The organism is Halococcus dombrowskii, assembly GCF_022870485.1.
Lineage (GTDB): Archaea > Halobacteriota > Halobacteria > Halobacteriales > Halococcaceae > Halococcus > Halococcus morrhuae.
Genome location: NZ_CP095005.1, coordinates 1950250 through 2005505 on the forward strand (window position 1 = coordinate 1950250; position 55256 = coordinate 2005505).

A 55256-nucleotide genomic window follows, 5' to 3' on the forward strand; every position below is an offset into this window, starting at 1 on the left:
TACGTTCGCCCGCGTCGTCCCCGATGGAGTGGTCGGTCATGTGCTCGACGCCGCCGGCGATCATCACGTCACGGTAGCCCGATTTCACGCTCGCAGCGGCGAGATTGAGTGTCGTCTGGCCCGAACCGCACATCCGGTTGAGCTGGAAGCCCGGGACCGCGTCGCCCCAGCCGGCCACCATCGTCGCGTGCCGGCCGATGTTGCTCCCCTGCTTGTCGATGGCGGTGACACAGCCGATCGCGGCGTCGTCGACGGTGGACGCGGGATCGAACCCGACCCGCTCTTCGAGCGCGCGCAGCGGTGCGGCCGCGAGGTCTTGGGGGTGCGTGTCGCGGAACACGCCCCCGTCAGCCCCGAACGGCGTTCTGACGCAGTCGACGATAACAGGATCGTTCATTGGGAATGCTGTTCCATCGAACGCTTCGGGAACGCTTGAATGTTTTGGCGATGTGAGCGAAACGATTCGATCGATGTCGGTGCCAACCGGCGAATCATCCTCGCGTCTCACACAGAAAATCCGACAGTATCGAAATTAGGCAGAAAGCGCGGTACGTGGGGGGTATTCTCGATGTTAGTGACTGGAAATATTTCGGCATCGTCGAATCAGTTGGTAATTATCGACCATTTCTAACCACACGCCACTCTTCCTCTCATTCGTTTCCCGATTCGAGCTGCCGGGTTCTACACAAGACATACCGAGCAGAAGTGATCAGCCTTTCCAAGAATAACAGTGTTACTTCTGTTATTCAGTTTGTGATAGCCCCCGGCCGATACCGTTCTCGCGATCGAGCGGATCACGAATAGTGCTCGACTGCGACGTGGTGTTCTGGATGCTCCACGAATATGCTGAAGAGTTGACTTCGACATTGTCGAATGTAAAACGTACGTACTGCTACTGGGCCGCAAACCGGGACAGGACCGTCCATGTCTTCGCAGTCGTCGACGAGTCGGTTGGGAATTTAGTGGCTCTTCGGATGGCATCGCTCACAAAACGGGATGATAGGCCACCATACCACGTTTTCGATAATAGCGGAATTTCAGGGAGTGGCCGTGTACATCAGTCCTGCACGATATTGGACGAGATCCTGAAACGAAAGAACGGGGGTTCGCAGCGTTCGATCGTGATCGAGTCGTTTGGAAGGTCGTAGTCGTTTCTCAGAACGCGAACAGATCCGCACCGCCGGTGACACCGACGAGCTGGCCGGTGACGTAGTTCGCCTGCTCGCTCGACAGGTAGGCGACAAGGTTCGCGACGTCTTCCTCGCGGCCGGCCCGCCGCATCGGGATCATCTCCACGATCCGGTGCATGTGCTCGTCCATCGCCTCGATCTCCTCCAGCTCCAGATCGGCGAGCTCGCTCGCCGCGAGGCTCGGCGCGACGATGTTCGCGGTGACACCCGACTGTGCACCTTCGAGCGCGAGCGTCTTGCCGAAGCCGATGAGCGCGGATTTCGTCGCCGAGTAAGAGGCCTGGCCGAACCCGCCGAGCCAGCCCGCGATCGACGTCATGTTCACGACCCGACCCCAGCCACGCTCGCACATCGCGGGGAACACCTCGCGGGTGACGTTGTACGTCCCGGTGAGGTTGACCGCCACGTCGCGGTCCCAGAGATCGTCGTCGTAGTTTTCGAGCTTCGAGCGCGCGTCGACCGCCGCCGCGTTGTTGACGAGGATGTCGACGCCGCCGCTCTCCTCGCGGATCGCCTCGATCGTCGAGGCGACGCCATCGCGGTCGGTCAGATCACACTCGACCGCCTCGACGCTGCCGTCGAGGTCGTCGAGGTCGGCCGCGACCGACTCGGCACCCTCCAGGTCGACGTCGAGACAGTAGACGTCCGCGCCTTCGTCGGCGAGTATCTCACAGTCGGCGCTGCCGATCCGGCCACCGCCGCCGGTGACGACGGCGGTCTTGTCGCTGATTCCGAGATCCATTGCGAACAGCGATTCCGAGGTCGGAGTATTAAACCTACTGCTCCCGGCACGTCCGGGGGATTTATTACTCGGACCATGGATGAGTTGGTATGCCGTGGAATTCAGACGCATGTATCGTCGGACTCGGCGAGACCGAATACGTGAAACAGGGCGAGATGACCGACCGCAGCGAGTTCGAACTCGCCTGTGAGGCGATCGAGAACGCCGCCGGGGACGCCGGCGTCGACATCGAGGACGTCGACGGCTTCTCGTCGTACGCGAACGACCGGAACAAGGGCTCGCTCGTCGCCGACGCGCTCGGCATCCCTGAAGTGAAGTTCTCGAACAAGGTCTGGGGCGGCGGTGGCTGTGGCGGCTCCGCCGCGGTGATGAACGCCGCGATGGCCGTCGAGTCGGGTGCGGCAGAGTACGTCGTCGCCTACCGCGCGCTCTGTCAGGGCCAGTTCGGCCGTCGTGGCCAGACTCAGGGGATCGATTACGCGGAGGGTACCGACGCGTTCGCCCACTCGCTGGGGCTCGAAACGCCGCCGCAGATGTACGCGCTGCCCGCGCAGCGCTACATGCACGAGTACGACGTCCCACAGGAGCATCTCGGCCACGTCGCGCTCACCTCGCGCGCCCACGCGAACCGCAACCCGCGGGCCGTGATGCACGACCGCGAGATGACGATGGAAGAGTACATGGACTCGCCACCCATCACCGACCCGTACAAGCTCTACGACTGCTGTCTGGAGAGCGACGGGGCCTGTGCCGTGCTCGTCACTTCGGCCGAGAACGCCGCCGACCTACCACAGCCCGCCGTCGAGATCACGTCGGCCGCGCAGGGCGGTGGGCCTGGTTGGGGCAGCGGCGTCCTCTCTTCGCACAACATGCCGTTGGAGGACTATCCCACTTCGAACGCCGCGCGGGTCGCCGATCGGCTGTTCGAGAGCGCCGGGCTCACGCCCGACGACATCGACGTCGCACAGCTCTACGAGAACTTCACCGGGATGGTGCTGATGACCGCCGAGGACTACGGCTTCGCGCCCCGCGGCGAGGCCGGCGAGCTGTTCGTCGACGGCAACGCCATCGGTCCCGATGCCGATCTCCCGATCAACACCTCGGGCGGCAACCTCTCGGAGGCGTATATCCACGGGTTCAATTTGGTCGTCGAGGCCGCCCGACAGGTCAGGGGCACTTCGCCGACACAGGTCGACGACGTCGAGTACAGCCTGGTCGCCAGCGGGCCGGGCGTGACCCCCCACAGCGGGCTGATCCTCTCGCCCGCGTAGTTACACAGCACAAACATGAGTTCAGACAACAGCAACGACGACGTCACGGCGATCGACGTAGCGACGGGATCGTTCGAGGAGGCACAGGAGTGGGTCGGCCGATCGGGAGACACGTTCTTCGCGGCCGAGCCGGTCAACCGCTCGATGATCCAGTTCTACGCTGGACTGATCGAGGACGCGAACCCCTCCTTTTGGGACGAGCGCTTCGCGGCGAACCACTGGGGAGCCATCCGGAGCCCACCTGGTCTGTTCTGGACCTGGAAGATGGATCCGGAGTGGACGCCCGGACCGGACGTCGAGGAGGCCGACGGCGAGGACGTTTCGGTGACGGACGTGCCGTTGCCGGGCGGGAAGGACACGATCATCAACACGCAGTCGAAGACCACGATCCATCGACCGCTGCTGGTCGGCACGCAGCTGAACTGGCAGACCTCGATCGAATCCGTGAGCGAGGAGAAGGAGACGCGCGTCGGTGTGGGCAACTTCGTCACCGAGAAGACGACCTATCGCGATGGCGGTGGCGAGCTCGTCGCCGAGGAGTCGAACGTGATGCTCCGCTACAGCGCCGACAACGAGGAGGAACGTACGGAATCGTTCGATACGCCCTTTGCCGAGGGTCGTCGTGCGATCGACGTGCCGGATGGACAGGGGCCCGACGATCCGTACGCGTCGATCGACATCGCGGAGATTTCGCCGGGTGACGGGGTCGAAGGGTTCGAATTCCCCGTCACGTACACGAAGGTCGTCCACAACGCGGCCGCGACGCGGGACTTCTCGGGTCATCACCACGATCCCGAGTACACCCGTTCGCGGGGCAACGAGACGATCTTCCTCAACACGATGGCGCTTCAAGGGTTGGCCGATCGGGTAGCGGTGCAGTGGGCCGGCCCGGAGTGGCGGATCGCCGAACGCGAGATCGCGATCCAGGGGACGGCCTATGCCGGCGACAAACTCTCCGTCGGAGCCGAGGTCACGGACGTCGACGAGAACGAGGGTCGGATCGAGCTCGGCGTGACGATGGACAACGACGGCCGGGACGTCTGCCCGTCGTCAGTCACGCTCGTCAGAGACGGGGTGAAATAGCCCGATGATGGGATACGATAGCCGGATATCGATGCCGTCGAACCACGGGCGGACGAACGGACGGAACGTTTATTCCACGGTGGCCGGAAGGAGAGGACGAGGACAATGAGAGGTACTACCAGAGAGGAGATCTTCCCGCTCCCGGAGAAGGGGATCGACACCGCCCCGTTCTGGGAGGCGTGTAACCGACACGAGCTCGTCGTCCAGCAGTGTGCGGACTGTGGCGCGCTCAGACACCCACCCACGCCGGTCTGTCCCGACTGCCGGTCGTACGAGGTCGACTGGGCCGACGTTCCCGGCACCGGCGAGATCTACACGTACACGACGACCCACTACGCCGCCAGCCCCGCCCACGAGGATCACACCCCCTACAACGTCTCCACCGTCCTGCTCGATGGGACCGAGGACATCCGTCTCATCACGCAGGTCGTCGACATCGATCCCGAATCGGTCGAGATCGGCATGCCGGTCGAAGTGGTCTGGGAGGACGTCAACGAAGATACGACGGTCCCGCTGTTTCGTCCGTCCTGAAACAGCTACTCAGCCGGCGAGCACGCATTTCCTGACGCCGTCGGTTTCGTGCCAGTCGAGTCGGCCCTCGTCGTCCAGCAGATCGAGGTGGCCGACGATCTCGGAGATGCCGACGAACCCTTCCGTTGCGGGCAGTTCCGGAAACAGCTCGTTCATCAGTCGATAGGCCGTCGTTCCCGGCTCCGAATCGGGAATCATCCCCGCGATGTGTTCCTTTCGCTCGTGATGGTGGCCGATCGTCTCGTCGATACGTTTCTGGAGAGATTCCATTCGATCGCCGTGGCCACCGTAACCGACCGTCTCATCGATCGTGCGGAGTTTGTCGAGCGACGCGAGATAGGTCGGGAGGCTTCGCGTTCGCTCGTTGCTTTTTCCTGGAAGTGTGGTGAGCGTCGGATTCGGCGTGATGTCCGGAAGCACGTGATCGCCGGTGAAGACGGCGTTCTCACTCCGGAGCCGATAGCAGACCGAACCGACGGCGTGGCCCGGCGTGTGAACGCAGTCGAGGACGACGCCGAGATCGAGTCGCTCGCCGTCGGCGACCGTCCGATCCGGCGTGACCGGGCTCTGGAAATCCGTGTACGATTCGGGAAGCGTGAGAAGCGTTTCGACGGTGTCTTCCGGCATCCCCATCGAGCGCAGAAACCCGTGGAAGAACGCCTGTTCGTCCTCGAACTGGCCGGTCGGGGCCGCGAGGCGCTCGATCGCGTCCCCGTGAGCGATGACGCGCGCATCCGCCTCGTCGGCGAGCCGCCGTGCGCCGCCGAAGTGATCCATGTGTGGGTGCGTGATGAGGACGTTCTCGACGTCTTCGACGGAGTAGCCACGTTCGTTCAGGCCCAAATGGAGCGCCTCCCGAGCGTCGGCCGTCTCCGGCCCGGGATCGATAACGGTGAGTTCGGCCGTCGGTAGCAGGTAACAGTTGACGTCCCCGACGCCGAAAGGGGTCGGCAGCCGTATTCGATCGATGCTGGTCACGGAGTGAGTTCGGAGTGCAATGGAATAACGTTACGGGGTCGATCGTGGCAGTGAAATAAACGGATTCCGATGCGCAGCCGTCGCCGTCGATCGGGGAGCCCCTCACCTATTTCACTGAGTCGTGCTGTACTGTGCGTACGTGAGATTGAACTCCAGGACGTTCTTGAGTCTGCGGAGTGCCTCGGGGAGTTCCTCGGTGAGGCGCTCGTCGGTGAACTCGCTCGCCGGGCCGTAGACGAGAATCGAGCCGATGTTGCGGGCGTCCTCGACGAGGATCGGGATCGCGATCTCGTGGATGCCGACGATATCCTCCTCGCGCGAGACGGCGTAGCCGACCTCCCGGATCGTTTCGAGCTCCTCGAACAGCGTCTCCCGATCGGTGATCGTGTTCTCGGTGACGGCGTCGAGCCCAACGTTTTCGACGATCGCCTCGACTCGCTCGTGCGGGAGGCTCGCCAGAATGGCCTTGCCGCCCGCGTTGATGTGGAGATAGTTGCGGTTGCCCGCTCGTGGCTGAATCCGCATCGAATCGTCGTTCTCGATGCTGTAGAGCGTGACGCCATAACCGCTCTCCTCCTTCAACAGGACGATGTTGTTGTCGGTCTCGGCGGCGAACTTGTCGATCTCCGGTTTCGCCGCCGCGTACAACGGGTCCTGGCTCCGTACCTCCGTGCCGACCGAGAGATGGAGCGAGCTGACGTAGTAGCCGTCGTCGCCACGGATGAGGTAGCCGATTCCAGTCAATGTATTGAGGTATTCGTGGGTCGTGCTCAGCGGCCTGTCGATCCATTCGGCGGTCTCGGTCACGCCTGCGCCGTCGTTTTCGACCAAGAAGTCGACGATGTCCTTGGCGGTCCTGAGCGACTGTATCGGCACGGTGTCGGATGCATCCATACAGCAATGGGCCGGCGATTCCACATCAATGTTTCGTGTATATCGAAAGCAGCGCAGTAGGGGAGCGATGTCCGAGGATCGGCAGTTGCTGGTACAGCCACCACAACGGGTGGCTCGGCGATGGCGTTTGCATCCGAAATGCTGATCGCGAGCGCGTGCCGGACTGCAAGAAGTCGCACACACCGGTATCGTTAATAGCGAGAGGAAACGAACGACTGTATGAAGGTTCTGGTGGCAGTGGCGGAGGTGGCCGATGTCGAGGACGAGTTCGCAATCGACGGGCTGGCCATCGACGAGCAGTACCTGAACTACGATCTCAACGAGTGGGACGACTACGCCGTCGAGGCGGGCGTCCAGCTCCAGGAAGCCGGCGAGGACGTCGAAGTGGTTTCGGTGACGATCGGGCCCGAGCGCGCCGACGAGACCATCCGCATGGCACTCGCCAAGGGCGTCGACCGTTCCATTCGTGTCTGGGACGAGAACCTGGAGGGGACGGAGTACCTCGACAGCGAGACCAAAGCCGACGTTCTGGCAGCTGTCGTCGAGGACGAACAGCCCGATCTCGTGCTCGCTGGCGTTCAGTCCGACGACACCGCCTTCGGCGCGACGGGTGTTGCCCTCGCCGAAGAGGTCGGCTTCGAGTGGGCCGCCGTCGTCAACGACCTCGAATACGAACCCGGCTCCGAGACCGCGTCGGTTCATCGCGAACTCGAAGGTGGCGTCGAGGAGTTCACCGACGTCGAACTCCCGGCCGTGTTCACGATCCAGACGGGGATCAACGAACCACGGTATGCGAGCCTGCGCGGGATTCGACAGGCCCAATCCAAGGAGATCGCCCCCAAAACCCTCGACGAGTTGGGTCTCGACGCCAGCGTCACCGACAGTGACGTCTCGTTGACGCAGCTCTACGAGCCCGAGACCGAAAGCGATGCCACCCTCTTCGAGGGTAGCCCCGACGAGGAGGCCGACCAGCTCGCTGAACTCCTCCGCGACGAGGGGGTCGAAGCATGAGCGATATTCTGGCCGTCGCCGAACACCGCCGCGGCGATCTTCGTGACGTCAGCTTCGAGTTGATCACTGCCGGGCGCGAACTCGCCGACGCCGCCGGTGGCGACCTCCACGTGGCCGTCATCGGCGGCGATGTCGACGGGTTTGCCGACGAACTCAATCGGGAGGGCGTCGATATGGTTCACACCGTCAGCGAGGGCGAGGAGTTCAACCACGATATCTACACTCAATCTGTCGAAGCGCTCTACGACGAACTGGCTCCGGAAGTACTCCTGCTGCCCAACACGGTCAATGGACTCGACTACGCGCCCGCCGTTTCGAACGGCCTGTCGCTCCCGCTGGTGACCGATGCCATCGACGTCGAGTATGGTGACACTCTCTCGGTCACTCGCGAGATGTACGGCTCGAAGGTCGAGACAGTGGTCGAGGTCGACGCCGATCGAGTGGCGCTGACGATTCGCCCCGGCGAGTGGCCTCCCGCCGAGGGCACTGGTGATGCCGAAATCAGTCAGTTCGACGTGGATATCGACGAATCGGCCGTCCGCTCGACGGTCACGGGCTTCCAAGAGGTCGGTGGTGGCGATGTCGACATCACCGACGCCGACGTGCTCGTCTCCGTCGGTCGCGGCATCGAGGAAGAGGAGAACATCGCGCTCGTCGAAGCGTTGGCCGACACGCTCGGCGCGACGCTCTCTTCATCGAGACCGATCGTCGACAACGGCTGGCTCCCCAAAAATCGGCAAGTGGGTCAAAGCGGGAAAGTGGTGACACCCGATGTGTATATTGCGATCGGGATTTCGGGGGCCGTCCAGCACGTCGCCGGCATGAAAGGTGCCGACACCATCGTCGCCATCAACACCGACGCGAGCGCCCCCATCTACGATCTCGCCGACTACGGTGTCGTCGACGATCTCTTCGATGTCATTCCCGCGCTTATCGAGGAATTCGGTGGCGAACCGCCCGCGCTCTGAGAGCAAGAGGGACAGCGCCGTTATCGATTCGGCGAAAATCGATCGCCGATTATACGAAGCTGTTTTCTAGGATCATCCGGATGACGATTTTGTCCTACTGTCCTCTGTATATACAGAAAATTACTATGATGGCAAAATGTCTTTTCCTGCTTTCAGTCGTCTATAGAATGTTTTTCGGGTGATGAATACGCTTTCAAGCAGCACGTGATGAGAGATTGTTTCGTTGGTTCGAATGTGGAAGATCTCCAGAGACCATCCTCGTAGAACATGTTGTTGGTACTGTATGCGATCCGATTGAGGACAACATTTTTTGACGCAATGCGTCCGAAACAACGGTTAGACCAATGGCTTGTGAACATGGTGAGAGGCGTTTGGATAGCCTTTGGAACGTTATTTGGCCGAGATATCGGATTGGAGAGACGTAGATCGCGGTATGCCCGATGGCACAGAGTCAGAGGTGGTCAACGACCATCAATCGAAGCATCCGTGGTGTCACTACTGGCGCGAAGAGAATGGTTGTCGAGCGCTCGTCGCACAACGATGATCTCAGTTGTGGCATTATTCTGACCTCATTCACAAACAGTCAGAATTTGTAAATATATGGAGACCTATACTTTGAGTGTGAAGATTCGTAAACGAGAGGAGGCTTACTGAACAGTACGAGGGAGTTGCTATTTCCGAGCGATCTCGTTGTGATCGGGTCGGTACTGGTAGCTATCGGGTCGTGAGCACCGGAACGTCGCTCGTTCTGACCGTGCGGGCGGTCACGCTCCCGACGAGATAGCGTTCGAGTCCGGTTCGGCCGTGTGTACCCATCGTGACGAGGTCGATTCCCTGGTCGTTGACGTATCGTTCGATCGCGCGGTAGGGGGTGCTCTGGCCGACTTCGGTGACGACGTCGATCCCGCGATCCTCGGCCGCGTCGGCGATCTCGGCGACCGCCTGCTCGCAATCGCTCTTCCAGGCTTTGACGATCGAGCCAGTATCGTAGGAGCCGGTGATCGAACTCAGATCCACGACCGAGAGCGCGTGGACGGTGCCGTCGTAGCGATCGGCGACGGCGAGCCCGTGTTCGACGGCGGCGCTCGCAGCATCGCTGCCGTCGGTCGGGATCAGCACGTCACCGTAGCCGGCGTCCTCGTCCGGTGCTGCACGCGTCGTGAAGACGGGGACGTCGCTCGTTCTGACGACCCGCTCGGTGACGCTACCCACGAACACGCGCTGGAGGCCAGTTCGGCCGTGTGTGCCCATCGCAACGAGATCGGCGTCGTGCTCGTCGGCATGATCGAGGATCGTCCGGTGGGGAATCCCGTGTTCGACGGTCGATTCGAACGGGATGGCGGCGTCGGTCGCGAGCGCTTCGAGCGATCGGAGGTTCTCGGCTGCGCCCTCGTCGAGCACGTCGCGTTGCTCGTCGGCGAGCGAATCAAGTCCGGTGAAACCGCTGCTCGACGAGCGATCGTCGACGACGCTCAGGAAGCGCAGGTCGCTGTCGAACGCGTTCGCGAGCGCCAATGCGTGTCGTGCAGCCGCTTCTGCTCCCTCACTGCCGTCGGTCGGGACCAAGATGGTGTCGTACATCGAGCGTTCTCGACGACCGTTTCGCCTGCGGTGGTTAAATCACACGCGTCTCGCTGCTGTGTGGAAAATCGTGTCGTGAACGGTACTGACGCCGGCAGACGGGTGCACACCGTATCAATCGGAAGGCGTTTGCTCGGCGAACAGCGTCGCGTCGAGTCGGTCGTCGATCGCTGCACGCGTGGTATCGAGGATCGTCTCGTCGCCGAGTACCACCAGCTGCAGGCGCGCGCCGTCGATCATCGTCAACAGCAGCGTCGCGATGTAATCGGGATCGACGGGTGCGAAGACGCCGTCGTCGATCCCACAGTCGATCACCCGTGCGGTCAGCCGGTGGACGTGCGCACGATTCCGGCGGAACTGCTCGCGGTAGGCCTCGTTGAACGGGGCCTGCGAGCGGAGTTCGAGCATCGCGATCTGGAAGGATTCGTTGTCGTCGGGCCCGTACAGCAGGCTATCGATCAATCCGTCGAGCTGCGTCACCGGATCCGTGATCTCGCTGGCCGCGACCCGGTTCTTGAAGTTCTCCAGGAGATAGGCGAGAAACGACGAGAGGAGATCCTCGCGCGAGTCGTAGTGATAGAAGATCAGCGATTTGCTCTTGTCGAACTCGTCGGCGATCGCCTGAACGGAGAGATCGGCCGCCCCATGCGTACAGAGCGCCCGATAGGTCGCCTCCATGATCGCCTCGTTCGCCGTCCCCGACTCCGCCTGCTCCGCAGCACCGTCCGCCGCATCGATGTCGTCCGCGTTCGTCTCGCTCACTAACTATCTAGTTAGCCAGTCGTTCGGTTATAGTTTGTGTCCCACGTATGGCACACGGCGAGAGGCAGGGAGAGCCGATCGTGATTCCGATGCTGGCGGGGAGAACGAAAAACGTCGCGTTGCGGCCGGTTCAGTCGAGTTCGACCGTGGCGTCCTGTGTCCGGTCGAGGCGCACGGCACGCCCGGCGTCGGCCGACCGGTAGATGGCGTCGATGACGCGCTGGACGGTCAGCCCCTCGGCGATCGTGTTCCGTTCGGGCGGCGTGCCGCTCTCGATGCCCTCGATGAACGCGGCCTGTTCGGCCAGCATGTCGTCGTTCGGACGCGTCGTCACCGTCGTATCGGTGAGATGGTCGACGCCGGCGTTGCTGCTCTCGTAGACCGTCAGCGTGTTCTCGTTGCGATCGAACAGCGCGCCCGCCTCGGTTCCCCGGAGGAGGAACTCGTGGTTGGTCGGGCGGTTGGTCGCCCACGCGGCTTCGAGGCTCACCGTCGCCCCGTCGGCACACCGGATGAACGCGCTCACCGAGTCGTCGACGTTGAACTCCGAAGGGCCGAGATCCTCGCCGAGCATTTCGAGATAGGCGTAGTCCTCGCGCGAGCCGAACGCCGAGCGCGTCGTCGCCGACACCTCGACGACCTCCGGGAAATCGAGGAAGAACAGGGCGAGATCGATCGCGTGGACGCCGATGTCGATGAGCGACCCACCACCAGAAGCCGACTGGCTGGTGAACCACGAGCCACGCCCCGGGATGCCGCGCCGACGGATGTAGTTCGCCTCGACGTGGCGAGGGGTGCCGAAACGACCCTCCTCCTGAAAGCTCTTGAGCACCTCGACAGGGTTCGAGAAGCGGTTTTTGAACCCCGTCATGACGAATCCATCACTACTCTCGGCGGCGGCGGCGATCGCCTCGGCGCTTTCGAGCGAGTGGGCGACCGGCTTTTCGAGCAGGACGTCCAGTCCCGCGTCGAGCGCCGCGATGGCGTACTCCTCGTGGAAGCGGTTCGGCGTCGCGACGATCACGCCGTCGGCGTCGTCGAACAGGTCGGTGACGTCGGCGTAGGCGTTGGTCGCGTACGAGTCGGCGAAGCGGCTGCGGGCGTCGGGGTCGATGTCGCTGCCGATGATATCGGCCCCGTTGTCGACGAGTCGGTCGGCGTGAAATCGCCCGATGTTCCCGAGTCCGATGATTCCGATGGTCGGAGAAGAGGAGGGCATATCCACTAGCTATGGGGGCGCTCGTTGTAAGAATACCGCTCTCGACCGGCTTCGAGGGATGCTCTCAGTACAACTGCTCCTCGCGCTCCTCGCGTTCGGCCTCACGTTCCGCCTCCTCTTTCTCCCGTCGTCGCCCGCGCAGATACTGCCGGGTCAACGGGATGAACATGTTCTTCACGTCGAGGACGAACGACACCAGCCCGTAGGCCCAGAAGACGAACAGCAGCGACATCCCACCGACGTAGAGCAGTCCGATATCGGTAACCATCTCAATCGTCCGTCTCGGCCTCCGTTCCGGTCGTTCCCCCGGCCTGCGTCGGCTGGACAAGCCCGTGTTCGAGCGCCTGTCCGGAGTCCGTATCGAACAGATGGAGCTTCTCGCGGTCGAACACGACGGAGACGCTGTCACCGGCCTCGATATCCGAAGCCGGATCGACGCTCATCTGGAGCTGATCGCCGGCCTCGGGATCTTCGAGATCGCTTTCGGCGTCCTCGGCGAGCAGGAGATAGACGAAGATCTCGTCGCCCATCGGTTCGAGCACGTCGACGGTCGTCTCGATCTCGGCGGTGGAATCGGAGACCGAGCCGGCCTCCCCGACGGGATAGATGTCTTCCGGCCTGATGCCGAGCGTGACCGCATCACCTTCGCCGAGCGCCATCGGACCGACGTCAAACTCGACATCGACGTACTCGGAGTCGAAGCCGTCAGAGCTCACCGTACCCTCGACGAAGTTCATGCTCGGCGAGCCGATGAACCCCGCAACGAAGAGGTTGTCCGGTTCGTTGTAACAGACCAGCGGCGGATCGATCTGCTGGAGTCGGCCGCCATCGATGACCGCGATCCGATCGGACATCGTCATCGCTTCGGCCTGGTCGTGGGTGACGTAGATGACGGTCGTATCGAGCTCCCGGTGGATGCGCTGGAGCTCCGTGCGCATGTGCACCCTGAGTTTCGCATCCAGATTCGCCAGCGGCTCGTCCATGAGGAAGACGTCGGGCTCGCGCACCAGCGCGCGGGCGATGGCGACGCGCTGGCGCTGCCCCCCGCTCATCTCGCTCGGCATCCGATCGAGCATCCCCTGCATCTGGACGATCTCGGCAGCGTTCTCGACGCGGCGATCGGTCTCGTCCTCGTCGAAGCTCCGGAGTCGCAGCCCGAACGAGATGTTGTCGTAGACGTCCATATGCGGGAACAGCGCGATGTTCTGGAACACCATCGCGATCCCGCGGTCCTTCGGCGGCAGATCCGTCACCTCCCGATCGCCGATGGAGATCGTCCCCTCGGTGGGCATCGTGAGACCGGCGACGGTCTCCATCGTCGTCGATTTCCCACAGCCCGAGGGGCCGACGAGCGTGACGAACTCGCCGTCGGGGATCTCGAGGTTCATGTCGTCGACCGCGACGACGTCGTCGTACCGTTTCGTGACTCCTTCGAGCGTGACGTTTGCCATGGTGATTACTCCTTGAGTGCGCCGCTGGTGAGGCCGCTGACGATTCGCTCCTGGGCGATCACCACGAGGATCGCCACCGGCAACACGCCGATGATGCTCGCGGCCGCCATCAGGTTGTACGATGCCGCGTACTGGGTCTGGTAGCCAAGAATCCCCCAGACGAGCGGGCCCCAGTTCTGTGCCTGTCCGTCGGTCATCAGATACGAGAAGAAGAACTCGCTGTAGACGTTGATGAAGGTGAGCACGCCCGCGGTCGCCACGCCGGGTGCCGACAGCGGGATGATGACGCGGAAGAGCGCCCCCAGTCGGGTCGTGCCCTCGACGCGCGCGGCATCTTCCAGCCCATCCGGAATCTGACCATAAAAGGTGGTGAGAATGAAGATCGATAACGGCATGAACAGCGCGCTGAGCGGCAGGCCGATGCCGATCGGCGAGTTGAACACGAACGGACTGCTCAGCCCCAGGATCTCGACGTTGCCGGTGAAGAGCCGGAACAGCGGCAGGAGGAACGCCGCCGGCGGGAAGTAGGAGATGGCGAGCACGAGGATCATCAGGATTCCTCGTCCGGGGAACTCCAGCCGGCCGAAGACGTAGCCGACGAGGCTCGCCAGCACGAGGACGACGGCCGTGGTTCCGAGCGCGATGACGAAGCTGTTGAACAGGTAGACGTGGAACGGCAGCTGCTCGAAGATGGTGATGAACGCCTCGGGGTTGAACCCCGCCGGGAGCAGTCCCGCCTGATCGACGAGATCCGTCGGGGTGAGCGCGAGCACCAGCAGCCAGTAGAACGGGAACAGCGTCGTGATCAGGAAGAAGATCGTCACGACGTAGAACATCGCCCGGTAGGTCCGATCGGGGTTGCGGATCGACTTCTGGACCCAACGGGTGAACGGGCCGGCGTCGTCGTCGCTCGTCTCGCTCGCCTGTGCGCCCGCCATCTCAGGCAGCCCCCTGTGAGCCCTGCCAGTATCTGACGATGTAGATCGAGACGACGATGCCGATGATCGCTGCCGTCACGAACGCCACCGCCGAGGCGGTCCCGTACCGTCGGGTGCTGAAGGTCGTGACGACCAGACACGACAACGAGGGGACCGTCGTACAGCTCGCCGTCGTCTCGATCAGCCCGTAGATCCGCATCGCGGCGATGGTCCGGAACAACATCGCAACCAGCACCGTCGGCAACACCAGCGGGAACGTGATCGTCTTGAACTGCTGCCACTTCGTTGCGCCGGCGACCTTCGCCACGTCGTAGAGGCTGCGATCGACGCTCTGGAGCCCCGCGAGGATCAACAGCGCCATGAACGCGGTCGTCTTCCAGACGTCGGCGAGGATGATGATCGGCAACGCCTCGGCGCTGTTGACCAGTGGCGACGTCGATCCGCCGAGCGCCTCGACGACGGCGACGCCGGGGCCGATCCCCGACCGGAACAGCAGGTAGAACATCATTCCCTGGATGACGATCGGCACCGCCCACGGGATGATGATGGCGACGCGAACCCAGCGCCGGCCCCGGAACTTCTGATCGAGCACCAGCGCCTGGCCGAGCCCGATGATCGTCTCGAAGAAGACGCTGACGATGGTGAAGATGAAGGTCACGATGAGCGCGCTCTGGAACGGTGCACTCAGGTCGAAAAACGGCTGTGGCAGCGCCACGGTGTCGAGCTGTCCCGTGAGCAGGTTGACGTAGTTCTCCAGACCGACGAACTCGCCGAGCTGGGCCGCGCCGCTGATGCTGTCGGCGAAGAGCGACATCCGGAAGGTGCTCAACAGCGGCCAGAAGGCGATCACCGCGAGCAGGAGGAAGGCCGGTGCCAGGAGCAGGTAGGCGAACGCCGTCTCGCTCAGGTTTTCGAGCCAGCGGACCGCGCTCGCATATACGCCGGAGCGTCGTTCGGCCTCGGTCGATCGTTCAGTTGCCATTATCGGTTGTAGTTCTCGATCGCCACGAGCTGGTCTTTCAGTTCGTTCATCGCCTGTTTCGGTGGCTTGTCGCCGGAGAGACCCGCGTGGACCTGCTGGGCGATCTGGCCGGACTGTTGTGGCCAGACGACGCTTACTGGGCGCGGAATCGCATTCTCGCCGGCGACGCGCAGCTGTTCGATGTAGTTGCCGACGGTCGGCACCTGCTTCGCCTGCCGTGAGGCGAGCACCGTCTGGTTCGGCGGGAGCCAGCCGGTGAGTTCGAACAGTTTGAGCTGGAAGGACGGCTGGGTCATCGCCTCGATGACCTGAAGCGCCTTCCCGCGCTGGGTCGAGTTCGGATTGACGGTCATATGCCAGCCGCCGAGGGCGGCCACCGGCCCGCCGATGTTCTTGTATACCCTGTTGCACGTTCAAAATCAAATCACCAGACGGAACGATCAGGCCTGAATCTGGACTCCATCAGTAGCGTTGGTGAAACAATGGAATGGTTCCTGATAGAAATGGCTGAATCGGCCGATAAATCAGCCTGATTGGTCGAGCTCCTTTCAGAAAATACAGCCGCCTGAGAGCGATGCCTCTCAGGCGGCGACACCTGTTTTTTGGACAGGTGGCGCGATCGTCAGATGAGCCGACTCGGTGAGCGTATCAGCCCTGGTTTGTTCTGCCGTTGTGCCGTGAGAGACGCCGCAACCAACGCTACTGCCGAGAGAACGACGTGAGTCTCGACGTTGTTCTCTTTGCGTGCGCGGACGCGATCAAGCCCGGTAAAGGACTTCAGCCGGGAGAACACCCGCTCGACACCTGCCCGCAGGTGTCGATGCATCCGCTCTTTGATCGCCTGGAAAATGTACGTCTCCTCGACGCTTCCGACGGAAACGCCGTACTCCGAGAGTTGCTCCTGTGGCAGCCGTTCCAGGGCGTCGTAGGGACTGTCGATCTCCTCACCGTGTTCCTTGAACAGTTCCTTGATTTCGTCCTTGATCGTCGCTAACGGCGACGATCGGCGAGGATTGATCGCCGTCAGCAACGGACAATCGAGCTGATCCTGACAGAAGTCGCGGTTAGCCTGACTGTCAAAGCCAGCATCAGCGAGGGCTGCCTGGAGATCGTCAGTGTCGTACCGCTCGTTGAACTCGTCAACGAGCGGTTCGAACGCCGCACTGTCGTTCCTCTTGCCGGTCTCCATCGTGATGGCGACCGGCAGCTCTGTTGCCGCATCCACCACGAGAAACACCTTGTACCCGTAGAACGATCCTTCGTGTTTCCCCCAGCTCGCACCTTCAACTTCGCCATTTTCGATTTCATCACGCGTATTTGCCCACGCCGCGATGTGCGTTCCATCGATGACGACGAACTCACCGCCATGTTCGTGATCGGCAAGCAACTCGCCACACATCGACTGGAGGCAATCTCGGAGTTCATCGGGATGAAGTTCGTCGAAGGCCCGCCAGAGCGACGTCCCATCCGGGACGTCCTCTGGCTCAGTGTAGTCGAGAGCCTCTCGAAACGAATGATTGCGCTGAAGACGGCGTTCGAGGGCGTCGAAGGAGTCGCCCTCGAACTGCCGCAGGACAAGTGCGGCAGCTCGTTCGGGAGAGATTGACTGAAGTTCCGAGACAGCGACCGAGAGGAAGGTTCAGTACCTCACAAAGCACGCCAGTTGACTACTTCTGAGACGTGAATCCGATGAAGAAATCGATGCCGAACAACTGCTGAGGAAGGCGGCTCGACACCGAGAGCATCGAACCTGTCGCAGTCGGCGGCGTTCCGCCGCCGACGCGACGGCGTTGCCACTCGCCGAGCGGGCGGTCTCGGTCGGTGGATTACCGCTCGAAGCGGTCGTCCGGAGGCTTGTTTGCGGGGACGGCGCGACGCACCGCGAGCGCCGTCTCCGCTGCTCGCCGTACCATCCCAAGGAATTCGTCGAATCGCCACGACCAGAGGCGTCGCGCGCCTCGGCGCGGCGACGCCACGTACTCCCAGTGGAGATATCGCCACGCATTCTGAAGGAGGAAGCTGATCAGCACGTACAGAAACCGCACCGCCGGATTCTGTGTCGTCGTCATCGCAATACTTCGTTCGGACAGACGATAAGTCGATTCGATACCGAATCGACGGCTGTAGTGTTTCCTGGCTTGGCGTGGCGTCTCGATGAACGGCGCGTCGACGGCGTAGCCGTGACGCGCCACACCTTCTTCGTCATATTTCCCTTGCTGGTACGTACAGTCGATGTAGACCGGGAAATCGACGATCCACGTGTGACCGTCGATTTCACCTTGGAGGTCGTGGTCGATCACGCGGCTCCAGCCTTCACTCAGTTCGGTCTGAATCTTCTCGCCCCACTTCACGATCGGCATGATGAAAGCGTAGTTGTGGGCAGCGAGTAGCGTCAAACAGTACGTATCGTAGAACTCGCGGTCGAGGTAGACGGCCTTGACTTCGAGGTCAAGGCCGTCAAGCACGCCGAGTAGTTCCGCGAGGATCGAGCTGGCGGTGTCGCCGTCGGTCAGACGGCGCACCGCCAGCGTGTAGCGTTTGTTACGTACGCGAGCGTAGAGCGTGGCATAGCCGTGGAACGTCGTCGTTCCGGCTTTAGCGAGTGAGTTGTAGAGCTCTTCCTCGGAGTCGTACTCCTCGCCGTAGTACGGACGGAGGTGGAGGTCGGCGACGACCTCCACCGGCCGATCTGGAAGGAGTTCCAGGATATCCTGCTGGATGAGTGTCTTCCCGATTCGTTCGAGTTCTTCGAGCTCGAACTTCGTCCGGAGATGGTGGAGAATCGTGTTGGCGTGAGGCGATTCCTCTGAGATGCTGCAGAGATGACTGACCGAGTCCTCGTCGGCAGTCGCGCCGACGAGGACGTCCCAGATCTCCTCAGAATCGACATCGGCATTCTCGCCGAGTTCGATATCGATCTCCTCATCGAGAGTGTTGACGAGAAAGTTAAGCACCTGCTCTTCTGTGAGTTCGTTGGCTGCTTGGTTTGGATCCATCAACCAACCGAGCAGCCCACTCACCTAACCCGCTTTGTGAACTACTGAGGTTGCGACGAGTTCGTCACGGTAGAGGTAGCCGTCGTCAGCAGGATCGTCGGGTGTGACATCGGCTGGCTGGTCGGTTTCACGCTGGGCCAGCTGGTCGTCCCGAAGGGACGGCCAGCTGTGGGTGTAGACGGTGGCATTGTGCCCCGCTACGGTGTGTACCTCCTGTTGATCGGCGAGCTTTCGGAGTGGGCGGTAACAGCGCCGATCAAGCAGGTCGTCAGCTTCGGGTGCGGTGAGTCCGGATGGCCGATTGAACGCGAGATATTTGAGCGTGGCTTTGGCAGTCTCCTTGCGGTGGAAGACGGCGTAGCCGTCATCCACCTCGGGCCGCCAGAAACCGTCGTGAGTAGAGCGTTGTCCGATGATGTATTTGCTGGCGACGTACTCTCGGTTGTGATTTAACGAGGTGTAGAAGGTATTGGAGGAGCCGATCTGCTCGATATACCACGCCGGCACGTCGGTGCCGGCGCGGAGTTCGTCTTTGGAAGCGACCTCGTCATGGAATCGGAGGTACTCACGAACGGTGGTCTTATGCGATGAGACGGTGTTGTCGTAGGCGTCGGATCTACCGGTTCCCATACCACTGATCCGACCTCTAGTCTAGTGAATGTGACCATTTCTAGCGTTAGTGACTGCTGTTCAATACGTTCGAGCTGGTTTCGAAACCGTGCAACGGGCTATTGTACTTCGATTTGTTCTCGGAAACGGCGTAGGGAATCGGCATCACACCGAGTTTCTGCGTGCCGAGCGCGTCGTCGGCACCGGCGGTCGCGATCGCGTACGGCCAGTTGCGCAGCGCGACCGCGTTCCCGCCGGAGAACGGACCCAGAGAGGAGTCCTCGATCCAGCCGAGCACCGCGTTGGGCGAGATCTGCTCGTAGCCGTCCAGCGTATGCGGCGCGTTCGACCCGAAGATGAACGTCCGCACCATCTTCACCGCATCGACGACCGGCTTCTCGCCCACCGTCACCGGCCGCTTGCCGATCGGACCGAACAGGGTGTCCCGACCGCCGAAGTATGCCCCGCCCCAGCTCGTCATGAACTCGTTGAAGTCACAGCAGGCGAGCCCTTCGTAGAGGTTGCCCTGGAAGGAGAAGCCGTACTGGAGGCCCGCCTGTTGCTTCGCGTCGGCGACGACCTTCGAGAACTTCTTCCAGCGCATCGACTTCGTCGCCCAGTTCTCCTGTTTCGGGTTGTAGCCCGCCTGTTTCACCAGGTCCTTCCGGTAGAGCATGACGGGGAAGTCCGGAAACAGCGGCACCGCATAGAGATCGCCGTCGTCACCCTTGGCGGTCTCGACGCTGGCTTGGAAGTAGTCGTTGTTGACCTTCTTCAGGACGCGCTCGGGCAGGTTATCGCTGAGGTTGAGCAGCTGGTCACGGTTGATGAAGTTGAGCGCCCAGCCGTTGTCCATCATCAGGAGGTCGGGATCTTCGAGTCCGGCCGAGAGCCACCGGGTGTACTGCGACTGGCGCGTACCCGTGTTCTGGGGTCCGGCGATGACGTCGAGGTAGATGTCCTTCGACAGCCCCGCGTTCCAGAGCGCCTTCCGTATCGCACCCGCGTTGTCCGCCCCGGTCGAATCGGTCACCCACCGGACGGTGTTCGCATCCGTTTGACTGCCGCCGGCGATACAGCCAGCGAGCGCGACCGCAGCCCCCGACGCGCCCGCGGTCCGCAAGAAGGTGCGACGGGAGCGGTCGCCACCTCCATGTGTGATAGACTCACGCATCGTCCTGAAATGAAACTGCACATATACTTATATCTACTGGAGGCACAGGCAAGCAATCGCCATCCGACGGAGGGATCGGCCCCATCACGACGTATCCGCCCGGACGAACGTCACCGGGCAGGGTGCCGAGAGCATCACCGTCTGGGCCGTCGAGCCGAACACCGCCTTCCCGGCCGGCGAGCGCTGCCGCCCGCCGACGATGACCATGTCGGCCCCCGACTCCTCGGCCAAGCCGACGATGCTCTCGCCGTGTTCGCCGATCGCGCCACCGACGGCGACGGCGACGTCCGCCGCTTCGAGCCGCTCGGCGAGTTCGCGAACCGTCGCGTGGCGACCCGCCACCTCCTGTGGCGACACCTCGGTGGCCGTGGGGTCGAACCCCAACCGGTCGATGGCGCGCTCGTACTCGGACTCGGTGAAGACGTGACCCAGAACGACCGTCGCCCCGGACGGACCGGCGATGTCGATCGTCTCCGCGGCCAGCCTGTCGACGCGCTCGGCGTCGCCCGGTCCGAGCGCGAGGAGAACGGTTTCGAGTGCCATACTCACACATTCACGAGGTCTTACATAGTTCTATGGGCGCGAGCGGCGGCTGTCCCTCACTCTTCCTGGGAGCGTCGGTTCGCAACGCCACCGATCGTCGGCCAACATCGACGCAGATAGTTGAGCGCCGCAGCGACCGCGACGAGGGCGTACACGCCGGCGGCGGCGATGACGAAGAACCCGTACGGGCTGCCGGGACCGCCGACCATCGCATCGAGATACGACGCCAGAGCAACCCCCCACTGGCCGGCTAACAGCCCGATCACGGCGATATCGAGCCAGCCCGCAAAGACCTCGTCGAGAACGCGCGCGTAGAGCAGGACGACGACCGAGCCGACGAGCAGCGAGGAGCCACTCAGCGTGACCCACTCGGGTGCACTACCCATCCCGATCGCCGAATCGACGAGATAGAGCCGGTAGGCTTCGAGACAGAGGCCGACCGCGAGGCCGACGTAGCCCGACAGCGCCAGCACGTTGGCGAAGGCCGATCGGGAGTCGATGCGTGTGTGGAGATCCGACGTGTCCTGAGTCATGCGGTATGGTGGCTGCGGGTCGCGTGGATGATCGGTCGCTCGATGCGAAAAAGTGTCCGACCGCGTCGTCCGGGTCGGTCGCGGCGGAGTGCGTTACCCGCTGGTGCCGCTGGTGTTGATGTTCCCGGTCGCGTTGGTGGTCCCGGCGTCGTTGTTGAGCGTCACCTCGAACGATCCCGCCGGGTCGGGTGACGTGTCGGTGGCGGTGCCGCTGCCGCTCGCGCTGTTGGCAGTCACCGTCACTTGGAATTCGACCGATTTCGTGCCGGACGTCCCATCAGTGACACCGCTCGGGAGGTCGGACTGGGTGAGCGCACCGCTGCTCACGAGGCCGATGCCGGCAAGCGAGATATCCGCGATCCCTCCCGAATCACCGTTTGACCCGGTGTTCTGGACGGAGTAGCTCGAAACGCCGGCCGTCGTGCCGTCGCTGACACCGGTCAAATTCGCTGCCGAGCTGAGCGATCCGCCCGGTGGCCCGGCTGTGACATCGATATCGAACCCGGAGATCCCCGAACTGAAGCTCGACCACTTGAGCGAGAGCACGGGCTCGACAGTCACCTCGGTCACGGCGTTGTTGTTGGCCGTGATCGAGAGGTTGGAGGCTGATATCGGACTGCTGCCGACCGCGGCGAGTGCGGGCTGTGACGAGTACAGCAGGCTGCCGCCGCCGATGATACCGATACCGGTAGCCACGCCGGCTCCCTTGATGATGCGCCGTCGACTGAGAAACGTGTTGTTGTCGTCCATTTTGTCTCTGTTTCGTGGACGGGGTCGAATCTCGGGTCGCCCCAATTCACACGACTTTCGTCGTAATTCCTACCGTCCACTAGCTAAAATACTGCCATGTCGTATAAATCTTTGCACACTATTCATACACAGAACTGTATCGAATCGCTGGAAGGCAGCCGATAAGAGGCGTTTCGCGACGATTCCCGACCGTGTACCCGCTCAGTCGAGCGCCCGGACAGCCGTTCCGGAGCGTTCGACATCGCGGAGATCGATCTCGCCGCCCTCGATCGGCACTCCTCCGTAGGGATCGTCGGCGAGCAGCAGCGAGCCGTCGAGATCGGCGTAGTCGAGCAGCGGCGCGAGCTGGCAGGCGGCGGCGATGGCGGCGTTCGATTCGATCATGCAGCCACACATCACCTCCAACCCGTGGGCGCGCGCCGCGTGGATCATCCGCGTCGCCTCGCGCAACCCGCCACATTTCATCAGTTTGATGTTGGCGATGTCGGCGTGCTCGGCGACGTGAGGGATATCCGCGAGCGTCACGCAGGACTCGTCGGCGGCGATGGGGAGAGGTGAGCGCTCGTGGACGTATTCGAGACCTCCTTCGTTCTCGGCCGGAACGGGCTGTTCGACGAACTCGACGTCGAAGTCGGCGAGCGTGTCGATGTTGTCGAGCGCCTCGTGGGGCGTCCAGGCCTCGTTGGCGTCGACGCGCAGGCGAATGTCGGGGGCGACGTCACGGATCGCGTCGATGATCTCGCGGTCGCGGTCGGTGCCGAGCTTCACTTTGAGCACCGAGTGACCCGCCGCGATCGCGCTCTCGGTCTTCTCGCGCATCCGTTCGGTGCTGTCGAGTCCGATCGTGAAGGAGGTCGCCGGCGTAGCCTCGGGATCGAGCCCCCAGTAGCGATGGAGCGGGACGTCGAGGCGTTTCGTCGCGAGGTCGTGCAGCGCGATCGAGACCGCCACGTGCGCAGCCGGGTTGTCCCGAACGGTGTGGGCCATCCGGCGTTCGATGCGTTCCAGCGCGTGCGGATCACCGACCTCTTCGACGACGGCGAGGAGATCGGGAAGGACGGCCTCCACGGTCGCGGCGGTCTCGCCGTAGTGTTCGGAGGGGGCGGCCGCGCCGATACCCTCGTGTTCGCCGTCGGCGATCCGCACGAGGACGTTTTCGGCGGTTTCCTGCGTGCCCCTGGAGATCGTGAACGGGTCGGCGAGGTCGAGCGTCAGCCGCTCGAAGCTCGTTTCGAGATTCACAACAGCGCCTCCAGCAGCTCGTCGCTGCCGAAGCGGATCGGATCGCTCGCCGGCACCGAGAGCGTTCGCGAGTAGGCGTCGACCGCCGAGCGCGCGCCCTCGTCGGTGTCGAGCGATCGGGTGTTGAGCGCGCCCGCGACGACGTCGGCGTCGTGGACCGGGCCGGCGAGACTCTCGTAGAGATCGACGTACTCGGGCAGCGCCGGGAGCGGGGTGTCCTCGTAGCCGTGGATCGCCTCGCGGCCCGCCTCGTGACAGAGCACGAGCTCGTCGGGCATCGCGCCGTGGAGGATGCCACAGGTCACCGCCGAGTAGGCCGGATGGACGATCGAGCCCTGCCCCTCGACGAAGAGGTAGTCGTGGTCGTTCCCCTTCTCCAGAATCATCTCCTCGACCGCACCCGCGGTGAAGTCGCTCACGACGCGATCGATCGGGTTGCCCCAGCCCGCGATCATGATGCCCGTCTGGCCCGTCGGGATGAACGCGGCGTCCGCACCCCGCTCGCGGGCGGCCTCGTAGAGTTCGAGCGTCGCGGTCATCTTCCCGACCGAACAGTCCGTTCCGACAGTCAGAATCACCTCGGCGTCGACCTCGTCGGCGACCCCCTCGCTCACCGTTAGATCGGGCGACGGCTCGCGCACGTCGCGGAGTTCGCAGTCGTTCGCCGCGGCGAGGTCGGCGAACTCCTCGTCGTCGTTCAGGAAGTAGTGCAGCCCGGCGGTGACATCACAGCCACGTTCCAACGCAGCTCGGACGTCGGGTCGCCACGAGTCGTCGAAGCCGCCGCCGATCGGCGCGATGCCGACGAGCAGTTCGTCGCAGTCGTCGACGTCGTCCATCCCGGCGACGATCGGCGCGTCCTGGACACCCGAGAGGTGATCGCTGACGCGCGTGCCGGCGCGGTCGCGGTCGAGCACCGCGACGATCTCGTCATCGGCGTACCGGAGCATGCTGACGGCGGTTTTCGCGTCTTCCGGGAACTTCTCGTGGGCGAGCAGTGCGACGGTCATGTCTCCCGGGAGGGCGAGCGAGGATTTAAATGCCGACCATCCAGAGGCGCGCCAGACGGCTTCGAAGCGGGTAAGGCGGCGACGGCGATAACGGTGGTATGTGGCCGTGGGGACATCTCGCCGTCGGCTATCTCGTCTACACCGCGCTCTCGCGTTGGCGCTTCGGGAGAACGCCGAGCGCCGGCGCGGCGATCGCGGTCGCCGTCGGTACGCAGTTTCCCGATCTCATCGACAAACCGCTCGCGTGGACGTTTCACGTGCTGCCGAGCGGGCGCTCGTTCGCCCATTCGCTGCTCACAGCGACCATCATTTGTACGCTGATCTACGCCTACGCCCGTCGTCACGGGCTAGCACGACCGGCGCTCGCGTTCGCCGTCGGCTACATCACCCATCCGTTCGCCGACGCGCTGTCGCCGCTGCTCGCCGGCGAGTACGCCTACGTGCGCTATCTCGGCTGGCCGGTGCTCGACCAGCCCGCCTACGACACGAGCATGGGGTTCGCCATCCACCTGCTCGACTTCGAGCTCACGCCGCTCGTGGCGTTCGAGTTCCTCCTCGTGGCGCTCGCGGTGCTGGCGTGGCTGCGCGACGGGCGGCCGGGGCTCGGCGCGCTTCGCGGCTGGTATCGATCGCAACGAAGCGGGTCGGAGGGCTGAGGGTTATCGCCGACGCCGGACTACGACCGCCGCGAGCACGATCAGCAGAACCACTACGAGCCCGGCGGCGACGATCGGGACGAGACCGATATCGAGCGCGCTGTCGGGAGTCGTCTCCTCGCGCTCGACCGAGACGACGGCGCTCTCGGTGATCGTCCCCGTTCCCGCGACGTACGGTCCGTCGACGCTGCCGTTCGATCGGACGAAGTCGAAGCGGTCGTTCCCGTTCGAATCGAAGTGCGCCATCGCGGTCAGCGAGCCGTTCGTCCGCAGGCGCGACTGGTTGAACTCGCGCCCGTCGATCCCGTAGAGCCGGACCCGGACGTCCTGGTGCGGACCGGCACCGAGTTTCTCGGAGACGCCGATGACGCTGCCGACGGTGTCGTTCTCGTCCGTGAGGTTCGCGTCGTGGATCGCCACGAACCCGCCCTGTGAGAGGTTGACGGAGTTGAGTTGAACGGTCGTCCCGTTCGTGGTCTGGTCAGTGAAGACCATCGTCGCGTTCGGCGTCCGCACGCCGTCGCCCTGCTGTGGCTGGGCCTGCTGGGACTGGGCCGCTGCCGGGATGACGGCCATCCCCGCACCACAGAGCAGAACGACGAGACATGCGGCAGTAACTGTCGATCGCATACGTCGGGCGAGGTCGGCGGCGGGTAAAAACCGTCGGCCCGCAATGTTCTCGGAAGTCGATGTCTCCCGCCCCCTTCCCCTCTCCTCCGGAACGGCGATCCCGATCTCGAAACGCTCGCCACCGATCCGTTGACCGTCCCGTCCGACATCCCGGTCAGCGAGCTCGTCGACCGCTTTCGGGAGGAAAATCGGGAACGTGCATCCATCGTCGATACGGACGGCGAACAGGTGGTTGGGCTCGTGACCGCGCCGACGCCTTCGAGGCCATCGTGGGCGATATCGAGGAGCCACTCGACTGACTCGTCGGGCCTACTCGGCCACGTTGACGGGCCGTGCGTCGGCGAGTTCGCGGAGGCGCTCGGGTGCGATCGGGAAGACGGCCTCGGGCGTGCCCGCGGCGGCCCAGACGGTGTCGAACGTCTGGAGCGCTTCGTCGAGATAGACCGGGACGGACGTATCGTGACAGAACGGCGGGACGCCGCCGATCGACCAGCCGACGGTCTCGCGCACCGTGTCGGCGTCGGCCATCGCGACCGCGTTCTCGTCGACGTCGCGAACGGTGGCGAGTTTGTCCTCGCTCACGCGATTGGCCCCGCTCGTGACCACGACGACCGGTTCGGGAGTCACGAACACGAGCGAACTCGCGATCTGGGCGACGTCGCAGCCGATGGCCGCGGCCGCGGCGCTCGCCGTCCTGGTTCCGTCGGGGAACTCGTGGACGTCGACCGCGATGCCGTACTCCTGCTCGGCCCGCTCGGCGAAGGCTGCTGCCCGTCGATGCATGTCGTGCGTGAGAACGAGCGGGCTAAAAACGGTGATGGCTACCGTGCGTCGGCGATCGGGACCGCACCGCTCGACTGGAGCCACGCCGTGTGTTCGCGCTCGTCGTAGATGACGACTGCGCCGTCCTCGCGCTCGAAGGCGACGAGGCGTTCTTCGCGTGCCGGTACGCTCGCCGAGGTGTCGGAGGGCGACTCCTGTGGGGACGTGCTCATTGGTTTTGGGTAGTGTCGGTTTTCGGTGCCGCTAGTTGCACCGAGGGGCCACATCGTGATAAACGTTGTCACCATATTCGAAACGCTGCCAGGGACCGGGAACGACACGGGAACCCGACCTTTTCACGTTGGACCCCGAACTGCGGATATGAGCGACGCGCCACGCGACCCCGAACTCGAACGCCTCGCCGAGGATCTCTCGTCGACGCTCGCCGAGCTCCGCGACGAACTCGAAACGCGCGGGCCGCGCGAACCGCCCCGCGGACCACTGGGACTGCCCCGTCCGCCGACGCCGGGCGAACTGCTCGATCTCACCGACGAGTTCGCGATCCCCGCGCTCATCGCGTTCCTCGAAGCGAACGTCCGCGCGCTCGAAGCGTTTCAAGCGGCCCTCCGACTGGCACGCGCCGGCGAGGAGGTCAGCGAGCGCGGGCGCGAGACGCGACGGCAGGGTGAGCGTCTCGGTCGGGATGCGCTCGATCGTCTCGACGACGTGCTCGACGATCTCCAGGGCGCGCTCGACGGACGACCTCAGGACCCGACCGCGCGCACGCTCGCCGACGAGGCCCGCGCGCTCCGCGACGAGATCGACGATCGCCTCGCCGAGAGCGACCGACGGGAGACCCGCTCCGCACGCGACCGGACCGTTCCCGCCCGCGAGGAACGCGATGAATCAGGTGAGGACGTCGCGATCGATGTCGACGCCGAGCTCGATTCGATCCGTGATGCGGTCGAGGACGACGACGAGGAAGACGCGGAGTAAACGGTCACTGCGGCCACAAGAGTTTATAGTCTCGATTACATCTCTTCGCATGTGATGGAGGGGGCACGATCGCTGCCGGAGGGGAACGTACAGCTCGAACTGTTCGTACGGTCGTCGGTGCCGGCGGCCGCGCGCGATTCGCAGTCGGGGGTCCGCGAGCGACTCCGGCGGCTCGACGCCGACGGGGAGGTCGCTGGTGCGACGGTCCGAACGTGGGAGAAGCGGGTGCCGGTCGACACCGACTGCTCCGAACGCGAGACACACCACACGCACGCGTCGTTCGACGACTGGGCGCGCAGACACGGCGTCAGCCTCGCCCCGTTTTTCGACACGCGCGAGTGTCACTCGTCGATCACCGGCGAATCGCACACCGCGCTCGTCTTGCCGGTGATGAGTCTCGCCGTCTACGAGGGCGACCGACTCAGCGCCGTCTTCCCGCACGCCGACGAAGATCGCTCGTACACCGTCAGTGAGGCGCTCGACGCGCTCGAAGGCGACGAAACGACGGAGGGATCGGAGGAATCGACGCGCGAGGAACTGCCGGTCGGCGCACCCTAATCGATAGGTTCGAACCGATAGCCATCCCACTCTTGACTCTCGGGTTCGCGAATACCGGCCTCGGGATCGCGGAGTTCCTCGGCATAGACTGGTTTCACGTCGTCGCCGATATCGATCTCGTCCGTCGTGAGCTGGCCGAGCGCGCGCACCGATTCGCCCTCGATATCGAATTCGACGATCGCGAGGTGGTTCGGCTCGCGGACGCCGGGCGGTGTGGCAGTGCTCGTCGTCCACGTGACGACCGTCGCCGTGTGCTCGCTCAGATCCACCGTGCCGGTTCGCTCCGCGCCACCGGGACCGAGTGGGTGTGGCGGGTAGGTGATCGAACCGTCTGCGTAGCGGGCCGCCTCCATCGGTGGCTCGCCAGTCCCGGAATAGCTCTCGGGGCTCATGCGCCCGCCTCCAGGATGGTGGTGATGACACAGTTGCCAAATCCACCCACGTTACACGCGAGTCCGACGTCGGCGTCGACCTGTCGCGGGCCGGCCTCGCCGAGCACCTGCTTGTAGATCTCGTAGCCCTGGGCGACGCCGCTCGCGCCGAGGGGATGACCCTTCGATTTCAGTCCACCGGAGGTGTTGATCGGCAGTTCGCCGTCGCGCTCGGTGATTCCCTCCTCGACCAGCTCCCAGGCAGCGCCCTGCTCGGCGAAATCGAGTCCCTCCATCTGGAGGAATTCGAGGATCGTGAACATGTCGTGGAGTTCGGCCACATCGATGTCCTCGGGGCCGTAGCCACTCATCTCGTAGGCCTCTTTCCCCGACTCGACCACGCCGCCCATCACCGTCGGTTCCGCGCGCTCGTGGACCACGTGGGTGTCGGTCGCGCCACCGACGCCGCTCACGAGCGCGTACTCGTCGGTGTACTCCTTCGCGACCGACTCCGGACAGAACATCAGTGCCGCGCTCCCGTCAGTAATCGGGCAGAAATCGTACAGTCGAAGCGGGTCGGCAACGACCGGGCTCTCCAGAACGGTGTCGAGATCGACCTCCTTCTGGAACTGGGCGTGCGGGTTGTCGACGCCGTTTCTGTGATTTTTGACCGCGACCTTTCCGAGACTCTCGCGTGGTGCGTCGTAGCGATCGAGATAGCGCCGCGCGGTCAGCCCCGCGAAACTCGGCAGCGTCACGCCGTGTTTGTACTCGACGGGATGGGTCAGCGAGGCGATCACGTCGGTGGCCTCGCCCGTCGAGCGATGGGTCATCTTCTCGCCACCCACGAGGAGCGTCATCTCGCTCGCGCCCGAGGCGACCGACTGCCAGGCGGCGTACATGCCGGCCCCGCCGGACGAGGAGGTCTGATCGACGCGCTGTGTGTAGGCCGGCAGGCAGTCGAGGTCGTGTGCCAGCGCGTTCGGTACGCCGGTCTGGCCCTCGAACTCGCCGCTGGCCATGTTCGAGACGTACAGATGCTCGACGGCGTCGGGCGCGACGCCGGCGTCGTCGAGACAGGCCGTGCCCGCCTCGGCGAGCAGCCCCTGAATCCACGCTTCGCGCTGTCCGAACTGGGTCATCGATGCGCCGATGACGGCCACGTTCGTGCTCATTTCGTCCGGGTCGTCTCCCGCCCCCGTTATGGATGTTTCGACGCTACCGACGGAGCCGCCCCGCCGTCTTCCACTCCTCGCCGCGAGCGATCCCCTGGGGTGGCGTCCGCCCGTCGAGACGGCCACAGAGCGACCACCGATCACAGGATTCCGACCCTTCCTCGTCGGCGCTCGCGGCAGCCGCGGCGCGGTCGCGGAGGTGGGCACCGATGGCGGCGGCGATGGCGGCCGCCTCGCCGCGGTCGGCGCTCGCGGGCACCGACAGATTCAGTTCGTCGAGAACCCCCTCGCTCGCGGTCGCTTGCTCGTCGTCCGAGTCGCCCGGATCGTCGGTTTCGGCCAGCAACGATGTCGCTGTCATCAGAGTTGGATGTTGCCGTGGTCTTTCGGCGGTCCGTCGGTGCGCTTGCGGTCGAGGACGTCGAGGTCGCGGATGAGACGTTTGCGAGTTTCGTTCGGCTCGATGACGTCGTCGACGTAGCCGCGCTCGGCCGCCGAGTAGGGGTTGGCGAACTCCTCGCGGTACTCGTCCATCAGCGCCTGGCGGGTCGCCTCGGGATCGTCCGCATCGGCGAGCTCGTCCCGATAGAGGACGTCCACCGCCCCGCGCGGACCCATCACGGCGGTCTCCGCACCGGGCCACGCGTAGTTCGTATCCGCTCCGAGGAGCTTCGAGCCCATGACGATGTACGCGCCGCCGTACGCTTTCCGGAGGATCACCGTCGAGAGTGGGACCGTCGCCTCGGCGTAGGCGTAGATCAGCTTCGCGCCGTGGCGGATGATCCCGTTGTGTTCCTGGTCGGTGCCGGGCATGAACCCGGGCACGTCGACAAAGGTGAGGACGGGGATGTTGAACGAATCGCAGAACCGGACGAACCGCGCGCCCTTCTGGCTCGATTCGATGTTGAGCGTGCCGGCGTTGACCGACGGCTGGTTGGCGACGACCCCGACCGGCCGACCGTCCATGCGCGCGAGCCCGGTCACGAGCGTGCGTGCGAACCCACCGTGAGTCTCGAAAAACGAGCCGTCGTCGACGATGTTCCCGATCACGTTCGTCACGTCGTAGGGTTTGCGCGGCGCGTCGGGCACCAGTTCGCCGACCTCGCAGCGTCGATCGGGATCGTCCCAGGAATCGACCCGCGGCGGATCCTCGACGTTGTTCTGTGGGAGATACGAGAGCAGTCGTTTGATGTCGTCGAGCACCTCCTCCTCTGTCGGGGCGGTCCGGTGAGCGACGCCACTCTCGTTTGCGTGGGCGCTCGCGCCACCCAACTCTTCCATCGTGATCTGCTCGCCCGTCACCGTCTCGATCACGTCCGGGCCCGTGATCATCATCTGGGCGGTGTCCTCGACCATGAACGTGAAGTCGGTCAGCGCCGGCGAGTAGGTCGCCCCGCCGGCACACGGCCCCATGATCGCCGAGATCTGCGGCACGAGCCCGCTCGCCTTCGTGTTCCGCTGGAAGATCTTGGCGAACCCCGTGAGCGAGGCGATCCCCTCCTGGATGCGTGCGCCACCGGAATCGTTCAGCCCGATGATGGGAACTCCATTTTCGATCGCCTTGTCCATCACCTTGCAGATCTTGTCCGCGACCGCCTCGCCGACCGACCCACCCAGGATGGTGAAGTCGTGAGCGAAGACGAACACCGTCCGGCCGTCGACCTCGCCGTAGCCAGTGACGACGCCGTCGCCGGCGTACTTCTTCTCGGCCATGCCGAAATTCGTCGATTGGTGTTCGACGAATCGGTCGAACTCCTCGAAACTGTCCTCGTCGAGGAGGTAGTCGATGCGTTCGCGGGCGGTCAGTTTGTCCCGATCGTGCTGGGCGTCGATGCGGGCCTGGCCCCCGCCAAGCGCCGCCTCGGTGCGGCGTCGCCGCAGCTCCTCGATCGCCGATTCGTCCAGTGCGTCGCTCTCGCCGGTGTTGGCGTCGTCTTCGGCCGCCACGCTACCACCCCATGCCGCCGTTGCTGGCGAGAGTTCGGTCGGTCAGAGAGCCCGGTACGGGCCCGGCGACGGTTCGGCCGATCCCGCGGGACGCGCCGGTGACCACGCAGGTCTGCGTGTCGAGCGTCATGTCTCTGTTACGTTGCTCTACGTGTAGCTACCTAAATCTGTGCCACGATAGATCACCGTCGCGACTGCGAACACACTCTCACCATTCGTTACCATTGAATGGTACTGGCTCTATCGGAGCGACAACGACAGACTCTTTAGGGCGTCCTAAAAAACACGCGACATCGCAATGACGGCCGACATCTGTGTGATCGTTCCGACGATACGCGAGTTCGAGTGCGTACGAGCCTACGCCGAAAACGCCCGCAAGCACGGCTTCGACACCGACCGCCTCCACGTCGTGCTCGTGACCGAGGACTTCTGTGACACCGAGGCGATGGCGACGATGCTCGACGAGCTCGGTCTCGCCGGCGAGGTCTTCGACGGCGCTGCCCGCGAGGCGTGGTACGACGAACAGTCCGTCACGGAGTTCTCTCATCTCGTCCCCGCCGCGAGCCACGCCCAGACGAGCTTCGGGCTGCTCTACTGCTGGGCAAACGGGTTCGACTACGGCGTCTTCATCGACGACGACACCCGCCCGCACATGGACGAGGACTTCTTCGGGACGCATCTCGCGAACCTGAACGGCGAACACGAGGTCGAGCGCGTCCGCTCGGACGAACAGTGGGTGAACGTCCTCCACGAGAACGCCGACGAGCACGGTCTCTACCCGCGTGGCTACCCCTACTCCGCGATGGGCGAGGAAGTCGAGACCGACCGCACGCGCGTGACGAACGTCGTCGCCTCGCAGGGGCTCTGGACGAACGTGCCCGATCTCGACGCCGCCCGGATCCTCGCCGACGGCGATCTCCAGGGACAGGCCAAGACGCGACTCTCGGCCGACGACTTCGGCGAACCGTTCGTCGCCGCGGAGGGCCAGTATCTCACGGTCTGCTCGATGAACCTCGCCTTCCGGCGCGAGGTGATCCCGGCGTTCTACCAGCTTCCGATGGACGACAACCCCTGGGACGTAGGCCGGTTCGACGACATCTGGAGTGGCGTCTTCCTCAAGCGTGCCTGCGATGTGCTGGGCACGGAGATCGTCACCGGCGGGCCGCTCTGTAAGCACAACAAGGCCGAGCGCTCGACGTTCGACGATCTCCGCTCGGAACTGCCCGCGCTCGACGCCAACGAACGCCTCTGGCGGGCCGTCGACGACGCGGCCGCGGACGCCGATTCGTACGCCGGTGCCTTCGCCGCGATGGCCGACGCGCTCGTCGAACGCGACTGGAGCGACTGCGAGAACGGCGAGTTCCTCCCGTACGTCGGCGAGTACATGCACGACTGGTTGGCCTGTCTCGACGCGCTCGATCCGGGCTCGATCGCCGTGCCGGCCGCCGCCAGCGCCGACGACTGAACCGGCAGGTATAACGGTTACCACCCACCACCAATTTTTAGGCTGGCCAAAATCAGCCAGTGACAGACGATGAAAGGACACGATTTCGACAGACGGACGGTACTGAAAGGTGGTATGGCAAGCCTCGCCGCGGCGGCCGGACTCGCCGGCTGCACCGGTGGTGCACAATCAGGGAACGACAGCGCCAACGGCAGCGGCGGCGCGAACGGCAGCGGTGGCAACGGTAGCAACGCCACCTCGGGTGCCTCCGACGACCGGAAGGTGCGCGTCGTGCTCAACGAGTGGCAGGTGAAACCCGACGCGAAGTCAGTGCCGTCGGGCCAGGTGACGTTCAACGCCGTCAACAAGGGCCACGAGGTCCACGAGCTGGTCGTCAGACAGCGCAGCGATGACGGTGCCTACGAGGAGCTCGACGAGGTCGACGACATCGGCAAGGGGACGAGCAAGAAGCTGCAGATGAAGCTCGAACCAGGTACGTACGAGCTCGCCTGCCTCATCGTCGAGAAAGAGGACGGCGAGACCGAGGACCACTACAAACTCGGCATGCACGAGACGATCGAGGTCACCAAGTAACGACGCCGAGCCACGGCATGGGCATCGCGGTTTCGTCATCGATACCACAAACGACATACCGCCGAGCGGCGTCGCTATATGCGACGGATCGACCGTGGAACGACAGAGTTTTTAGGCTGTCCTAAATCATATGTGGCAATGACGCGACGCGCTGGTGACGATCCAACGACGAACGGCTCCGACGATCACGGTGCTTCCGGGCTGGGACGGCGACGATTCCTCCGCACGTCGGCCGTCGTGGCCGGCGGCGCGCTGGTCGCCGGCTGTTCGTCCGGCGGGACCAACGCGAGCGCGAACGGCTCCAACGCTTCGAGCAACGCCAGCGGCGGGACGAACGGCACCGTCGGCAACGCCTCGGGCAACGCGAGCACGAACGGTTCGGTCGGCATCAAATCGTTCCGGGGCTCCGGCCCGCTCGTCGAGAGCCGCCCCCCGCTGAAGGGGCCGCGCATCGACGATCTCCCCGATCTCTCGGGCACGCTCAGCGTCTATCTCGGCGGCGGCGAGGGCGGACTCTACACCCAGTTCCTCGATCTGCTGCAGAAGATGTATCCGAAGTTCAACGTGAAGCTCCGGACGGCCTCCTCCTCACAGCTCGCGAACACGCTCATCACCGAGGTGGAGAGTGGCTCGCCGAAGGCCGACGTCTTCTGGGCGGTCGATCTCGGCGCGCTCGGCGTCGTCGCCAACAACGACGCGACGATGAAGCTCCCGAAGAAGGTCGTCAAGCCCGTTCCCAAGTCGTTCCACCCGAACAACCAGTGGGTCGGTGTCGCCGGGCGCGCGCGGAGCGTTCCCTACAACACGAACAAGCTCTCGGCGAACCAGATCCCGAACAAGGTCCAGAAGTTCACCGACACGAAGCAGCTGCAGGGATCGATGGGCTGGGCACCGACCTACGGGGCCTTCCAGTCGTTCATCACGGCGATGCGGCTGCTCCACGGCAAAGAACAGACCAAGCAGTGGCTGAAGGGGATGCAGGGACAGAACATCTCCGAGTATCCCGACGAGTTCCTCGTCTCGAACGCCGTCGCCGACGGCGAGCTCGCGGCCGGCTTCGCCAACCACTACTACTCGCTGCGCGTGCGGGCCGCCCGCCCGAACGCGCCGATCGAACTCGCGTTCACGAAGGGCGACGCGGGCGCGCTCATCAACGCCGCCGGCGTCGAGGTGATCAAAGGGACCGAGCGCCGCCAGCTCGCTATGAATTTCATCAAACACCTCCTGACCGCCGAGGCCCAGGAGTTCTTCGCCACGCGGACGTTCGCCTACCCGATGATTCCGGGCGTCCCGCCCGTCGGCGGACTGCCGACGATCGACGAACTCAACCCGCCTGAGATCGATCTCGCGAAGCTCTCGAACCTCGAACCCACCCTGAAACTCATGCGCGAGACCGGAGTACTCTGAGATGAGTACCCTCGGCGACGGTCGCATCGATATCGATCGCGGGACCGTCCTCAGAGGGGGATTGCTCGCGCTCGCCGGCGCGATCGCGCTCGCGGTCGTCGCCCCGATCGCGTGGCTCGTCGTCCGCGCGTTCGATATGGGCATCGAGAGCGCGCTCGCGCTGCTGTCGTCGCCCTCGACGGTCCAGATCACGATCAACAGCGCGCTGCTCGTGGCCGCGGTCACTGCCGGCTCGGTGCTGCTCGGCGTGCCGCTCGCGGTGTTGACCGCACGCACCGACCTCCCCTTCCGACGGTTCTGGACCGTCCTGCTGGCGCTCCCGCTCGTCGTCCCGAGCTATATCGGCGCGTTCGCGTTCGTCTCGGCGTTCGGCCCGCGGGGGACGCTCGCCGATCTGCTCGCTCCGCTGGGAATCGAGTCGATCCCGACCATCTACGGGCTTCAGGGCACGGTGCTGGTCCTCACGCTGTTCGTCTACCCGTACGTCTTCCTCACCACGCGCGCAGCGCTGCTCTCCTTCGACGCCAGTCAGATCGAGGCCGCGCGCACCCTGAACCACTCCTATCTCGGCGCGTTTCGTCGCATCGTCCTGCCCCAGATCGCGCCAGGCATCGCCGCCGGCGCGCTGCTGGTGGGACTCTACACGCTCTCTGATTTCGGCACGCCGTCGATCATGCATTACGACGTGTTCACGCGCATGATCTTCGTCGAGTACAACGCCTTCGGCCGCGGCCGCGCGGCGCTGCTCTCGGTGCTCTTGCTGGGGCTCACTGTCGCCATCCTCGGCATCGAGTCGCGCCTCTCGGCCGACGACGGAAACGCCTACGCCGGCGGACGGCGTGGCTACACCATCTCGCTCGGTGCCTGGAAGTGGCCGGCGCTCGCCTTCTGTACGCTGGTCGTCGCGCTCTGTCTGATCGTCCCGCTCGGCGTGCTGGCGCTGTGGCTGTTCCGCGGCGGGCCGGGCTACTCAGCCGGTGGGTTCGCCTTCGAGTGGTCCTACGGCCTGAACTCCGTCGTCGTCGCGGCGCTCGCGGCGCTCGTCGCGACGCTCGCGGCGCTGCCGGTCGGCTATCTCTCGGCGCGGACGGACGGCCCGCTCACGGATCTGTTCGATCGGATGACCTATCTCGGCTACGCCGCGCCCGGCGTCGTCGTCGGCTTCGCGCTCGTCTACTTCGGCGTGCGCTATCTGCCGGGGCTCTATCAGACGCTTCCCCTATTGATCTTCGGCTACGTCGTCCGCTTCATCCCGCAGGCGGTCGGCACCACCCAGTCGTCGGTGCTCCAGGTCGATCGATCGCTGCTCGAAGCCGCGCGCACGCTCGGCCACTCGCCGCTCGCGAGCTTTCGGCGGGTGACGCTCCCGCTGATCGCGCCGGGCGTCGTCGCGGGCGCGGCGCTGGTCTTTCTGACGACAATGAAGGAGCTGCCCGCGACGCTCCTCCTGCATCCCTCCGGGTTCAAGACGCTCGTCACCTACATCTGGCAGGTCCAAGACGCAGGATATTACGGGGCGGCCGCCGTACCGGCGCTCGTGCTCGTCGCCGTCTCCGGACTCTCGATGCTCGTCATCCTCACGCAGGAGGGCGATGATGTCCGGTAAATCCACCCAGGAACCGTATCCCGACGCCACCACCGACCGCTCGCGTGGGGCTGACGCGCCCGACAGCGCGCCGGGAAGCGCCGACACCGCCGACGTGGTGCTCGAACTCGCCGACGCGAGCAAGGAGTTCGGGGCCGAAACGGCAGTAAACGAGCTCTCGCTGTCGGTCCGCGAGGGCGAGCTACTGACGCTGCTCGGCCCCTCGGGCTGTGGGAAGACGACGACGCTGCGGCTGATCGCGGGGCTCGAAACCCCAACGGCGGGAACGATCACTCTCGACGATGAGCGCGTCGCCGACGACACTCGTTCTGTGGATCCCGAGGATCGCGATGTCGGCATCGTTTTCCAGGACTTCGCGCTGTTCCCGCACATGACCGTCGAGGAGAACATCGCGTTCGGCCTCACCGACGCCGACGGCGATCGAACGGACGAGCGCGTGGCCGAGCTGCTCGAACTCGTCGGTCTCGAATCGTTCGGCGAGCGGACACCTGACCAACTTTCGGGCGGTCAGCAACAGCGCGTCGCGCTCGCACGCGCGCTCGCGCCCGAACCCGATCTCCTGCTGCTCGACGAGCCGTTTTCCAATCTCGACGTGCGCCTGCGCGTACGGATGCGCGAGGAAGTCCGTCGCATTCTGGAGGCAGCGGGTGTCACCGCCGTCTCCGTCACCCACGATCAGGAGGAGGCGCTGTCGATCTCCGATCGCGTCGCCGTACTCAACGATGGACATCTCGAACAGGTCGATCGGCCAGAAGTCGTCTTTCAAGAGCCCGAATCACGGTTCGTCGCCGCGTTCCTCGGTCGTGCGGGCTTCCTGTCGGGCAGCGTCGACGAGGCCGGCGTCCACACCGGCATCGGGAGCTTCGAGACCGCGCGCATGCAGGGACTCACCGACGACTACGCCGGCACCGATATCGACGTGCTCGTGCGACCCGACGATCTCCGGGCGAACCCCGTGGCGGACGTGGATGCGGGCAACGGACGGGTCGTCCACCGGCAGTACACCGGATCGTCGTTCGTCTACCGCGTCGAACTCGATACGGGCGACGTGATCCACTGCGAGCACAACCACACGACCGACATCCACCCCGACCAACGGGTCGCCGTCTCGTTCGTCGCCGACCACCGGCTTGCGTGGTATCCCGCCGAGTGATGGGGCGGCTCGGCGAGCGACTCGACGAACGACGCTTCCGGCTCGCGGTGCTCACCCTCGCCCTGATCGGTGGGCTCGTCGTGTGGGTCGTCTCGACGGATCTCTTTCCGTATCTCTCGCTGAATCACGACGAGGGAGTGTATCTCCAGCAGGCCGGCATGCTGCTCGACGGACAACTGTTCCTCCGGCCGCCAGTCCCCGAATCGTTCCGGCCATGGTTCTTCGTCGGGAGCGAACAGGGGTTCTACCCCAAATACGCGCCCGTCGCCGCGGCGATGTTCGCACTCGGTCGGCTCGCGGGCGACTACACGCTCGCGCTCGTCGCCATCGCGGCGGCGAACATCGCTCTTTTGACCACTGTCGTCGCCGAAACCTTCCGCCACGAGGGTCGGCGGTTCGCGCGCGCGACCGGGCTGCTCGCCGGCGGACTGCTCTTCCTCTCGCCGCTCTTTCTCATCAACTCGTCGACGTTCCTCTCGTACGCGCCGACGACGCTGTGGAACCTGCTGTTCGCCGCGGCGTATCTCCGTGCCGATCGCACTGGGAATCGAGCGCTGGCGGCGATCGCCGGGCTCGCCATCGGCATCGCCTTCTTCTCGCGACCCTACACCGCCGTGTTGTTCGCCACACCGTTCGTCGTCCACGCGCTCTGGTCGCTGCGGGATGGCCGTATCGCCCTGATCCGCAACGGCCTGACCGCCGCAGGCGGACTGCTCGGCGTAGCCGTCGCACTCGGCTACAACGCCTTCCTCACCGGCGATCCGTTCACCTTCCCGTACGCGGCGTTCGCACCGCTCGACGGCATCGGCTTCGGGAAGCGGGCGATCCTCGGCCACGCCAAACAGTACACGCCGACGCTCGCGCTGACGGCGAACGCGAAGGTGCTCGCGACGTTCTTCGGCCGGTGGGGGATCGCCGGCGTGCTCGGGACGGCGCTCGCGGCCTGTGGGACGGCGCTCGCGATCGTCGTCCCGCGAAAGCGGCTGCACGCCCGGACCGCGGTGCTCGCCGGACTGTTCGTGTCGATCCCCGTCGGCAACGTCCTCTTCTGGGGCAACTTCAACATCCTCGGCGATCTCGAAACGTCGGGGACGGGTCTGATCGCCTTCCTGGGACCGTACTACCACTTCGACCTGCTCGTTCCAACGGCAGCGTTCGCGGCGTACGCCGGCCTCCGGGGCGCGCTTCGACTCCGCCGGCTGCTACAGCCCCGGTTCGATGCCCGACAGGCGCGCGTCGCACTCGCGGTCTGTCTGCTCGTCGCGGGCGCGGCGCTGGCGGGTGTGACGGCGAGTGCGGCGAGCGAGCCGCTCGAACGCAACGGAAACGTCACCAGTGAGTACAAACAGGCCTACCAGCCCTTCGAGAATCGGAGTCTGGCAAACGCGCTCGTCTTCCTCCCGACGACGTACGGTCGCTGGCTCAGCCATCCGTTCCAGGCGCTGCGCAACGATCCCGGCTTCGGCGGCGACGCGGTCTACGCACTCGCCGAACGCCAGTTCGCGGTCGTCGACGCCTATCCGAACCGGACGTACTACCGCTACGTCTACGGCGGCTCGTGGAGCCCGACGACCGGCGACGCCTCCGAGGGCGAGCTCCGACCGATCACGGTTCGCTCGGGCGAGCGACTCGCGGTTGAGGGCCAATTCGGGATTCCCGACTCGCCCGAGAGCGTCACGGTGCGCCTCGCGAACGGCGACAATCAGACGTACTACACAACGACGCGCGACAACGGAACGCTCGACCTCCGGCTCATCGCCGACGAGCGCGCCCGGCTTCGCGGGGAGGTCACGCCGGTCAACGGGAGTTCGATACCACTCACTGGCGACACGCTCACGCTGTCGGTGTTCGTCGATCGAGGGCCGACCGGTGGGTTCGGCTACCGCGTCGAACTCCCCTTCGATCGGTCTGGAACCACGATCCGCGCGCTCACGCCCACGAAAGAGGTCTGTCCGGCCTATCGCTGTGGCGGCGGGCGGGGAGTGGTCAACGGCACCAGCGACGGTGTGTCGATCGACGCGAACCTCACGGCTGCCTGACTACCGACGGCGCTCGTCGAGACCGACAGTGAGTATCGAGCGCGCGATGTCTTTCCCACCCGAGAGCGGATCGAGCGTCGTCTCGCCGAGTCGCTCGCCGTACTCGATCGGTCTCTCTTGAACATCGTAGCCGCGCGCGAGCGGGCGGATGAGCAGCTCGGCCGAGAGACCGGTGTTCTCGGTCCACTCGATATCCTCGATGACCTCTTGGCGGTAGGCACGCATCCCGGTCGTCGTGTCGTGGACGCGCTCGCCGAGCAGGACGCTCGCCAGCACGGCGAAGGTGTGGTTGCCGAGGCGGTTGAACGGCGGCATCGTCGCGGCCCCGTGATAGAGGCGGTCGCCGCTGACGACGTCCGCGCCGTCGTTGATCGCGTCCAGAAACTCGGGGAGGGCGTCCATCGGGTAGGTGCCGTCGCAGTCGGTCGTGACGATCACCGGGCGATCGGCCGCCCGGAGCGCGCGGGCGACGGCGACGCCGTAGCCCTGTGGTTCCTGTTCGATGACGCGCGCGCCGTGCTCACGGGCGATCTCGGCCGTGCGATCACTCGATCCGTCGACACAGACCGTTTCGGCAGCGCCGTCGGTCGCCTCGTCGATCGAATCGAGCACGCTCTCGATGGCAGCCGCTTCGTTGTACGTCCCCATCACGACACTCACGTCGTCGAAATCGTAGTTCTCGGATGCACTCATCGACGCGGCTTCGCCCCACCCCTACTTGAATTTTTAGGCTCGCCGAAATCAGCGGCGGCGAGCGAGCGCGACACCCGCGAGCGCGAGGACGGCGAGCAGCGCGGCACCCGTGCCGAACCCGGGCCCGAACGCATCACTGCTGTCGGTCTGTGTCGGCGAGCTCGTGCCGACCAGTCCGCCGCCGTCGGTCGCGGTGGCTCCGTCATCGTTCCCGTTGCCGGCGGTTGCGTCACCGCCATCGTCCTCGGCGGACGTCGCGGTCTGCGTGTCGGTCGCGGTCTGCGTGTCGGTTGCGGTCGCCGTCGGGCTGTCGGTCGCGGTTTGCGTGTCGGCTGTGGTCGACTGGCCGGCGGTCGATCCGTCGGTCGTCCCCGCCGTCGCGTTCGCGCCCGATCCATCCGTCGTCGCCGTGAACGTGCTCACGCCGCCGCTACAGCTGCCGGGGCTGATCTCGACGGGACTGCTCATGTCGAGATCGGTCGTCGAGCCGTCGCCCGAGCGGACGATCCAGTTCTCGATCTCGTTGTCGCTGGGCGAGCCGCTCCACTCCTCGAAGGGGTAGCGGTCGACCTCGTCGTTGAACGCGATGTCCGCGGTGATCGTGCTGTAGTCCGAACTCCCCAGTCCGCGGAAGGCCGCACCGTCGGTGCGTTCGCCGTTGGAGTTCCACTGGATCTGTGCGCCCGTGTCGGTGTAGTCGAAGGTGTCGTCGCGGTCGGTGTAGTTGTCGTCCTCGACGGCCCACTCGCCGTCGGCGGGCAGTCCCGAGATGTCACCCGTGGCGACGAACCCGTACGGCTCGTTGATCTCGTCGTGGAGGAAGACGAGGCTCAGCCCGTCGCTGCCGCGATAGACGAACAGCTGGCTCACCTGATTCTCCTGGATATCGGTGGTGCCAAGCGAGCTGTAGTTCGCCTGATCGTCGAGCACCGTGTAGTCGTAGAACTGCTCGACCGTCTGGCTGCCGTCGCCGAGCGGCGTGACCTCCGTACACGTATCGCCCTGCTGGACGATGAACGTCGCGTTCTCTTGTGCCACCGCCGATCCCGGCACGACGGCGAGCGATCCGACGACCATCACCGCGAGCGCGACGGCAGCGAGCCACGATCGCCCGTGCTCGCCCGCCCGCGCTCCCGAACGTTCGCTCATGGAACAGGGTGCTCCGTCCATCTATATAAATGGCGCTTGTCCGTTCCGAACGGGACTCTATCGGTGGGGGCGAACATCATTCGATCGGCTCCGCTGCCGCCGAGACGGACGATCGGCGGGCTCAGAGCATGTTCTCGGCTTCGAGGCGCTCCCAGACGGCTTCGCCCTTCTCGGTGATGCCGTAGACGCGGCCTTTCTTCTGGTCCTCGGAGACGAGCAGCTCGACCATCCCGCGTTCGTCATCGCGCAATCCCGACAGCGCCCGCGAGACGTGCGCGATGGCGATACCTTCGTCGGTGGCGATGCGTGACGGCGTCGCCGGCCCCTCGACCAGCCGCGAGAGCACGTCCACGCGGTACTGCGAGCGAATCACGAAACTGATCGTATCCCAATCCTCTATCATGTGACTCCCCTGTTCGTTCCCCTATACACTGGAGAACCATAACAAGTGCGTATCAGTTACCTACAACTACGTACGTTTTGATTGGCGAAACACGGCTCGCCGATGATGGTCGCGCGACCGCCGGGCGATGGCGAACGAACACACTCAAGAACCCACCCACCCGAGAGGGCGGATACGGTGTCCCGTGATTCACTCTCGGAGAACACGACGGCCGACCGCTACGCCGAGAGCGCCTCGGCCCTCGGCGGGCTGCCGGGCGACCTCCTCCTCGTCGTCGCCTACGCGCTCGTCGGTGGCGGTCTCCTCGTCGTCGGTCTCCCCTCGACGCTGCAGTTCATCGTCGGGATCCCACTCCTGCTGTTCATCCCTGGTTACACGGTGCTGTCGGCGCTGTTCCCCGGCCGCCCCTCGCGGAACGCAGGCCAGGTAAGCTCACTGTCGGGCATGACGCGGACGTTTTCGAGCCTGCGGTCGATCCAACACCGCGGCGTCCGCTGGGGCGAGCGCGTGGCGCTCTCGTTCGGGCTCAGCCTGTTTCTCGTGCCGCTACTCGCGCTCGTGCTCGATTTCTCCACGCTCGTGTTCGGCACCGACTCACCCTATCACACGGGACCGATCGTCGCGGTGCTCGTGGGATTCGCACTGATCTGTGCCGCCATCGGGTTCGTCCGCCGGCTCGGACTGCCACGCGACGAACGGTTCGGCGTGCCGGTCGGCTACTGGATCGACGACTTCGTCGGCGGCCTCACCGGCTCGTCGGTCGACGCGCTCCTCAACGTCGTCCTGGTTCTCAGCGTACTCGTCGGCGCTGCGAGCATGACCTACGCGCTCGCAGTGCCACAGGACGGCTCATCGACGACGAACTTCGCCGTCGGCACGCAGGACGGTTCCGGGGAGTTCACGGTCGGCGACTACCCGCAGAACATGACTGTCGGTCAGTCCCAACAGCTCACCGTCCAGCTCCAGAACCACGAGGGCGAACCGGCGAACTACTCGGTGGTGGCCCAGCTCCAGCGCTACGACGGCGAGGAGGTGCTCACGCGGAACACGCTCAAGCGGTTCTCGACGCAAACCGTCCCGGAGAACCGGACGTGGCAGCGCCAGCACACCGTCACGCCGACCATCGCCGAGAACGACCTGCAGCTGGTCTACCTGCTCTACCAGGGTGATCCTCCACAGAACCCCACCGAGGAGAACGCCTATCGGTCGGTCCATCTCTCGGTGAACGTTTCGGGTGGCGGGGGCGGCGGTGGCGGCAACGGGAGCGCCTGACGTGTTCCCGTGGGGCCACGTCGCGGTCGGCTATCTCTGCTACTCGCTGCTCACCCATCTCAGAGGACGGACACCGACCGGTGCGGCGACGATCGCGCTGGTCGTCGGCACGCAGTTCGCCGACCTCGTCGACAAGCCGCTGTCATGGTCGTTCGATCTCCTGCCGGCGGGTGTGCTCGCGCACTCGCTGTTCTTCGCCGTTCCGTTCTCGGCGCTCGTCCTCGTCGTCGCCCGCCGCCTTTCGTACACGCAACTCGCCGGTGCCTTCGTCGTGGGCTACCTCTCGCATCTCCCGGCCGACGTGCTGCCCTCGCTCGCGACCGGCGACCCCTCCTACTGGCCGCTGTTCTGGCCCGCGATGGCCCGCCCGGGCGTCGACGTCTCGGACCCGATCGTCGGTCCCGGAGCCGGTGCGGGGCTGCTCGAAAACGCCGCCTACTACATGAGCGACTTCCTGCCGATGCTGTTCAGCCCCATCGGCGTGGCGTACATCCTGTTCATGGTCGGCGTCGTCGCCCTCTGGCTCTCCGACGGACGTCCCGGCATCGGGATCATCGGGCGCGCCCTCGGCCGGGTGACGGGCCGGAGTTCGCACCGCTGAGTCGGCCAGTCAGAAAAAGAGTGTCGTCGGCGATGGCACGGACTCGGCGCCGACTCACCGAAGGTTCGTATAGACCGCCCGCGCGAGTCGCATGGCCGGGCCGGCACGCTCGGCCTCGTGATACGTTCTGAGATCCGGATCGAATTTCGCCTTGTACTCGTTGAGCCGGCGCGAATCCGCACCGACGAGGTCGTACGAGTCGATGTCGCGATCCATCGCGTCGCGCATGATCCACCAGTCGACGTGATCGTTGACGGGGATGGCGGCGTCGTGTTTCGCGCCACCCTGCCAGCGGTGGATGGTGCCCTCGTCTTCGAGCGTGATCATCCCGCCGGCGAACCGGCCATCGATCCGGCAGACGTACGCGCGCAGACAGCCCTCCGGCAGGCGCTCGCGGAGATCCAGGACGAATCCCGGCGTGACGCCGTAGGACTTGTCCTGTGCCTCGTAGCGACGATAGATCTGGGTGACGATGCGTCGGATCGCCCGCTCGCCGCCCTCCTCGATGGTGCAGTTTGCGGGCAGCCCGTCGCGGACGTTGCTCCGCGCGTCGCTGCTGAACCGTCCCAACAGCTCGTCCGCGCCGATCGAGAGATCCACAGTGTACGTGTGGCCAAGCGACGCTGCCAGTTCGTTCCATTCGAGTGGGCGGAGGTCGGTGTACCGATAGTCGCTGCGAACGTGGGTGTAACGCGGGTCGAGCTGCTCGTCGACCCACTCGATACAGCCGTCGACGAACCGTTGGTGACGGCGCTCGCGCTTTCGCTGTTTCAGCTTTCCCATGTTCAGGAGCGCCGGCCCGAGATACGGAACCAGGAGATCGGGCGGTGGCGAAAAGGCCATCGGCACCCCCAGTCGCTCGACGGCAAATATCGGGAAGATCCCCACCGGCTCCTGACCCTTGAATCCAATCAGGGGATGCAGATCGGCGTCGGCGTGCGCCGCGAGCGCCGCGAGACTCCCCCGTCGATGGAAGGGATTTGACTGTGGCGAGCGCTCGACGTAGCTGTTCCACTTGTCCAAATCATCGTCGGTCGCGCTTCGTATCTCGATGCTCATTCCATATACCCCAGATCGGAGAGTCGCTCCTCGACTGCCTGTTCGTCGGTCGTCTCACGCGCTTGTCCGTCGTAGTCCGGATAGGTCCGCTCGCCGGCCGATTCGACGATATCCAGCACCTCGCCGTCCATGTGGTCGCCGCGCGGAAGCCCGAGCGACGCGAGCACCGTCGGCGCAACGTCGAACAGATGTGCACCCGCGAGCGACGCATCGCTGTCGATGCCCGCACCCGTCGCGGCGACCATCCCGTCGCGTTTGTGGTTGTAGGGCTCGGTCGGCGGGCCGAACGTCTCCCCGCGCAGCTGCGTCGAGAGGAACTGGTCGAAATCGTGGGGAACGAGCACGATATCGACCGCGTCATCGGCCTCCGAGCCGTGGAAGTAGTCCTCGCGCGGGGCGACATCGTCGAACGCCGGCTTTCCGTCCGGCGTTTCGAGGGTGGCGAGGCGATCGATGAGCTCCGCTCTGACCGCCTCGTACTCGTCGGCCGGGACGACGCCGTCGGGTTCGCGTCCGTCGACGTTCAGCCGGATACCACATTCGATATGTGAGCGTGCGTACGCCGTCGAGGCGGAGAAATCTACCCGTTCGGTGCCCGCACGGACCATCGCTTTGGGGGCGTGGGCGACGACGAACTCGGCGAGTCCGAAGCGATCGAGCACGGCGTTGAGCCGCTGGCTCGTGATGCCCACGCGCGTCAGACCGCTCATCACCCTTTCGAGCAGCGCGTCGGTGCCGCTCTCGCCCCCCTCGTCGTCGAAGAACTGCTCGTCGCGGAGCACGTCCCAAGAGGGCATCCCGCCGCCACGGGCCGTCTCGACGTACCCCTCGTCGCGCAGGAGGGAGTTCACGCGCACGTCGTAGCCGCTGTATTTGCCGATGCCGTGATCGCTGGCGACGATGACGGTATCTGGATCGCAGGCGTCGAGGATCTCGCCGACCTGCTCGTCGACGGCCTCGTAGACCGCCTGGAGCGCGGCGAAGTCGCCGGGACACTCGTGGAAGACGGTGTCCGTCGTCTGGAACTGCACGAAACCGAACTCCGGCGAGAAGCGGTCGGCGAGATGGCGGAATGCCTCGCCGCGCATCCGCGTCACCGTCCGATATTCGTCGATCTTTGCCTCGGTGCTCGCCTCCTCGCCGCCGGTATGGCGCGGATAGACCCGGTACGCGCCGAGCTCCTCGCGGACGTCGTCGAGCAGTCCATCGGGATGACAGGTCGGCGAATCGGGCGCGACGTAGCCCGGAATCAGCGCGCCGTCGAATTCGTTGGGTGGATGGGTGACGGGCACGTTGACGACGACGGACGATTTCCCCTCGTCGGCGAGCAGTTCCCAGAGCGCGTGCTCGCGCACGTCGGTCGCGTTCACCACGTCCCAGTCGTAACCCGAGTAATCGAGAAAACCGAAGACGCCGTGTTTTCCGGGGTTCGTCCCCGTATAGAGCGAGGGCCACGCGCTCGCGGTCCACGGCGGCAGCTGCGATTCGAGCGGGCCGCTCGCGCCGTCCGCGAGGATTCCCTCCAGCGCCGGCAGCTCGGCCCCGCGCTTTTCGAGGCGGTCGAACACCGGCCCGCAGGCCGCATCCAGCCCGACGAGCAGCGTCTCCAGCCCCGATCCGGGGCGACGTTCGTCGTCCATTCGGTGGTGGTAGTCGGTGCGGCGGCCGTGAATCTACCGATGCACGGCGCGGCCGGACGGGATGATACCGACGAACAGAATCGACTTTGCGTATTTCCGTCCGACAGTGTCGGACTCGAAGAACAGCTCGATGGTCAGATCGAAGGTATCGCCCGGATCGACGTTCTTGCGACGATCGACGTTCTCATCGAACTGAAGACCGCGTTTGGGGAGAACAGTCGTATAGCATCGCCCGCTGCGCACCGAGTGCTGTTCGATTCGAAACGCTATCGATCATGTCACAGCAAACGTTCTCGAGATACTCCCCGGTAGTCGGCGGACACTCGCTTGCATTTCGCGTCTGACGTAAATCCGCCCACAGCGAGATGGGGAGTAACGGTGCTCCGAGAACCATGCTTAGTGCGATACCGATAGTGGCGGGGTGGCTGGAGGGGAGAAAACCGAGCGCTACAGCGATTGCCACCCACATGGCGATGCCCTGTGCGATGACCGGACGCCAGTTGATCGCCGCTGACTGTGTACACGATTGCTCTGTCGACGTCATATTGTGTTGTGTTGTATTGGGATTTTATCGTTTATCCGTGATGCTACTCAACCTGCAAATCATGAATACATTCTCCGTCGAAGAGGGAGCAGATCGTCCTATTTGGACACTCTGAGGCTTACGTGGGTGAAACTGATATATCTGACTACTCCATTGAACCGATCCGAGATGGGCACAATGCAACCACAGTCTTGTAGGAAAATCGAATTCAGAATCCCGTAAAACTCGCCGGGTAGCCGTTTCTGCTACTGCCGAATACTGTCGGACGAGAACCCAGGACACAGCACACAACAGTGGGTTTCCGAACGCCAACCGTCCCGTGTCGGTATCAGACAGTACGAGAACGAAAAGCTGTTTGCCGGCGCTGGAGTCGAACTGAGGTGATGAATCCTTCAGTACAGTTCGCGCGTCGCTCCCGATCGAGACCGGCGCGACCGACACCGACGGCCTCCGACGGGCGCTGAATGGCGAACGAACAGTCGTCGTCGGCCGAGGAGTCGAACCTCTCGTCGCTGGTGTCGAGTGCGAGCCTCGTACTCGTCGGCAGCCTGTTCGGCTCGTTTTCGAAGCTGTTCGAACAGGTGCTGCTCGGTCGCGTGCTCTCCCAGCCCGCATTCGACGCGTTCAGCAAGGGGTTCTCGATACTGATGCTCAGCACGACGATCGCGCTCGTCGGCTTCAACGAGGGGATCCCGCGATTCATGTCCCGGTTCGACGACGAGCGTGACGTTCGCGGCGTCTGGGTGACAGGTATCGTCATCGCCGGGCTCGCCGGGATCGGGATCGCCGTGGGGCTGCTCGCCGGCGGCGACTGGATCCGGCAGGTGTTCTTCGGTGCCGATTCACCGCCGCTGCTGGTCACGCTGTTCGCGCTGGCGATCCCGCTCGTCGTCGGGCTGCGCGTCGCCGTGGGCGCGATCCGTGGCCACGAAAACACCATCTACCGGACCTACGCCTACGATCTGCTCTACAACGGTCTGCGCGTCGGCATCCTGCTCGTCCTGCTGTTCGGAGTGGGGATGGGCGTGCTCGCGGCGGGCTACGCCTACGTCATCGCGGCGGTGGTCGCCGTCGTCGTCGCGCACGTCCTCCTCAACCGATTGCTTTCGCTCCGGGGCCCCTTCCGGACGCACGCAGGCGCGATGGTTCGGTTCTCCCTTCCGCTCGTGGTCGCCTCGGCGGTCTCGTCGATCCTCTCACAGGTGGACACGCTCATGCTCGGCGCGCTCGCGTCGGCCCCGAACGCCGCCGGCATCTACAACTACGGCTATCCGCTCGCGGCCGGGCTGCCGGTGATCCTCTCGGTGTTCGGCTTCCTCTATCTCCCGCTGGCCTCGCGCCTCGACGACGACAGCAATCGCGCGGAGGTCGATCGCATCTACAAGATCACGACCAAGTGGATCTACATCGTCGCCTTCCCGCTGTTCCTGACGTTCGTCGCCTTCTCCGGCGACGTCGTCGAGATCGTCTTCGACGTGACCGATCCGCGCTCGTCGACGGCACTGGCGATCCTCTCGGTCGGTTTCTTCTCCAGTGCGGCCAACGGTCGCTGTCAGGACACGCTCTCGGCGTTCGGCTACACGACGTATATCCTCGTGGTGAACACCGCCGCGGCCGTGCTCAACATCGTGCTCAACATCGTTCTCGTGCCGACGTACGGCGTCGTCGGCGCGGCGCTGGCTTCGGCGCTGTCGTTTTTCTCGCTCAACGTCATCGCCATGCTGGTGCTCTGGCGGCTGTCGGGTATCTCGCCGTTCTCGCGATCGACCGTCAAGACCTTCGTCCTCCTGCCGCTCGTGCTGTTCCCGCTCGCGTTCGCGCTTTCGAGCGTCGTCGAGCTGTCGATCGTCACGCTACCGCTGTTCGCCATCGGTGCCGGCCTCGTCGCGGTGGCGCTGGTCGCCGTCACTGGCTGCCTCCAGGCCGAAGACGAGATCCCGATCGAACAGATCGAGGAGCGCCTCGGCATCCGCATACCCGTGATCCACCGCTACATCCCCTCGCGCCGCGAGTGATCGGCGGCCGGTCACGGATGACGGACGTCTGACGGGCGAACTGCGATGTTCGTCGGATGGGAAAACACATATGTGAGAACGAAGTGTACCTCAATGAGATCGAACACGATCAGTCATTCAATCGCTTCGTTTCACCCACCTCCATCGAATGACAGACCATACCACAGACGACACGACCGCTGAAGACGGCCTCGCCACCGGAACGGACCCCGCCGCCCGTCCGTCCGACGGCACGACGGCCGGCCGACCGACGCCCGGAGATCCCCGATGAGCGACGAGACGCGCGCACGCCTCGGTGCGAACAGTCGTATCGACGACGGCGCGACCGTCGGCTACGTCCACGACGCCGACGCCCCGCCCGCTACGATCGGCGACGACGCGACGGTGCGCGAGGGCACCATCGTCTACGCCGACAGCTCGATCGGCGACGAGTTCACCACCGGTCACAACGCCGTCGTTCGTGAGAAGACGACCGTCGGCGACGACGTGCTCGTCGGCACCGACACCACCATCGACGGCTCGTCGACGATCGGCTCACACGTGAGCCTCCAGACCGGGGTGTACGTCCCGACCGAAACGACGATCGGCGATCGGGTGTTCGTCGGGCCGCGCGCGGTGCTCACGAACGATCCCCACCCCCTGCGCCGTGAGGCCGACCTCGTCGGCCCGACGCTCGAAGACGACGTCTCGATCGGCGCGAACGCGACGCTACTGCCTGACGTAACCGTCGGCGAGGGCGCGTTCGTCGCCGCCGGCGCGGTCGTCGCGGAAGACGTCCCGCCGGAGACGCTGGCGGTCGGCGTCCCCGCACGCCACGAACCATTGCCGGAAGACCTCACAGGAGCCAACCAGCTATGATCCCGATAGCCGACCCAGAACTCGGCGAGCGCGAGAAGGAACGCGTCATGGACGTTCTCGACAGCGGCCAGTTCGCCGACGGCCCCGAAGTTCGCGCCTTCGAGGAGGAGTTCGCCGATTTTTGCGGTGCGTCCCACGGCGTGGCGACGACCAACGGCACGACCGCGCTTCACACGGCCGTCGAGGCGCTCGGTCTCGGGCCGGGCGACACCGTAGTGACGACGCCGTTCTCGATGATCGCCAGCGCGAACGCCATCCGGCTGGCGGGCGCTGAACCAATCTTCGCCGACATCGATCCCGAAACCTACACGATCGATCCCCACGCCGTCGAGGCGATCGTCCGCGAGCGCGACGTGGACGCGATCATGCCCGTCCATCTCTACGGGCTGCCGGCCGCAATGGATCATCTCTTGGAGATCGCCGACGAACACGATCTCCTTGTAATCGAGGACGCCGCACAGGCTCACGGTGCCGAATTCAACGGCAAGCGCGTTGGCTCGTTCGGCGACGCGGCCTGTTTCTCGTTCTATCCGACGAAGAACATGACCACCGGCGAGGGCGGGATGGTGCTCACCGACGACGCTGACGTCGCCGAACGCGCGGCGAGCTTCATCAACCACGGCCGCGATCCCGATGGTGACAGCTACGAACACCACGCCGTCGGCCAGAACTACCGACTGACGAGCGTGCTCGCAGCCATCGGCCGTGTCCAGCTCGATCGGTTGCCGGAGTACAACGAGACACGGCGCGCGAACGCCGAACGGCTCACCGACGAACTGCCCGACGCTCTCGACACGCCCATCGAGCCCGACGATCGACGCCACGTCTACCACCAATATACGATCCGTAGCGAGCACCGTGACGAGATCGAAGCGGCGCTCGACGCAGCCGACATCGGCAGCGGGATCTACTACCCGATCCCGATCCACGAGCAGCCGGCCTACAGCGACATCGAGCGTTCGCTGCCGGTCGCCGAGCGCGCGAGCCGAGAAGTGCTCTCGCTACCGGTACATCCAAACCTCTCCCCATCGGACCTGACGGACATCGTGAACGCTATCGCCACGGAGGTGGTCGAGTGAGTACAGCGCCGACGCGGGTCGGCGTCATCGGCGTCGGCAGCATGGGTCAGAACCATGCGCGCGTCTACGCCGAACTGCCGGACGTCGAGCTCGTGGGCGTCGCCGATACCGACGCCGACCGGGCGTGCGAGATCGCCGCGAGCCACGGCACCCAGGCGCGTTCGCGGGCGGAGCTGCTCGATCACGCCGACGCGGTCTCGATCGCGGTGCCGACGGCCCACCACGCCGCACTCGCCCGTGAGTGCATCGAGGCGGGCGTCGACGTGCTCGTCGAGAAGCCGTTCGTCGCCGATCCGGAGACCGGCCAAGAGCTCGCCGATCTGGCACACGAACGCGGTGCCGTCATCCAGGTCGGCCACATCGAGCGGTTCAACCCGGCCGTGCGCGCCGTCGCCGAGATCCTCGACGAACAGGAGATCATCGCGATCGACGCCCAGCGGCTCGGCTCGCCGCGCGAGCGCACCATCGCGGACAACGCCGTGATGGACCTGATGATCCACGACATCGACGTGGTGCTCTCGCTCATCGGCGAGGACGTTACAACTGTGAGCGCCCTCGGTGCCGAGGAGAACCGCTATATCGACGCCCAACTGCGCTTCGACGGCGGCGTCGTCGCCAGCCTCACCGCGAGTCGCGTCACCCAGAAGAAGATCAGACAGCTCTCGATCACGACCCGCGAGTGCTGGATCGCCGTCGACTACATCGACCGTTCGGTCGCCATCCACCGCCACTCGCTACCCGAATACGTCGAGCGAAAGAGCGGGATGCACTACCGCCACGAGGGCGTCGTCGAGCGGCCGATGGTCGACAGCGGCGAGCCGCTCAAGGAGGAGCTGGCCTCGTTCGTCGACTGCGTCCGCGAACGGACGTCGCCGCTCGTGACTGCCGAGGACGGCCTCCGCGCGCTGTCGGTCGCCCGCCGGATCGACCGGCTGGCCGACGATCGCATGGAGGCAGAGGTCCGATGAGTCGTGCCGAGTCCGTCGCGCCCTACGGCGGCGCACGCGAGCGCATGCGCGAAGCGTTTCGGGACGGGGCAATTCCCGTCGGAGTGTACGGGCTCGGGAAGATGGGGCTGCCGCTGGCGGCGGCGTACGCCGAGGTCTGTGGCAACGTCATCGGCGCTGACGCCGACGAGGCGGTCGTCGACGGGATCGATCGCGGCGAGTGCCACGTCGAGGGCGAACCGGGCCTCGACGCACTCGTCGAACGGCTCGTCGCTAACGACGCCCTCCGAGCGACCGACAACCGCACGGCGGCCGCGGAAGCGTCGGTTCACGTCGTCATCGTCCCGACGCGACTCACCGAGGGAAACGATCCCGACGTCTCGATCCTCGAATCCGTAATACGGGACGTCGCCTCGGGACTGTCGACGGGCGATCTCGTCGTCGTCGAGTGTACGGTGCCGCCCAAGACCTGCCGGGAGGTCGTCGCACCCCTGCTCGAAGCCGAGAGCGATCTCTCGGCCGACGAGTTCGGCGTCGCCTTCTGTCCCGAGCGCACGTCGAGCGGGCGCGCGCTCGAAGACATCAGGGGTGCCTACCCGAAAGTCGTCGGCGGGATCGACGACGAGAGCACGCAGGCGGCGCACACCATCTACGAACAGCTCAACGCGAAGGGCGTCATCACCGTCGCGGACGCGACGACGGCCGAAGCGGTGAAGCTGTTCGAAGGTGTCTATCGCGACGTGAACATCGCCCTCGCCAACGAGCTGGCGCGGTTCACCGACGAGCTCGGGATCGACGTGCGCGAGGCGATCGCGACCGCCAACACCCAGCCGTTCTGTGAGATCCACGACCCCGGCGCGGGCGTCGGCGGCCATTGCATCCCCTACTACCCCTACTTCCTCGCGAACGACCGCGCCGAGGACGCGCCGCTGCTCCGGACGGCGCGCGCGGTCAACGACAGCATGCCAGGGTTTACGGTGCGCAAACTCCGCGAAGAGTTCGAGGCCGAGGGGCGCTCTCTGGCCGAGACGACGGTGCTCGTCCTGGGCGTCGCCTACCGACCCGGCGTCGCCGAGACCGCCGCGACGCCCGCCGGCCCCATCATCGACGGACTTTCTGACTCTGGGGCCGACGTGCTCTGTGCGGACCCGCTGATCGACGATTTCAGCGAGTTCGACGCGACACCCGTTGCCACGCATGCGATCACCGATCGCGCGATCGACGGCGTCGTCATGGTGACGCCACACGAGGCGTTCGAGCGGATCGACTGGCTGGCCTTCTCCTCGCCGCTGGTCGTCGTCGATGGGCGCGGAGCGCTTGATTTATCAGACAGCCCACACAGGGTGTACACGATAGGGAGCGGTCGCGATGTATAACGAGAAGCGCGTGGGCGTCGTCATTCCGGCCCACAACGAGGAGGCGTTCGTCGGGCGGGTCATCGAGACTCTGCCGGCGTACGTCGATCGCGTCTACGCTGTCGACGACTGCTCGACCGACGACACCTGGGCGGAGATCCAGCGCCACGCCGAACGCGCCAACCGCAGCCGTCGAGAGGCGACGACGCTCGCCGACGGCGGCGCGACCTTCGAGGGGGTCGTCGAGCCGATCCGCCACGAAACCAACCACGGCCGTGGCGGCGCGACCAAGACCGGCTATCGCCACGCCCTCGACGACGATATCGACGTCGTGGCGGTGATGGACGCCGACGGACAGATGAACCCCGACATGCTCGCGCGCATCGTCGAGCCGGTCGCGGAGGGATGGGCCGACTACGCGAAGGGGACGCGCCTGCTCCACCGCGACCGCAAGCAGATGTCGAACTGGCGGTTTTTCGGTAACTCGTTGCTCACCTACCTCACCAAGATTTCGAGCGGCTACTGGGGGATGAGCGACCCACAGAACGGCTTCACGGCGATCTCGGGCGACGCGCTCGCACGCATCGATATCGACGGTCTGTACGACGATTACGGCTTTCTGAACGACATGCTCACGACGCTCAACATCCATCAGTTTCGCGTTGCCGATGTCTCCCATCCGGCGGTCTACGGCGAGGAGCAAAGCGGCATTCGCTACTCGTCGTTCGTGCCGCGACTCTCGGTGCTGCTCGCGCGCAACTTCACCCGCCGGCTGGTGGCCCGCTACGTGATCCACGATTTCCACCCGCTCATTCTGCTCTATTCGGCCGGCATCGCCAGTGCGATCGGCGGCGCGCTCGGCGGGCTGTTCACGCTCGGGACGCTGATCGACAGCGGAGTGGGGTTCGTCCAGGGCGCGCTGTCCCTGCTGTTGCTCATCGTCGGCGTGATCGCGATCGCGGTCGGGATGGCCTACGATCTGGAGACGAACGAGGGGCTGCGCGTGCCACAGTACGATGAGACGACCCATGCCGACCAGGAGGGACGATGAAAGTCGTCTCGCTCGTCGGTGCGCGCCCGCAGTTCATCAAGGCGTTCCCCGTCTCGCGCGCGCTCGCCGATCGCCACGAGGAGGTGCTCGTCCACACCGGTCAACACTACAGCGAGGCGATGTCGGAGGTGTTCTTCGAGGAGCTCGACATTCCGACCCCGGAGTACAACCTCGGCGTCGGCTCCGGCACGCACGGCCAGCAGACCGGCGAGATGGTGACGCGCTTCGGCGAACTCATCGAGCGCGAGGAGCCCGATACGATCGTCGTCTACGGCGACACCAACTCCACGCTCGCGGGCGCGCTCGTGACCGCCAAGACCGACGCTCCCCTCGCCCACGTCGAGGCCGGCCTGCGGAGTCACAACGACGCGATGCCCGAGGAAACCAACCGCATCCTCACCGATCACGTCTCCGACCTCCTGTTCGCGCCGACCGAGCGCGGCGTCACGAACCTCGAAACGGAGGGGATCGAGAACGTCCATCTGACCGGCGACGTGATGTACGACGCCATCCTCTGGGCGCGCACCCGCGCGGCCGACCACTCGACGGTGCTCGACGAACACGATCTCACCGCCGGCGAGTACGTCCTCACGACTGTCCACCGCGCCGGCAACACCGACGACCGCGAGCGCCTCGCGGCGATCATGCGCGCGCTCGGCGCGGCTGACCGCGAGGTGGTCCTCCCGATCCATCCGCGGACGGCCGACTGCCTCGACACTTACGGGCTCCGCGAGACGGTCGAGGAACAGCTGACGGTGATCGAACCGCAGGGCTATCTCGATTTCGTCCGCCTG

Annotated in this window: 59 protein-coding genes and 1 pseudogene (2 of these 60 only partly in view); 26 read left to right on the top strand and 34 right to left on the bottom strand. The window is 64.8% G+C overall.

Translation table 11 applies throughout. The features are described 5' to 3' along the window. Together MUK72_RS10050 and MUK72_RS10055 are read right to left on the bottom strand one after the other, a co-directional pair. Positions 1-397: the 5' end (the start) of a thiolase family protein gene (locus tag MUK72_RS10050; RefSeq protein WP_244699714.1), read on the bottom strand. The gene continues 761 nt to the left of window position 1, outside the view; only the first 397 of its 1158 coding nucleotides appear in the window; its start codon is at positions 395-397; the stop codon falls past the left edge of the window. Between the two features lie 758 nt (positions 398-1155). Continuing rightward, positions 1156-1932, bottom strand: coding sequence for an SDR family NAD(P)-dependent oxidoreductase (locus tag MUK72_RS10055; RefSeq protein WP_244699716.1), 777 nt, complete (start codon positions 1930-1932; stop codon positions 1156-1158). A gap of 89 nt (positions 1933-2021) precedes the next feature. Here MUK72_RS10055 and MUK72_RS10060 point away from each other — a divergent pair, with 89 nt between their 5' ends. The 3 genes from MUK72_RS10060 to MUK72_RS10070 all read left to right on the top strand — a co-directional run bounded on the left by MUK72_RS10060 (position 2022) and on the right by MUK72_RS10070 (position 4817). Next, positions 2022-3203: a thiolase C-terminal domain-containing protein gene (locus MUK72_RS10060; RefSeq protein ID WP_244699719.1), complete on the top strand. Its 1182-nt coding sequence runs from the start codon at positions 2022-2024 to the stop codon at positions 3201-3203. A 15-nt stretch (positions 3204-3218) separates the two neighbouring features. After that, a complete protein-coding gene (locus MUK72_RS10065) occupies positions 3219-4286 on the top strand; it encodes an FAS1-like dehydratase domain-containing protein (RefSeq protein ID WP_244699721.1) in 1068 nt (355 codons plus the stop codon). 105 nt (positions 4287-4391) lie between these two features. Continuing rightward, positions 4392-4817 (top strand): Zn-ribbon domain-containing OB-fold protein, encoded by a 426-nt coding sequence (locus MUK72_RS10070; RefSeq protein WP_244699724.1) that lies wholly within the window; start codon positions 4392-4394, stop codon positions 4815-4817. A 9-nt stretch (positions 4818-4826) separates the two neighbouring features. On the opposite strand, the gene MUK72_RS10075 is transcribed toward MUK72_RS10070, so the two are convergent. Together MUK72_RS10075 and MUK72_RS10080 are read right to left on the bottom strand one after the other, a co-directional pair. Next, positions 4827-5795 (bottom strand): MBL fold metallo-hydrolase, encoded by a 969-nt coding sequence (locus MUK72_RS10075; protein WP_244699727.1) that lies wholly within the window; start codon positions 5793-5795, stop codon positions 4827-4829. 111 nt (positions 5796-5906) lie between these two features. Next, positions 5907-6689 (bottom strand): IclR family transcriptional regulator, encoded by a 783-nt coding sequence (locus tag MUK72_RS10080; protein WP_244699730.1) that lies wholly within the window; start codon positions 6687-6689, stop codon positions 5907-5909. Positions 6690-6908: 219 nt separating this feature from the next. On the opposite strand from MUK72_RS10080, the gene MUK72_RS10085 reads away from it, so the two are divergent. Together MUK72_RS10085 and MUK72_RS10090 are read left to right on the top strand one after the other, a co-directional pair. Further along, positions 6909-7700 (top strand): electron transfer flavoprotein subunit beta/FixA family protein, encoded by a 792-nt coding sequence (locus tag MUK72_RS10085; protein WP_244699733.1) that lies wholly within the window; start codon positions 6909-6911, stop codon positions 7698-7700. Beyond that, positions 7697-8668, top strand: a complete 972-nt coding sequence (locus tag MUK72_RS10090; protein ID WP_244699736.1) for an electron transfer flavoprotein subunit alpha/FixB family protein — start codon at positions 7697-7699, stop codon at positions 8666-8668. Before MUK72_RS10085 ends, MUK72_RS10090 begins: the two co-directional genes overlap by 4 nt. Before the next feature lie 714 nt (positions 8669-9382). On the opposite strand, the gene MUK72_RS10095 is transcribed toward MUK72_RS10090, so the two are convergent. The 9 genes from MUK72_RS10095 to MUK72_RS10135 all read right to left on the bottom strand — a co-directional run bounded on the left by MUK72_RS10095 (position 9383) and on the right by MUK72_RS10135 (position 17000). Further along, complete coding sequence (locus MUK72_RS10095) at positions 9383-10249, bottom strand: universal stress protein (protein WP_244699739.1); 867 nt, start codon at positions 10247-10249, stop codon at positions 9383-9385. A 114-nt stretch (positions 10250-10363) separates the two neighbouring features. Beyond that, positions 10364-11011, bottom strand: a complete 648-nt coding sequence (locus tag MUK72_RS10100) for a TetR/AcrR family transcriptional regulator (protein ID WP_244699742.1) — start codon at positions 11009-11011, stop codon at positions 10364-10366. 130 nt (positions 11012-11141) lie between these two features. Continuing rightward, on the bottom strand, positions 11142-12230 hold the full coding sequence (locus MUK72_RS10105) for a Gfo/Idh/MocA family protein (protein ID WP_004055102.1): 1089 nt from the start codon (positions 12228-12230) through the stop codon (positions 11142-11144). A 64-nt stretch (positions 12231-12294) separates the two neighbouring features. Further along, positions 12295-12498 carry a DUF8005 family protein gene (locus tag MUK72_RS10110; RefSeq protein ID WP_244699758.1) on the bottom strand — a complete coding sequence of 68 codons (204 nt, stop codon included), beginning with the start codon at positions 12496-12498 and terminating at the stop codon, positions 12295-12297. Position 12499: 1 nt separating this feature from the next. Then, positions 12500-13681: an ABC transporter ATP-binding protein gene (locus MUK72_RS10115; protein ID WP_244699761.1), complete on the bottom strand. Its 1182-nt coding sequence runs from the start codon at positions 13679-13681 to the stop codon at positions 12500-12502. Positions 13682-13686: 5 nt separating this feature from the next. Next, positions 13687-14619, bottom strand: a complete 933-nt coding sequence (locus tag MUK72_RS10120) for a carbohydrate ABC transporter permease (RefSeq protein ID WP_244699764.1) — start codon at positions 14617-14619, stop codon at positions 13687-13689. Between the two features lies 1 nt (position 14620). Beyond that, on the bottom strand, positions 14621-15601 hold the full coding sequence (locus MUK72_RS10125; RefSeq protein ID WP_004055094.1) for a carbohydrate ABC transporter permease: 981 nt from the start codon (positions 15599-15601) through the stop codon (positions 14621-14623). Then, a complete protein-coding gene (locus MUK72_RS10130) occupies positions 15601-15954 on the bottom strand; it encodes a hypothetical protein (protein WP_342346230.1) in 354 nt (117 codons plus the stop codon). The genes MUK72_RS10125 and MUK72_RS10130 overlap by 1 nt, the downstream gene beginning before the upstream one ends. A 269-nt stretch (positions 15955-16223) precedes the next feature. Then, a complete protein-coding gene (locus MUK72_RS10135) occupies positions 16224-17000 on the bottom strand; it encodes a transposase (RefSeq protein ID WP_244699767.1) in 777 nt (258 codons plus the stop codon). Between MUK72_RS10135 and MUK72_RS20555 the strand changes: the two genes are divergently transcribed. Then, complete coding sequence (locus MUK72_RS20555) at positions 16968-17207, top strand: hypothetical protein (RefSeq protein ID WP_483306169.1); 240 nt, start codon at positions 16968-16970, stop codon at positions 17205-17207. The genes MUK72_RS10135 and MUK72_RS20555 overlap by 33 nt on opposite strands. 220 nt (positions 17208-17427) lie before the next feature. Here the strand turns inward: MUK72_RS20555 and MUK72_RS10145 are convergent, their stop codons facing one another. The 8 genes from MUK72_RS10145 to MUK72_RS10180 form a co-directional block, all read right to left on the bottom strand. Next, a complete protein-coding gene (locus MUK72_RS10145; protein WP_244699770.1) occupies positions 17428-18597 on the bottom strand; it encodes an ISH3 family transposase in 1170 nt (389 codons plus the stop codon). A gap of 24 nt (positions 18598-18621) precedes the next feature. Then, positions 18622-19227, bottom strand: coding sequence for a hypothetical protein (locus MUK72_RS10150; RefSeq protein WP_244699773.1), 606 nt, complete (start codon positions 19225-19227; stop codon positions 18622-18624). A gap of 46 nt (positions 19228-19273) precedes the next feature. Continuing rightward, positions 19274-20380 carry a substrate-binding domain-containing protein gene (locus MUK72_RS10155; protein WP_342346231.1) on the bottom strand — a complete coding sequence of 369 codons (1107 nt, stop codon included), beginning with the start codon at positions 20378-20380 and terminating at the stop codon, positions 19274-19276. Positions 20381-20464: 84 nt separating this feature from the next. Further along, complete coding sequence (locus MUK72_RS10160) at positions 20465-20923, bottom strand: universal stress protein (RefSeq protein ID WP_244699776.1); 459 nt, start codon at positions 20921-20923, stop codon at positions 20465-20467. 56 nt (positions 20924-20979) lie between these two features. After that, positions 20980-21456 (bottom strand): hypothetical protein, encoded by a 477-nt coding sequence (locus MUK72_RS10165; RefSeq protein WP_244699791.1) that lies wholly within the window; start codon positions 21454-21456, stop codon positions 20980-20982. Positions 21457-21549: 93 nt separating this feature from the next. Then, positions 21550-22206 carry a hypothetical protein gene (locus MUK72_RS10170; protein WP_244699794.1) on the bottom strand — a complete coding sequence of 219 codons (657 nt, stop codon included), beginning with the start codon at positions 22204-22206 and terminating at the stop codon, positions 21550-21552. Between the two features lie 201 nt (positions 22207-22407). Then, a complete protein-coding gene (locus MUK72_RS10175) occupies positions 22408-23448 on the bottom strand; it encodes a dipeptide epimerase (protein WP_244699797.1) in 1041 nt (346 codons plus the stop codon). Continuing rightward, complete coding sequence (locus tag MUK72_RS10180; protein WP_244699800.1) at positions 23445-24458, bottom strand: N-acetyltransferase DgcN family protein; 1014 nt, start codon at positions 24456-24458, stop codon at positions 23445-23447. Before MUK72_RS10180 ends, MUK72_RS10175 begins: the two co-directional genes overlap by 4 nt. 98 nt (positions 24459-24556) lie before the next feature. Here MUK72_RS10180 and MUK72_RS10185 point away from each other — a divergent pair, with 98 nt between their 5' ends. Then, positions 24557-25114 carry a metal-dependent hydrolase gene (locus MUK72_RS10185; protein ID WP_244699803.1) on the top strand — a complete coding sequence of 186 codons (558 nt, stop codon included), beginning with the start codon at positions 24557-24559 and terminating at the stop codon, positions 25112-25114. Positions 25115-25117: 3 nt separating this feature from the next. Here MUK72_RS10185 and MUK72_RS10190 read toward each other — a convergent pair whose 3' ends face one another. Further along, on the bottom strand, positions 25118-25744 hold the full coding sequence (locus MUK72_RS10190; protein ID WP_244699805.1) for a DUF7282 domain-containing protein: 627 nt from the start codon (positions 25742-25744) through the stop codon (positions 25118-25120). A 129-nt stretch (positions 25745-25873) separates the two neighbouring features. Here MUK72_RS10190 and MUK72_RS10195 point away from each other — a divergent pair. Beyond that, a pseudogene (locus MUK72_RS10195) lies at positions 25874-25933 on the top strand (hypothetical protein); the annotation flags it as partial. A 120-nt stretch (positions 25934-26053) separates the two neighbouring features. Here MUK72_RS10195 and MUK72_RS10200 read toward each other — a convergent pair. Together MUK72_RS10200 and MUK72_RS10205 are read right to left on the bottom strand one after the other, a co-directional pair. Next, positions 26054-26527 (bottom strand): YbaK/EbsC family protein, encoded by a 474-nt coding sequence (locus tag MUK72_RS10200; protein ID WP_244699808.1) that lies wholly within the window; start codon positions 26525-26527, stop codon positions 26054-26056. 38 nt (positions 26528-26565) lie between these two features. Then, the gene (locus MUK72_RS10205) at positions 26566-26739 is read right to left on the bottom strand and encodes a DUF7331 family protein (RefSeq protein ID WP_162832758.1); all 174 of its coding nucleotides are present in this window, start codon (positions 26737-26739) and stop codon (positions 26566-26568) included. 148 nt (positions 26740-26887) lie between these two features. Here MUK72_RS10205 and MUK72_RS10210 point away from each other — a divergent pair, with 148 nt between their 5' ends. Together MUK72_RS10210 and MUK72_RS10215 are read left to right on the top strand one after the other, a co-directional pair. Next, a complete protein-coding gene (locus MUK72_RS10210; protein ID WP_244699811.1) occupies positions 26888-27502 on the top strand; it encodes a DUF7547 family protein in 615 nt (204 codons plus the stop codon). Between the two features lie 54 nt (positions 27503-27556). Further along, positions 27557-28060: an HTH domain-containing protein gene (locus tag MUK72_RS10215; protein ID WP_244699814.1), complete on the top strand. Its 504-nt coding sequence runs from the start codon at positions 27557-27559 to the stop codon at positions 28058-28060. Here MUK72_RS10215 and MUK72_RS10220 read toward each other — a convergent pair. From MUK72_RS10220 to MUK72_RS10235, 4 genes are read right to left on the bottom strand one after another with little or no spacing between them, the layout of a single operon-like run. Further along, entirely contained in the window at positions 28057-28452 is a 396-nt protein-coding gene (locus MUK72_RS10220; protein ID WP_244699816.1) for an OB-fold domain-containing protein, read from the bottom strand. The genes MUK72_RS10215 and MUK72_RS10220 overlap by 4 nt on opposite strands. Further along, entirely contained in the window at positions 28449-29606 is a 1158-nt protein-coding gene (locus tag MUK72_RS10225) for a thiolase family protein (protein WP_244699818.1), read from the bottom strand. The genes MUK72_RS10220 and MUK72_RS10225 overlap by 4 nt, the downstream gene beginning before the upstream one ends. A gap of 43 nt (positions 29607-29649) precedes the next feature. Beyond that, positions 29650-29967: a DUF8022 family protein gene (locus MUK72_RS10230; protein WP_244699821.1), complete on the bottom strand. Its 318-nt coding sequence runs from the start codon at positions 29965-29967 to the stop codon at positions 29650-29652. Further along, a complete protein-coding gene (locus tag MUK72_RS10235; protein ID WP_244699823.1) occupies positions 29967-31553 on the bottom strand; it encodes an acyl-CoA carboxylase subunit beta in 1587 nt (528 codons plus the stop codon). The genes MUK72_RS10230 and MUK72_RS10235 overlap by 1 nt, the downstream gene beginning before the upstream one ends. Before the next feature lie 298 nt (positions 31554-31851). On the opposite strand from MUK72_RS10235, the gene MUK72_RS10240 reads away from it, so the two are divergent. The 6 genes from MUK72_RS10240 to MUK72_RS10265 all read left to right on the top strand — a co-directional run bounded on the left by MUK72_RS10240 (position 31852) and on the right by MUK72_RS10265 (position 39796). Further along, positions 31852-33018 (top strand): alpha-1 4-glucan-protein synthase, encoded by a 1167-nt coding sequence (locus MUK72_RS10240; RefSeq protein WP_244699826.1) that lies wholly within the window; start codon positions 31852-31854, stop codon positions 33016-33018. A gap of 114 nt (positions 33019-33132) precedes the next feature. Beyond that, positions 33133-33591 (top strand): cupredoxin domain-containing protein, encoded by a 459-nt coding sequence (locus MUK72_RS10245; RefSeq protein WP_244699829.1) that lies wholly within the window; start codon positions 33133-33135, stop codon positions 33589-33591. A 138-nt stretch (positions 33592-33729) separates the two neighbouring features. Next, positions 33730-34998, top strand: coding sequence for an extracellular solute-binding protein (locus tag MUK72_RS10250; RefSeq protein WP_244699833.1), 1269 nt, complete (start codon positions 33730-33732; stop codon positions 34996-34998). 1 nt (position 34999) lies between these two features. Then, complete coding sequence (locus MUK72_RS10255; RefSeq protein WP_244699835.1) at positions 35000-36604, top strand: ABC transporter permease; 1605 nt, start codon at positions 35000-35002, stop codon at positions 36602-36604. Next, the gene (locus tag MUK72_RS10260) at positions 36594-37757 is read left to right on the top strand and encodes an ABC transporter ATP-binding protein (RefSeq protein ID WP_244699852.1); all 1164 of its coding nucleotides are present in this window, start codon (positions 36594-36596) and stop codon (positions 37755-37757) included. Before MUK72_RS10255 ends, MUK72_RS10260 begins: the two co-directional genes overlap by 11 nt. Beyond that, on the top strand, positions 37757-39796 hold the full coding sequence (locus MUK72_RS10265) for a DUF7846 domain-containing protein (RefSeq protein WP_244705315.1): 2040 nt from the start codon (positions 37757-37759) through the stop codon (positions 39794-39796). Before MUK72_RS10260 ends, MUK72_RS10265 begins: the two co-directional genes overlap by 1 nt. On the opposite strand, the gene MUK72_RS10270 is transcribed toward MUK72_RS10265, so the two are convergent. From MUK72_RS10270 to MUK72_RS10280, 3 genes are all read right to left on the bottom strand, one after another. Continuing rightward, the gene (locus MUK72_RS10270) at positions 39797-40489 is read right to left on the bottom strand and encodes a dolichyl-phosphate hexose transferase (RefSeq protein ID WP_244699856.1); all 693 of its coding nucleotides are present in this window, start codon (positions 40487-40489) and stop codon (positions 39797-39799) included. A 48-nt stretch (positions 40490-40537) separates the two neighbouring features. Continuing rightward, positions 40538-41638 carry a cell surface glycoprotein related protein gene (locus MUK72_RS10275; protein ID WP_244699858.1) on the bottom strand — a complete coding sequence of 367 codons (1101 nt, stop codon included), beginning with the start codon at positions 41636-41638 and terminating at the stop codon, positions 40538-40540. A 121-nt stretch (positions 41639-41759) separates the two neighbouring features. Beyond that, a complete protein-coding gene (locus MUK72_RS10280; protein ID WP_004055053.1) occupies positions 41760-42041 on the bottom strand; it encodes a helix-turn-helix domain-containing protein in 282 nt (93 codons plus the stop codon). A gap of 177 nt (positions 42042-42218) precedes the next feature. On the opposite strand from MUK72_RS10280, the gene MUK72_RS10285 reads away from it, so the two are divergent. Both MUK72_RS10285 and MUK72_RS10290 read left to right on the top strand, forming a co-directional pair. Then, positions 42219-43313: a DUF1616 domain-containing protein gene (locus MUK72_RS10285; protein WP_244699861.1), complete on the top strand. Its 1095-nt coding sequence runs from the start codon at positions 42219-42221 to the stop codon at positions 43311-43313. Position 43314: 1 nt separating this feature from the next. Next, positions 43315-43914, top strand: coding sequence for a metal-dependent hydrolase (locus tag MUK72_RS10290; protein ID WP_244699864.1), 600 nt, complete (start codon positions 43315-43317; stop codon positions 43912-43914). Between the two features lie 54 nt (positions 43915-43968). Here MUK72_RS10290 and MUK72_RS10295 read toward each other — a convergent pair whose 3' ends face one another. Genes MUK72_RS10295 through MUK72_RS10305 form a run of 3 tightly spaced genes read right to left on the bottom strand, consistent with a single transcriptional unit; the run spans position 43969 to position 46856 of the window. Then, positions 43969-44973 carry a GNAT family N-acetyltransferase gene (locus MUK72_RS10295; protein ID WP_244699867.1) on the bottom strand — a complete coding sequence of 335 codons (1005 nt, stop codon included), beginning with the start codon at positions 44971-44973 and terminating at the stop codon, positions 43969-43971. Next, the gene (locus MUK72_RS10300) at positions 44970-46613 is read right to left on the bottom strand and encodes an alkaline phosphatase family protein (RefSeq protein WP_244699870.1); all 1644 of its coding nucleotides are present in this window, start codon (positions 46611-46613) and stop codon (positions 44970-44972) included. The genes MUK72_RS10295 and MUK72_RS10300 overlap by 4 nt, the downstream gene beginning before the upstream one ends. A 33-nt stretch (positions 46614-46646) precedes the next feature. Then, positions 46647-46856 (bottom strand): hypothetical protein, encoded by a 210-nt coding sequence (locus MUK72_RS10305; RefSeq protein ID WP_244699873.1) that lies wholly within the window; start codon positions 46854-46856, stop codon positions 46647-46649. 765 nt (positions 46857-47621) lie between these two features. On the opposite strand from MUK72_RS10305, the gene MUK72_RS10310 reads away from it, so the two are divergent. The 8 genes from MUK72_RS10310 to wecB form a co-directional block, all read left to right on the top strand. Next, a complete protein-coding gene (locus tag MUK72_RS10310; protein WP_244699876.1) occupies positions 47622-49172 on the top strand; it encodes a flippase in 1551 nt (516 codons plus the stop codon). 148 nt (positions 49173-49320) lie between these two features. Beyond that, the gene (locus MUK72_RS20215; protein ID WP_280518299.1) at positions 49321-49443 is read left to right on the top strand and encodes a hypothetical protein; all 123 of its coding nucleotides are present in this window, start codon (positions 49321-49323) and stop codon (positions 49441-49443) included. Further along, the gene (locus tag MUK72_RS10315; RefSeq protein ID WP_244699878.1) at positions 49440-50030 is read left to right on the top strand and encodes an acyltransferase; all 591 of its coding nucleotides are present in this window, start codon (positions 49440-49442) and stop codon (positions 50028-50030) included. Before MUK72_RS20215 ends, MUK72_RS10315 begins: the two co-directional genes overlap by 4 nt. Beyond that, the gene (locus MUK72_RS10320; RefSeq protein ID WP_244699881.1) at positions 50027-51109 is read left to right on the top strand and encodes a DegT/DnrJ/EryC1/StrS family aminotransferase; all 1083 of its coding nucleotides are present in this window, start codon (positions 50027-50029) and stop codon (positions 51107-51109) included. Before MUK72_RS10315 ends, MUK72_RS10320 begins: the two co-directional genes overlap by 4 nt. After that, positions 51106-52077, top strand: coding sequence for a Gfo/Idh/MocA family protein (locus tag MUK72_RS10325; protein WP_244699884.1), 972 nt, complete (start codon positions 51106-51108; stop codon positions 52075-52077). The genes MUK72_RS10320 and MUK72_RS10325 overlap by 4 nt, the downstream gene beginning before the upstream one ends. Then, complete coding sequence (locus tag MUK72_RS10330; RefSeq protein ID WP_244699899.1) at positions 52074-53432, top strand: nucleotide sugar dehydrogenase; 1359 nt, start codon at positions 52074-52076, stop codon at positions 53430-53432. The genes MUK72_RS10325 and MUK72_RS10330 overlap by 4 nt, the downstream gene beginning before the upstream one ends. Further along, a complete protein-coding gene (locus tag MUK72_RS10335; RefSeq protein WP_244699902.1) occupies positions 53425-54462 on the top strand; it encodes a glycosyltransferase in 1038 nt (345 codons plus the stop codon). Before MUK72_RS10330 ends, MUK72_RS10335 begins: the two co-directional genes overlap by 8 nt. Continuing rightward, positions 54459-55256: the 5' portion of a non-hydrolyzing UDP-N-acetylglucosamine 2-epimerase gene (gene wecB / locus MUK72_RS10340; RefSeq protein WP_244699905.1), read on the top strand. The gene runs 267 nt beyond the window's last position; only the first 798 of its 1065 coding nucleotides appear in the window; its start codon is at positions 54459-54461; its stop codon lies off the right edge, out of view. The genes MUK72_RS10335 and wecB overlap by 4 nt, the downstream gene beginning before the upstream one ends.

What these genes read in the sequence shown, in the direction of transcription:
- MUK72_RS10265 (WP_244705315.1), top strand. Translation starts at nt 37,757, where the DNA reads ATGGGGCGGCTCGGCGAGCGACTCGACGAACGACGCTTCCGGCTCGCG.
- MUK72_RS10260 (WP_244699852.1), top strand. Translation starts at nt 36,594, where the DNA reads ATGTCCGGTAAATCCACCCAGGAACCGTATCCCGACGCCACCACCGAC.
- MUK72_RS10215 (WP_244699814.1), top strand. Translation starts at nt 27,557, where the DNA reads ATGGAGGGGGCACGATCGCTGCCGGAGGGGAACGTACAGCTCGAACTG.
- MUK72_RS10160 (WP_244699776.1), bottom strand. Translation starts at nt 20,923, where the DNA reads ATGGCACTCGAAACCGTTCTCCTCGCGCTCGGACCGGGCGACGCCGAG.
- MUK72_RS10055 (WP_244699716.1), bottom strand. Translation starts at nt 1,932, where the DNA reads ATGGATCTCGGAATCAGCGACAAGACCGCCGTCGTCACCGGCGGCGGT.
- MUK72_RS10065 (WP_244699721.1), top strand. Translation starts at nt 3,219, where the DNA reads ATGAGTTCAGACAACAGCAACGACGACGTCACGGCGATCGACGTAGCG.
- MUK72_RS10070 (WP_244699724.1), top strand. Translation starts at nt 4,392, where the DNA reads ATGAGAGGTACTACCAGAGAGGAGATCTTCCCGCTCCCGGAGAAGGGG.
- MUK72_RS10145 (WP_244699770.1), bottom strand. Translation starts at nt 18,597, where the DNA reads ATGGATCCAAACCAAGCAGCCAACGAACTCACAGAAGAGCAGGTGCTT.
- MUK72_RS10230 (WP_244699821.1), bottom strand. Translation starts at nt 29,967, where the DNA reads ATGACAGCGACATCGTTGCTGGCCGAAACCGACGATCCGGGCGACTCG.
- MUK72_RS10280 (WP_004055053.1), bottom strand. Translation starts at nt 42,041, where the DNA reads ATGATAGAGGATTGGGATACGATCAGTTTCGTGATTCGCTCGCAGTAC.
- MUK72_RS10315 (WP_244699878.1), top strand. Translation starts at nt 49,440, where the DNA reads ATGAGCGACGAGACGCGCGCACGCCTCGGTGCGAACAGTCGTATCGAC.
- MUK72_RS10255 (WP_244699835.1), top strand. Translation starts at nt 35,000, where the DNA reads ATGAGTACCCTCGGCGACGGTCGCATCGATATCGATCGCGGGACCGTC.
- MUK72_RS10135 (WP_244699767.1), bottom strand. Translation starts at nt 17,000, where the DNA reads ATGTGTGGCGAGTTGCTTGCCGATCACGAACATGGCGGTGAGTTCGTC.
- MUK72_RS10095 (WP_244699739.1), bottom strand. Translation starts at nt 10,249, where the DNA reads ATGTACGACACCATCTTGGTCCCGACCGACGGCAGTGAGGGAGCAGAA.
- MUK72_RS10205 (WP_162832758.1), bottom strand. Translation starts at nt 26,739, where the DNA reads ATGAGCACGTCCCCACAGGAGTCGCCCTCCGACACCTCGGCGAGCGTA.
- MUK72_RS10300 (WP_244699870.1), bottom strand. Translation starts at nt 46,613, where the DNA reads ATGGACGACGAACGTCGCCCCGGATCGGGGCTGGAGACGCTGCTCGTC.
- MUK72_RS10115 (WP_244699761.1), bottom strand. Translation starts at nt 13,681, where the DNA reads ATGGCAAACGTCACGCTCGAAGGAGTCACGAAACGGTACGACGACGTC.
- MUK72_RS10110 (WP_244699758.1), bottom strand. Translation starts at nt 12,498, where the DNA reads ATGGTTACCGATATCGGACTGCTCTACGTCGGTGGGATGTCGCTGCTG.
- MUK72_RS20215 (WP_280518299.1), top strand. Translation starts at nt 49,321, where the DNA reads ATGACAGACCATACCACAGACGACACGACCGCTGAAGACGGCCTCGCC.
- MUK72_RS10165 (WP_244699791.1), bottom strand. Translation starts at nt 21,456, where the DNA reads ATGACTCAGGACACGTCGGATCTCCACACACGCATCGACTCCCGATCG.
- MUK72_RS10090 (WP_244699736.1), top strand. Translation starts at nt 7,697, where the DNA reads ATGAGCGATATTCTGGCCGTCGCCGAACACCGCCGCGGCGATCTTCGT.
- MUK72_RS10210 (WP_244699811.1), top strand. Translation starts at nt 26,888, where the DNA reads ATGAGCGACGCGCCACGCGACCCCGAACTCGAACGCCTCGCCGAGGAT.
- MUK72_RS10250 (WP_244699833.1), top strand. Translation starts at nt 33,730, where the DNA reads ATGACGCGACGCGCTGGTGACGATCCAACGACGAACGGCTCCGACGAT.
- MUK72_RS10240 (WP_244699826.1), top strand. Translation starts at nt 31,852, where the DNA reads ATGACGGCCGACATCTGTGTGATCGTTCCGACGATACGCGAGTTCGAG.
- MUK72_RS10295 (WP_244699867.1), bottom strand. Translation starts at nt 44,973, where the DNA reads ATGAGCATCGAGATACGAAGCGCGACCGACGATGATTTGGACAAGTGG.
- MUK72_RS10180 (WP_244699800.1), bottom strand. Translation starts at nt 24,458, where the DNA reads ATGACCGTCGCACTGCTCGCCCACGAGAAGTTCCCGGAAGACGCGAAA.
- MUK72_RS10085 (WP_244699733.1), top strand. Translation starts at nt 6,909, where the DNA reads ATGAAGGTTCTGGTGGCAGTGGCGGAGGTGGCCGATGTCGAGGACGAG.
- MUK72_RS10275 (WP_244699858.1), bottom strand. Translation starts at nt 41,638, where the DNA reads ATGAGCGAACGTTCGGGAGCGCGGGCGGGCGAGCACGGGCGATCGTGG.
- MUK72_RS10170 (WP_244699794.1), bottom strand. Translation starts at nt 22,206, where the DNA reads ATGGACGACAACAACACGTTTCTCAGTCGACGGCGCATCATCAAGGGA.
- MUK72_RS10105 (WP_004055102.1), bottom strand. Translation starts at nt 12,230, where the DNA reads ATGCCCTCCTCTTCTCCGACCATCGGAATCATCGGACTCGGGAACATC.
- MUK72_RS10125 (WP_004055094.1), bottom strand. Translation starts at nt 15,601, where the DNA reads ATGGCAACTGAACGATCGACCGAGGCCGAACGACGCTCCGGCGTATAT.
- MUK72_RS10335 (WP_244699902.1), top strand. Translation starts at nt 53,425, where the DNA reads ATGTATAACGAGAAGCGCGTGGGCGTCGTCATTCCGGCCCACAACGAG.
- MUK72_RS10130 (WP_342346230.1), bottom strand. Translation starts at nt 15,954, where the DNA reads ATGACCGTCAATCCGAACTCGACCCAGCGCGGGAAGGCGCTTCAGGTC.
- MUK72_RS10225 (WP_244699818.1), bottom strand. Translation starts at nt 29,606, where the DNA reads ATGAGCACGAACGTGGCCGTCATCGGCGCATCGATGACCCAGTTCGGA.
- MUK72_RS10320 (WP_244699881.1), top strand. Translation starts at nt 50,027, where the DNA reads ATGATCCCGATAGCCGACCCAGAACTCGGCGAGCGCGAGAAGGAACGC.
- MUK72_RS10120 (WP_244699764.1), bottom strand. Translation starts at nt 14,619, where the DNA reads ATGGCGGGCGCACAGGCGAGCGAGACGAGCGACGACGACGCCGGCCCG.
- MUK72_RS10310 (WP_244699876.1), top strand. Translation starts at nt 47,622, where the DNA reads ATGGCGAACGAACAGTCGTCGTCGGCCGAGGAGTCGAACCTCTCGTCG.
- MUK72_RS10080 (WP_244699730.1), bottom strand. Translation starts at nt 6,689, where the DNA reads ATGGATGCATCCGACACCGTGCCGATACAGTCGCTCAGGACCGCCAAG.
- MUK72_RS10220 (WP_244699816.1), bottom strand. Translation starts at nt 28,452, where the DNA reads ATGAGCCCCGAGAGCTATTCCGGGACTGGCGAGCCACCGATGGAGGCG.
- MUK72_RS10190 (WP_244699805.1), bottom strand. Translation starts at nt 25,744, where the DNA reads ATGCGATCGACAGTTACTGCCGCATGTCTCGTCGTTCTGCTCTGTGGT.
- MUK72_RS10185 (WP_244699803.1), top strand. Translation starts at nt 24,557, where the DNA reads ATGTGGCCGTGGGGACATCTCGCCGTCGGCTATCTCGTCTACACCGCG.
- MUK72_RS10150 (WP_244699773.1), bottom strand. Translation starts at nt 19,227, where the DNA reads ATGGGAACCGGTAGATCCGACGCCTACGACAACACCGTCTCATCGCAT.
- MUK72_RS10245 (WP_244699829.1), top strand. Translation starts at nt 33,133, where the DNA reads ATGGCAAGCCTCGCCGCGGCGGCCGGACTCGCCGGCTGCACCGGTGGT.
- MUK72_RS10155 (WP_342346231.1), bottom strand. Translation starts at nt 20,380, where the DNA reads ATGCGTGAGTCTATCACACATGGAGGTGGCGACCGCTCCCGTCGCACC.
- MUK72_RS10200 (WP_244699808.1), bottom strand. Translation starts at nt 26,527, where the DNA reads ATGCATCGACGGGCAGCAGCCTTCGCCGAGCGGGCCGAGCAGGAGTAC.
- MUK72_RS10060 (WP_244699719.1), top strand. Translation starts at nt 2,022, where the DNA reads ATGCCGTGGAATTCAGACGCATGTATCGTCGGACTCGGCGAGACCGAA.
- MUK72_RS10330 (WP_244699899.1), top strand. Translation starts at nt 52,074, where the DNA reads ATGAGTCGTGCCGAGTCCGTCGCGCCCTACGGCGGCGCACGCGAGCGC.
- MUK72_RS10270 (WP_244699856.1), bottom strand. Translation starts at nt 40,489, where the DNA reads ATGAGTGCATCCGAGAACTACGATTTCGACGACGTGAGTGTCGTGATG.
- MUK72_RS20555 (WP_483306169.1), top strand. Translation starts at nt 16,968, where the DNA reads ATGTTCGTGATCGGCAAGCAACTCGCCACACATCGACTGGAGGCAATC.